The organism is Streptomyces sp. NPDC026377 (genome assembly GCF_055567715.1).
The window spans coordinates 504,691-559,527 of the sequence record NZ_JBVHPV010000003.1 but is presented as its reverse complement, the minus strand read 5'-3'; the positions used below and the strand labels follow the sequence as shown (position 1 = coordinate 559,527).

The window sequence follows — 54,837 nt, the reverse complement described above, 5'->3', positions numbered from 1 at the left end:
GGCCGTCACGGATGATCTCGCGTACCTTCCCCATGCGCCGGGCGAAGACGTCCAGTGTCGCGGAGGCGATGTCCTGCCCGGGGAAGAAGAGCACATGCCGCTCGGCCAGGAGCGCGTGGAGCACGGCTGTCTGCTCCGTGTCCAGATGGCGTACGTCAACGCCGGTGACGACCGTTCCGAGTCGGCCCGCTACCTCTGAGGTCTTCATGGAAAAAGCTCCCGCCACGCTTCCGGATCCTTGGGCAGGGCGCCTATCCCGGGCGCGTCGCTCAGCTGCGCCCGGCTTCGGGCGAACGAGACGCCGGCGAACGGGTCGTCGGCCAGCAGGAGCGCGCTGTCGAGGTCGAGGTGGTCGGCCAGCGGGGCCAGGACCGCGGCCGCGCTGATGCCGAGGCTCGTCTCGCCATTGCAGCCGAGGGTGACCGACAGCCCGTACCGCCGTGCCGCTTCGATGCCCCGCTGGGCACGGGTGAGGCCGCCCCAGTTGGCTTGTTTGACCACCAGCCCGTCGTACGAGGCCGCCCGGCGCGCGAGCGCCTGTTCGCCGACGCAGTGCTCGTCGCCGAGGACGGAGCAGCAGGACGACTCCTTGAATTGCGCCCGCTCCGCCGCGGTGGCCTCGCCCCGCAATGGCTCCTCGACCGCCTCGGCGCCGACCTCGGCGAGCACGGGCACCATCGACAGGGCGTGGGACAGCGTCCACGAGGCATTGGCGTCGACTCGGAGCAGTGCCTCGGGCAGCTCCCGCCGGATACGCTCCAGCCGGTGTGCCGCCGTCGTCAGCGCCTCGACCGGAGGGCCGCCCACTTTGGCCTTGACCGCCGTGTACCCCTGACTGCGCACATGGCCGAGCCAATGGCCCAACTCCGCTCCGTCGACCATCGGTACAGTGAAGAACGTTCGCCGGGGGTGCCCCGGCGAGAGTCCCCACGCCCGCCAAAGCGGCAGCCCGCGCAGTTTCGCCGAGAGGTCGGACAGCGCCATCTCCAGGCCTGCCCGCGCCGCGGGCAGGCCGTCCAGTGCGGCCAGCGCCGGGTCCCAGCTGTGCGGGTCCTCCGGGCGGGCGTGCGTCAGGTCCGCGCCCTGGGCGAGCGCCGTGTACGCACGCCCGACCGTGGTCGGGTCCTCCCACAGCGGGCACGGGGCCGCCTCGCCGATGCCCTCGGCCCCAGGCGCATCGGGAGAGGTGAGCCGCAGCAGGACCACGACCGTCCCCTCCTGCCGCACATAGGCGTTGACGAAGGGGGAACGCCAGCCCAGCGCGAGGCGCCGGTGCTGGAGGAAGATCATCAATGCCCTCCTTCGTGAAGTCGCGGCCCGGCGCCACCGCCGTCTTCGCCTGCCCCGGCGTGCCGCTCAGCCGCCGGAGGAGTCCAGATGGGCGATCAGCTCGTGCAGCGCCTGCTCGAACCAGGCCCGGTCGAGGCCCACTCCCGTGCTGCTCATCAGCTTGGTCTCGATGCCGGAGCGAGAGGTACGCAGCACCGCGTCGAAGGGCCCGTACCGCTCGTCGATCCAGGCGAACTGCACGGCCACACCCGCCACGTCGACGGTGGCGCGCGACGCGGGATGGGGTTCGGCTTCGGCGGGCACCGTGAGCCTGCCTTCTCCCGTCCGCTGGGCGATCAGACGCAGCTCCCGGCCACTGCCGCCCGGCGTGGCGTACACGACCTCGATCTCAGTGCCCGGATCGCCGCCCGCGAACAGCGCGGCACTGTCCACCGGGAGACCGCCCAGACGGGACGGCAGATCCAAGCTCTTGAGGAGCTCCGCGCTGTCCGGGGGCGAGGCCCACTCCCCTTCGTGGACGCCCTTCCGGGTCTGCCGGCGGAAGTGCCACAGCCCGGTGGGGGTACTCACCATCTCCGCCGTACGGCGTCGGCTCCAGTAGCTGCGCCGGGCGAAGGGGAGTTCGCCGAGCTCGACGGCGAACGCGGCGTCGACCGGGCGCATGCCCTGGTACAAAGCGAGCAGCTCCTCCTCACTGAAAGAGCCCTCCAGGACGGAGAGTTCAATCGTCGTCCAGTCCAGCCGGGCCGAGGCGGCCGCGTTGCCCATGTAGTCTCTGCCGGACCACAGCACATGCTCGGCGCTGATGGGGACGGCATGAGCGTGGCTCTTCCACAAGCAGGGGTGGTCGGCAGCCGGGAAGGCCCAGTCGTAGAAGAACTGCTTGACGCGCAACCGCCGTCCAGGGCCCCTTACCTCGTACCGGTAGGCGGAGGGGTTGTTCGTGGACCAGGGGGTGCGCCCTTCGGTGACACCGGGTTTGCGCCCGGGCGGGGCCTCCTTGCGCAGCGTTCCGGTCTCGACGGCGCAGTCCGCCGGGAGGTTGGCCGGCACATGGAGGACGAAGTTGCACCACTGTTGTGCTTCGGCCGCTGCCAACGGCTCGGGCCGGTCCTGGAGGAGCTCGGCGTCGGCCAGCGTCCGGAAGGGGAGTTCGTCGCTCATCTGCCGTCCATGCGGTCTCGGTGGGAAGGGGATCGGGAGGCGTCTCGTATGGGAACTTCCCTCTCACGCGCAGGCGCAGGCACAGCGGAAGCCGATCTCGAAGTGCCGGTCGAGCGCCAGATCTCGCCCCCGAAAGGCGACGGATGTCTGTTCGGGCAGGCTGCTCCAGGCCCCTCCCTTGATCACCGCGTAGGACCGGGGGTCATAGATGACGTCGAGGGCGTCGCGGCCCGCGCTGACGGGATGGAGAGGCGGGCCGTCGAAGGACGAGGCCGTCCACTCCCAGACGTTGCCGGACAGGTCCTGGACGCCGTAGGGACTCTCGCTGCCGGGGATGCCGCGCGTCCGGGAGGTGGTGAGCGGCGCCTGGTCGGCGAGACGAAGCAGCTCCGTACGCCAGGCGCGGATGCCCTCCCAGCCGGAAGGGCCGGGCGGTGGGAGGCAGTGCGTACGGGCCGCGTCGAAGGTGTCGCCCCAGGGCCAGGCGCGGCCGTCGTCCCCCTGTCCGGCCCGCTGCCACTCGCCTTCGGTGGGCAGCCGCTTGCCCACGGAACGGGCGTAGGCATAGGCGTCGAACCAGTCGACGCCGACGGCGGGATGGTCGGGGCCGCTGCGCCGATCCAGCAGACTGTTGCGCCAGTGCAGCTTGCTCTTCGGCTCCGCCGGGTGGCAGTAGCGGTGGTCGGCGGCGGCGGGGGACGAGGCGAAGGCGTCGTACTCGACGTTGCTGACGGGCAGCGTGTCGATGCGGAAGTCCGCGCACTCGCCGAGGTCCTCTGGATCGTCCCAGTCGAACTGGAGCGTGCGGGGGCTGAGGGCGGCGGGAGGGCCGCCCCGCGCACGGCCGCCTGGGACCCGGACCATCCCCTGGTGCGAATGGACGCCCCGGTGGACGGCGTCGATCGGGCACTGCGGCTCGTACGCGTCGTCCCGTGTTCCCTCGGGGAAGAGCTGTTCCTCCAGCGCGGCGAGCTCGTGCTTCTCCTCGCTCCCGGCGATCGCTGTGATCGCCCTGAGGACGACCGCGTGGCCGAGCCCTACCGGTTTGCCGGCGGTCCCGGTCACCCGGTCGCTCGCCCTGCCGACGATGACGAAGAGGTCTGCCAGCACCTCTTCGATGCGGAGTGTGCCCGCCAGCCCGATCGCCTCGAACGCGACGAAGTCCTCGTAGTCGTGTGTCAGCCAGGCCACTGCGGCGCGGGTCTCGGGGTGTTCAGGGGCCCGTGCGGCCAACGCCTGGATCAGGGCGTGCCGGACCCACGGGAGGTCGTGCACGGCCGCGACGCCGCACAGTTCCTCCAGCTCGGTGGTCGGCGCGTGGGCGGCAGCGCCGCGCAGCTCGCTCAGGGCCTGCTGGATTACGGCGGGTGAGCGCTCGGCGATACGGGTGTCCAGGTCAGAGAGAATGTCGCGCCAGTGTGCCACTTCCACCCTCCAGGAAGGGCTTGCGGAAATCGCGAAAGAAAGCCGCAAGCCCTCGAACTATGCCCTATTCAGCGGCAATTACCACTTGGAGTGCGCGGAGAGGTGCTTCCTGCTCTTACGCGCCTCGCGGGCTGCCTTCCACTTCTCGGGGTAGCTCATGAGAGTCTCCTCAGCTAGGTGGATGTGGACCTTTCGAGGCTACCCAGGGGATGGGGGGCGTGCAGGACCTCGAAGGCGGATCGACTGAAAGGCGCGTGATCGTTAATCATTCGATGGTGCGTTAGCTATACCGGCGGAGGCGGAGTTCGGCTGGTGAGTGTCTGTATCACCCGCAGGACCGCTGGTGTCGATCACGCCGAATGGGCTGTATGTGTGGCTGAAACTCCATCCACGGTTGCGGAGCAGGGCCTGGGCCTTCTCTTGCGTGGCTTCGGCCGGGGCACCCACCTCATCGGCGCCTTCGACCACACCCAGTCCAAGGTGGTCGCCGTCTCCGTCTACCTGCGCGGCAGGGACGGCGACCGCGTCCCAGGTACAGATGGCAGCCCACGCTTTCCTGACCGTCCTCGCGGCCCAGGACCAGGACCGGGAAGCCGCAAACGGGCTGCAGAAACGACACCATCAGCCTCGTCCCCCTCAACCGTGGCAGAGGTCCGGCGCCTGCTGGACACTCTGCTTCCCCACCTGAAGTCCCACCACGACCGACAACTCCGCGCACTCAACTGGTCCCGCTGGTGCAGACATCACCAAGCCGTCACCCGCCGCCACACCGCCTCCGGGGACAGCGAGTGCCAGTGGCGGCGCGACGGTAGAGGCCGGCTTCTCGATGGCACGACCCGACTCGCAGGACGAGGGTCAGCCTGCGAAGGCGGGGAGCACGAGCTGGTACGTCCCGTAGTCCATGAACCCCGCGATGGCGGCGGCAACCATGGAAACGACGAGCATGAGCACCCTGTCGCCCGTCGAAGGGCAGACGGCGGCGTACGCGGGGTTCTCCGGGTCGTAGGCAATCCGGACAGTCTTCCCCTTGTTGTGGCCGAGGATGTAGCGGGTCACGCCGTCGGTGGCCGAGAACGCGTGGGCGGTGTCGCCGTCGTCCTCCCGAAACACCTGCCGCCCCTCCACAGTGATGCCGTAGCGGGGCAGGTACCAGTCCCGCCACACCATCGCGAACAGCATGACAACAAAGTAGGAACAGGCCACGCCTGTCGCCCCGAGCAGCAGTGTCGCGATGGCCCGGCTCCAGTCCCCGCCCAGCACACCGACGACGACGGCCAGGGCTGCGAGGGCCGCGCAGCCGGTGTACATCAGCCGGATGCCGTGGGAGGGCAATCCCACTTGGACCAGGTTCTCGTCCGCTTCGTCTTCGCCCTCGTCGCCGGTGACCCAGCTCCGGATCACGACAAGCGTGGAGCCGTCGGCCGTCTCCTCGTCCGCGGTCCGTTCCGGCAGAGCGGCGTTCACCGCGTCGGCGAAGACGCCTGCGGCGGCCGCACTGACGTCGCTGACGCGGTACACCGTCGGATCGACTCCGACCGGAGCGGTGAGCTCCAGATGGATGCCGCGCCGTTCGGCGTGGACCCGGGCTATCGCGGCGAACGGTATGCGCAGCTCGGCGTCCGGACGCCGCAGCAGCAGTTCCTCACCGGTGGACCGGAGTTCGACGCCCCTGTCGCCACGGAGGACGGGGACGGGCGAAGAGATCGACATGCGCTTGATCGTAGGTGGCGGAGTCCCTGCCGGTGAAGAGGCTGCGGGGCTTTCGGATTGAACCTGCGGTGCCGTACCGTCCGTCTGTGAACCTGGTGATGACCGTACTCCTCCTTGCCGTCCTCGCATCCGCGGCCTTCTGCTCGTTCGGCCTGATGCTGATCAAAGGCGAAGGAGCGGAGCTCAAGAAGATGACTGAGCTCTACGAATCCGGCGTCGAGGTGCGAGCGGAGCTGGTGAGCCTAGTGCCGTTCGGCACCAATGGTTACGCGAGCGCTGTCTACGAGTGGCAGTCCACGGAAGGATCCGGCCGGCACCAAACGGGCGCGAACATGGGCCACGCCCATGTGGTCGGACAGAGCTATCCCCTCGTCTTCAACCCGCAGAACACCAGGCGGGTACACCTGGGAACGAAGGTCGCGGTCCGCAGGGAGCGCAAGCGCCGCCAGGGCTACGTACGCAACGCCCAGCGAATGGCGCTCCTGGCCCTCGCGGGCGGCGCCTTGGCGACGGTGGGGCTGATCATCAGCCCCTGACGGCCGTCAAGGTCCGCACGTGAGCAGCTGGTGACCACTGCGAGCGGGTGGCCGGGGTCCCAGTCCCCCGACCGTCGGCGGGTGAGGCTAGCCCCCGGGCCGATCGGGGGGTGCAGCGGATGGTACGGAGCGGCCCCGCGCAGCGAGAGTTGGCCCCATGAACACGCACAAGGCCCTGCTCGCTGCCCTGCTCATCCCGCTCGGCGCCATCCTGACCGTCACCCCGGCCGCCTCCGCCGCCACACTGGCCGCCCCGGCCGCCGCCGACGCCGCCGCTCCCGCCGGCCCCAAGGAGGCCGCGGCCGCCGCGTTCCGCTCCCCCGAGGCGGCCCTCGGCCGGGTGTCCCACCCGCTGCGCACTGCCCAGCCCTCCGGCAGCCTTGCCGACCTCCGCCCATTCGGTCGGATGGTTGGGGACGCGCAGGTAGTAGGCCTGGGCGAGGCCACCCACGGCTCCCACGAGTTCTTCACCGTCAAGCACCGGATATTCCGGTACCTGGTCGAGGAGAAGGGCTTCCGGGTGTTCGCCCTCGAAGCCCCCTGGAGCACCGGACTGCGGCTCGACGCCTACCTCCTGCGCGGCGAGGGCGACTTGAAGCAGATCATGGACGAGGAGTTCCAGGGCACCTACCGGTGGTGGAACCAGGCCGAGTACCGCGATCTGCTGCAGTGGATGCGCGCGTACAACGTCAAGCACCCGAAGGACCCGGTCCGTTTCGTCGGCGACGACGGCGGGTTCGCCGGAGCCCAGCTGTACGACAAGGTGAACGCCTACGCGGCCGCGGCCCGCCCCGAACTCGTCCCGAAGCTCACCGAGCTGTACCGGGGTCTGCGGCCCGCCACCGACGCCGAGACGTACGTCAACGACTACCTGTCGAAGCCGTTGGCCGAACGGAAGGAACTCGCCGAGCGGACCGGCCGGGCGGTGGACCTGCTCAAGCAGCGGCCCGGCACGGGCGCCGGCGCCGACGCACATGCCTGGGCCGTGCAGCACGCCACGGCGATCCACCAGATGACCACGCTGTTCGCCTTCGACCTGGACGATCCGCAGGGCATCACCGGCGCCATGCTCCACCGCGACCGGATCATGGCGGAGAACATCGCCTGGTGGCAGCAACGAACCGGAGACAAGATCGTGCTCGCCGCCCACAACGGCCACGTCGCCCTCAGGAGCTACACCCCCGCCACCTATCCGCGGGTCCAGGGCGAATTCCTCCGCGAGCAGCTGGGCGGCGGCTATCTGAGTGTCGGCCTCACCTTCGGCCAGGGCTCGTTCAACGCCCTCGGCCAGGACGGCGGCGTCCACCGCTTCACCGTCGGGCCGGCCGCGCCCGGCACCGCCGAGCACACCCTGGACCGGGTACGGTACCGCGATTTCATGGTGGACCTGCGCAACACCCCGGCAGCGGCCCGCGCCTGGCTCGCCGCGCCGCACCCCGTCAAGAACATCGGCGCCGCCTACCCCGGGATCGCGGACGCCCCGCAGATCCGGCTCGCGCAAGCGCACGACGTCGTGATCCACCTCCAGCGGGTGGAGGCGGCCCGCACGCTCACATAGCCTGCGATCCGTGGCCACCCCGGGGTTCAGGGCTTGCACGGCGGCCAGCCCGCCTATACACACACCGTCCCTGCCCAGGGCTGCCAAGAACGAGTACCCGCCGAAAAAGATCGCGTCGCAGATGCGGACGCCGACCTCGTGCCGCAGCCAGGCGCCCGAGGGCGGCGACGCCTGCCGAGAGGCAACCGCCGGAGGAATCTGGGACAGACGTCGACGGAGTGGAGCCAGGATCGATCCGGGCTCCACTCCGTGGTGCGGGCGTGTCACTGGAACTGTGCGAAGAACCTCCAGATCTCTGCTTTGGTCCAAGTGGCGATGCCGCTTTCGCCGGTGGAGCCGTCCACCGGACCGGGCATGTGGCCTCCGTCGAACGCGGCCCATTGCACCGGGTATCCGGCACGGCAGCCCGAGTAGGTGGTGGTGATGTGCGTTCGGCTGCCCGGCGCGGGCTCGCGCGGGCTCTGGGAGGCGCAGCCGTTGTTGCGGACGAATCTGTCGCGCAGGGACCGTCCTTGCGCGATGTTGAGGACGGAGTCGCTGACGCCGTGGATTCCGAAGTAGGCGATGGGCCGGGTGCCGCCACTGCACCCGCTGATCTCAGCACCGGACATCACCGCGACGGCCCTGAAGACGTCCGCCCGGCTGCATGCGAGTGCGTAGCTCATACCGCCGCCCCAGCTGAATCCCGTGGCGAAACGCTGTGCCGGGTTGACACAGAGGCCGCCCTCGATGCGCCGGATCATGTCGTCGACGAAGGTGACGTCCTCACCACCCGAATTGGCCCAGCCGTTGCCGAGGCCCTGGGGGGCGACCAGGATCGCGCTGTTGTTCGACTGTTCCTGTTGGCCGTAGTAGGACCAGGCGGTCCCGCTCGTGCCGCCCGAGGCGACGTCGCCGGCGGTTCCGCCCCGCCAGTGGAACGCGAAGATCAGCCGGTAGCGGTGGCTGTTGTCGTAGTTGGCGGGAACCCTGAGGATGAAGCTGCGGCTCTTGCCGCCGCTCTGGATCGTGTGCGTCCCGCTCGCCAGGGTCGGGGCGCTGCCGCATCCGCCACCGCCACCGGACGACAGCTTGATCATCTGCCATTGCTGGTTGGCGCCGCCCCAGTCGGTGTACTGGACGACGTTGCCGCCGTCGGCGGTGGAGGCCCCCTGCACCTCCACCGCCTTGCTGCTGGTGCGGTTGATCAACCGGACGTGGCCCGCGTCGGAGTCAGCCAGGCGGAACTGCTGGTTGGCCCCATTGTGGTCGGCCCACTGCTGGATCGCGGCACCGTCTGCGGTCGAGGAGCCGGCCACGTCGAGGACCTTGCCCGAATGCCGGGCCTTGAGGCGGTAGAAGCCCTCCCCGGAGTCCACGAACTGCCACTGCTGGTTGGCTCCGTCGTTGCGTGTCCACTGGCTGACCCGCGTGCCGTCGGCGGTGGAGGCACCGGAGACGTCCAGCGCCTTGCCACTGTTGCGATTGACCATGACGTACCAGGCGTTGGTGTCCACCGTCGCCGCCTCGGCGGGCGCCGGATTCACTGCGGCGAGCATGCCGAGCGCGAGGGTCAGCGCCACGAGGGCGGCGACCCGGGACCACCAGCGATGTAATGGTGGAGAGGCGGGAGAAACCTCACCGTAGGTCTTCATCGATTGACCCTTTCGTTTGTGGCAGGTCCCCTCAGGTGCGGGTCCAGCGTTGGTTGCTGCCGTTCGAGCAGGAGTAGAGCTGGATCACGGTGCCGTTGGCGGTACCGCCCGCGACGGCGTCGAGGCAGAGACCGGACTGGACGCCGACGATGGATCCGTCGGAGTTGAGGCGCCACTTCTGGTTGTCACCGCCCCAGCAGCTGTAGATCTGGACTTTGGTGCCGTTGCCGGTGCCGGCCGCGTCCAGGCACTTGTTGCCGTAGACCCTGAGCTCGCCGGCGGCGGTGTATGCCCACTGCTGGTTGGTGCCGCTGTGGCAGTCCCACAGCTGGAGCTGGGTGCCGTCGGTGGTGCCGGCGCCGGGCACGTCCAGGCAGCGGCCCGACCCGACGCCCTTGATCTGTCCAGAACCCGAAGGGGGCGTGGAGGTGCCGCCGTTCAGTGCGTCGAGGACGGCGGTGTAGGCGGGCTTCTTGCTGCCGTTGCCGTTGAACAGCAGCGGCGTCTGCTCCGCTCGCCAGGAGTCGGTGTCGCGCACACCCCAGACGGTGATGCCGAGGCAGCGCGGGACGGCCAGGCAGTCGTTGGTCACGTTGGCGTAGGTCGTGGCCGAGGCGCCCTGGATGTCGAGTTCGGTGATGGCCACGTCGACACCGAGGGCCGCGAAGCTCTGCAGGGTGGTGCGGAAGTTGCTGTTGTACGGGCTGTCGTTGTTGAAGTGCGACTGGAAACCGACGCAGTCGATCGGCACGCCACGCTGCTTGAAGTCCCGGACCATGGCGTACACGCCCTGGGTCTTGGCCCAGGTCCAGTTCTCGATGTTGTAGTCGTTGTAGCAGAGCTTGGCGGCCGGGTCGGCGGCGCGCGCGGTGCGGAAGGCGACCTCGATCCAGTCATTGCCGGTGCGCTGCAGGTTGGAGTCGCGCCGGGCTCCCGCGCTGCCGTCGGCGAAGGCCTCGTTCACGACGTCCCACTGGGCGATCTTGCCCTTGTAGTGGGCCATCACGCCGTTGATGTGCTCGATCATCGCCTGGCGCAGCGTGCTGCCGCTGAGGCTCTGCATCCAGCCGGGCTGCTGAGAGTGCCAGGCCAGGGTGTGGCCGCGCACCTGCTTGCCGTTCTGCACCGCCCAGTTGTAGACGCGGTCACCGGCGGCGAAGTTGAACTGGCCCCGCTGCGGTTCGGTGGCGTCGATCTTCATCTCGTTCTCGGCCGTCACCGAGTTGAACTCACGGCCCGCGATCGTCGTGTACGCCGAGTCGCCCAGGCGACCCGAGGCGATGGCGGTGCCGAAGTAGCGGCCGCTCTGCGCCGCCGCGGCGCCGAGCGTGCTCTCGGCGGCTTGTGCGGTCGGCGGCGCGACCAGTGCGGCGGCCGCACCGAGGACGCCGACGACCAGCGCCAGCAGCAGACCGCGGATCTTCCGGCGGATAGCCGGTCCGGGAAGGGCATATGAGCCCATGGCTGTACCTCCAGGGTAGACATCGCGCAAGGACTGAAGCGCAGGGGAATACGTCGTCCGCTCCCACTCGGCGGACGGGTACGGCAGGGCGGAACCCGGGGGGGCACGCGATCACCGGACACCGCGGTCACGAGCCCGGGGCGATCTCAACCGGCACGGACGGGGCCGGTCGGCCTTCGGGTGACGTACGGCGGACGGCGGCGGTGTTGCACAGGCATGCGGGTACTCCATCGCGGCTCAGCCGGGGGACCGCCACGCGGCGTCGCGTACCTCTCCAACTGCGCGAAGAGCCAGGATGCGTGGTGCGAACCTCACCGGAACGAAAGGGTTGGCGCAGGTGCTCGGTGCGCGGATCTGTCGTGCAGCTGCGCGTGGATCTGCCGTGCGGCACAGATTGCAGGGTTGATGTGGTTCGAAAATTCGAACAATGCTCCGTTTCCCAGACAGGGATGATTGAGGTATTGACGATGGATCGTCAATACTCCTCACAGAAGAAGTTTCGGCTACTCGCCCGAAATATTTCGAAATCCCGGCGAGCCGGAAGGCGGACCCTCGGCGTCACCGTCGACGGCTGCCGCCTCGGACTTGCGAGCTGTATCCGCACATTCCCAGACCGGTTGCGGTCGGCGCGACAGCTTGTCAGACCCAGAGGGATGCGCTGCTTTGTGGACAGATCAGCGCGAGGCCTTGACCAAAGGGCCCCGCGTTCCTAGCTTGTGGCGTCGAAGCATCCGGACAATTCTTCGAAACATTCGAGAATGTCTCTGTCCCTCGGCACGTCCGCTCCGCGTTCATCGGGTCACCTCACCCCCGCCCCCGAAGGAGGCCACCGCTGATGTGGTTTCGCCCCCCGTCCCCGGTCCGCCCAAGACGCTTACTCGCCGTCCTCGCGCCCTTGCTGCTCCTGGCCACCTTCCTCTGCGCTCAGCCGGCCGGAGCGGCGACCGTAGACCCCAACGCCTCGTACGTGCTGGTCAACCGCAACAGCGGCAAAGCCCTGGACGTCTACAACCTGGCGACCAACGACGGCGCCCGCATCACCCAGTGGACCAGGAACGATCAGAACCAGCAGCAGTGGCAGTTCATCGACTCCGGAGGCGGCTACTACCGCATCAAGTCCCGCCACTCCGGCAAGGTGCTGGACGTCCACAACTGGTCCACCGCGAACGGCGGCCCGATCGTCCAATGGGCCGACCAGAACGCCACCAACCAGCAGTGGCGGCTGGCCGAGAGCTCGGATGGCTACGTAAGGTTCATCTCGCGCCACAGCAACAAGGCCCTCGAGGTACAAGGCGCCTCCACCGCCGACAACGCGAACATCGTCCAGTACGACGACTGGGGCGGCGCCAACCAGCAGTGGCAGCTCGTCAAGGTCGGCGCCGACAACCCCGGCCCGTGCGCTCTTCCGTCGACGTACCGCTGGACATCAACGGGCGCCCTCGCGCAGCCAAAGCCGGGGTGGGTCTCGCTCAAGGATTTCACCGTCGTCCCCTACAACGGCAGGCAACTCGTCTATGCGACGACGCACGACACGGGGACGCGATGGGGTTCGATGAACTTCGGCCTGTTCACCAACTGGTCGGAGATGGCCTCGGCCAGCCAGAACACGATGTCAGCCTCCACCGTCGCGCCCACGCTCTTGTACTTCGCGCCGAAGAACATCTGGGTGCTCGCCTACCAGTGGGGTGGAACCGCCTTCTCCTACCGGACGTCGAGCGACCCCACCAACCCGAACGGCTGGTCATCGGAGCAGGTGCTCTTCTCCGGAAGCATCTCCGACTCCGGAACAGGACCCATCGACCAGACACTCATCGGTGACGGGACCAACATGTACCTGTTCTTCGCCGGTGACAACGGCAAGATCTACCGGGCCAGTATGCCGATCGGGAACTTCCCGGGCAGCTTCGGCACGACCTCGACAGTGATCATGAGCGATACGCGGAACAACCTGTTCGAAGCCCCGCAGGTCTACAAGCTCCAGGGCCAGAACCGCTATCTCATGGTCGTCGAGGCGATCGGCTCGCAGGGCCGCTACTTCCGTTCGTTCACGGCGACCAGTCTGAACGGCTCATGGACACCGCAGGCCGCGACCGAGAGCAATCCCTTCGCCGGCAAGGCCAACAGCGGCGCCACCTGGACCAACGACATCAGCCATGGCGAACTGATCCGCACCGGCCCCGATCAGACCATGACCGTCGATCCCTGCAACCTGCAGTTCCTCTACCAGGGACGCAGCCCCAACTCTGACGGCGTCGACTACGGCCTCCTGCCCTACCGACCGGGTCTGCTGACACTGCAGCGCTGACGGCGTGACACGAGTCCGGCTCTGTATGGAGCCGGCGTGGCGGGCTCGGCGGAAGACCGCCGAGCCCGCCTGCGGCATGCCGAGGGTACGGACGGGGCTCACCAGCCGAATGTCGGCGCTCTCGTCGAGTCGTGGGTCGAGCCGGTCCGCCAAGCTGGTCGTAGGACAGAACGTGATTGACCAGCGCCGCCGGGTGCGGGATCAGGCCGACCTCCCGGGCCACCCGGATCCGGGTGTCCGTGGCCAGACCCAGCCGCTCCTCGCCGAGGTCACCGGCCAACACGTCGAGACCGTGCGGGGCCAACTCCTCGTAGCGCTGACGCGGGCCTGGATCGCCGGTGTCGAAGGCGGCCTCCAGTTGGCGGTCGGTCTCGGCGGTATCCCGACCCCGGACCAGGCAGACCCCGACGGCCGCAGGAGCTGGCCAGCCGTTCCCACCAGTCCAGGCACAAGAAGGGGCCCGGGTAACCCGAGCGCACGACCGGATCCGGACGCACCCCATCGACTACGGCCGACATCTCCAGAGCTGGGAACGCCTGATTCTCCCCCGAAGGAAGAACCAGGCAGGGGTCCCGAGCAGCCCAGGACGCAAACGGAGCGTCGTCATTCCTCGCGCGGGAGCAGTGTGCCCAGGGGGCCGAGGTCGAGATTCAGGTCCTCCAGGGAGTAGCCGTGCTCAGCACACAGGTCGGCGAGGCTGTCGTGGAGGGCGAGCAGGGTGGCGCCGAGTTCCTCTTCCTGGTCGTCGGTGAGGTCGCCGGCGTCCACCCGGCGCAGGGCCTGGCGTTCGATGAGCTGGCGCAGGAGCTCGATGAGGGTGAGGACGAGTTTGAGGAGGTCCTCCCCCACGGTGTCGGGCTCCGCGTGGATGCGGTGGGCGGGACCGGCCGCTGCGGCGTCGCGTGGGGTGGGGGGCGCCTGGACAAGCCGGAACGCCCTCGACATGGTGTCGCCCACGCCGTCCAGGTCCGGGCCGGAGCCAGGGCGGCGGGGCTCCCGCGGATGGTCACGGGCCACGTCGGCCTGCCGGAAGGTTCGGCGCCGCGGCGGGTGTCGTCGGGGAACTGACGGACACGATGAGGGCGCGCAGCGAAATACGGACGAGGTCGATGTCCGAGATCGACAGAACGATGTCACCCGCCACGACCACTCCCCCGCTGAGCAGCCGGTCGAGGAGGTCGACCAGGGCGACCTGGCGCCCGGGCAGCGGCTCGCGCGGCTCCGCGGGCGTCATGGCCCCTGCCCCTCTGCCTCGGCGCGGTCCGCCACTTGGTCGGGTGTCATGGCGAAGGAGTACGGGGCCCAGGGGCCCGTCACTTCGATGCGTATGCCGGGGAATTCCTGGGCGGCCTGTTCGATGTCGGCCCGGAACCTGGGGGCGTCGTCGTCGGGTACGAGGTAGGCGTCGTTGACGATGTTTTCCCGGCGCTCTTCCTTCGGGCCGGTCAGTGCTCCGCTCTGCGGAGCGTGGCGTATGCGGTGGGGGGTGTAGTTCGTGGCGATCGCCTCGACAGCTTCGGCGGCTTGCTGCGCCTGCTCGTAGGTCGTCTCGCGGGCGTGGCGCTGTGCTCTGCGGCGTTGCAGGTATGCCTTGCCCGGTGTGGTGGGGCCGGGCTGGTCGACGCTGCCGGGGGGTGTGCTCAAGGTCGGCGAGGCCGAGGGAGTGAGGTAGATCTTGACACCGTACTCGGTGTGGGCGTCGAGCTCCGCCAACCGTCGGGCGAGGGCGGGCTGTTGTGCCGTCAGGGCCTGGCGAGCCCGGTCGTCGTCCCGGTAGACGGTGGCCATGCGCAGCGGCAGGACCGTTTCCCGGGCGGCGACGGCCTGCACTACGTCGTGGTGGGCGCGGGCGATGTTCTCGAGCCACTCCAGGTCCTCGAAGTGGTCCTTGAGAGCCCTCTCATGGAAGTCCTCGTGCGGTACCGGGCTGACGACCAGGGCCAGAGAGGCCAAGCCGTCCCCGGCGGGAGCCTGCCCGGCCTGCGGGTCGCAGACCAGCAGAAGGACGGGGGCGCGGCCGACGCCCCGGAGGCCGGCGAGGACTGAGCGCAGCGGCTCCGTCTGCCGGGTGACGGCATACACGTAAGTGAGGGTTCCCTGGCCGGTGCTCACCGCTGACGCCCCTGTCTCGTCCCGCCGGGCGCTGCTCCGGGCTCCTCGGTGCTCTCCACGATTTCAGGCTCGCCGGTCCGCTCCTGCCGCAGGGCCTCCAGCTCGGCGCGCAGGCGGCGATTCTCCTGTTCGAGGGGGCTGCCGGTGTGCCGGGAGGACAGGGAGGGGTCGTGCTCCCACCAGTCGATGCCCATTTCCTTGGCCTTGTCCACCGAGGCGACCAGGATGCGGAGTTTGATGGTCAACAGCTCGATGTCGAGGAGGTTGATGCGGATGTCTCCGGCTATCACGATGCCCTTGTCCAGCACCCGCTCGAGGATGTCGGCGAGGCTGGAGGAGGAGCTCTGCCCGTACGGCACCGGCGCGCGGGAGGCGAAGGATCCGGGTCGACCGGGCAAAGGTTCACTCATGGGTGGCTCCCGGTGTCTTCAGGGCAACTGCCGGCGGAACTCGGAGATCTCTTCCAGCCGGTCGAGCAGTTCGTCCTCCTGGCGGTCGAAGGTTTCCTGGTCGATGCCGCCACGCAGCAACTGGTGCTCGAGCTCGGCGAGTCGGCGCCAGACCGGTGCCGGGTCGTAGTACTCCTCCTCGGCCTTGTCGACCACGCGCTGGGCGACCCAGGTGACGGCACGGACCGGAGCAATGGGCAGCGTGAAAAGGCTGGTCAGAAGTCCCATCCGGTCTCCCTCCTCTCACTGGTGGCGCGGGTGGCGGCGCGGTGTGGTTGCCGGATCACACGAAGCTGTAAGGCGGCAGGGGGCCGGAGAACCGCAGGTCGACACCGTTGCCGTTGTCACGGGCCAGGTCGGCCTCAGCCGCTCGGAGACTGTCCTTCTGCGCGTCCGGCACGAGCAGCGAGAGGTTGAGGAAATCGTTCGCCGACGGCGGCCGGGCGAGGTGGTCGCGGGAGAAGGGGACAAGCGCCTCGGTGAGGTCGGCGGCCAGTGCCTCCTGCCTGGCTTCCACCTCGCGGGCGACCAGCTCTCCCAGGGCCAGCGGCAGGCGAGGGTCCGTGTCCCCGCTGCGGATCCGGTCGTTCAGGTCCCTCGCCTCCGGCAGATCGCCGAGGATCTGCTGCAGCAGTGGCGTCTCGTCGCTCTGCGACGCGCGCACGTGGTACTCGGCGCAGCCCTCAAGGCGCTCCAGGGCGCTGAGGTAGCTCTCGGCGTTGCTCTCCAGGGCCTGGCGGACCGCGAGGTCGTCGGTGGCGATGTACCCGAACTGCAGGGGCAGGACCGCACCATCGGCCATCAGCCGTTCCTGGACCTCCTGATGCGCGGTGAGGTCCCGGCGCCTGGGCCGGACTTCTTCGGCGATGTCGCTGACCACCGCGCACAGAGGGCCGGCGGCGACGGTCCGCAGCGCTGTGGGTTCGGATCCGACACCGCTGACGCCGTCCAGGCGGCGGGGATGGTCCTCGGCGGTGATCGAGTACACGTAGAGAGGCATCGCTACTCCTTCGCCCGCCGTACAGGCCGCCGAGCGGCGGGCCTACGACGCCGGGGAGCCTCCTCGACCTCTTCCTCTTCTTCCTCTTCCACTTCCTCCGGCTCCGGCTCCGCGGACTTGGACGATTTGCCGGTCAGGGCTTCGGAGACGGCCTCTGCAGCTCCGCCGAGGGCTCCTTTGGTCTTCCCCCGTGCGCCGCCTTCCAGCATGTTGCCCATGACATCCGGCAATTGGGCGGGGGCTTTGCGGCCCGCTTCGAGGTCGAGGCGGTTGCAGGCCTCGGCGAAGCGGAGGTAGGTGTCGACGCTGGCCACCACGATCCGCGCGTCGATCTTGAGGATTTCGATGCCCACCAGCGAGACGCGGACGAAGACGTCGATGACCAGCCCGCGGTCGAGGATGAGCTCCAGGACGTCGTAGAGGCTGCCAGTGCCGCCCCCTTGCCCTCGCGCTACTGGGCTGCCGCCCTGCGGCACCATGGTCATGGTGCCTCCTTCCGCCGGCCTGCCCGTTCAGGCCTGCCGGTCGATCATGCCGCGGCTGTAGCGGCGGGTGCGTTCGTAGGAGATCAGCTCGCCCTCCTCGTCCAGCGCGACCCGGTAGCTGGCCATCACGCTGGTGCTGTCCGGGATCCGTTCCAGCTCCACCACCTCCACCTGCGCCTCCCACCCGCCCTCGGCCGGCTTGAGCGAGGAGACGGATTCGGGGAGACGCCCCAGGAGCTCCGCGAGCTGGTCGGCCGCGGCGCGCATCGCCGCCGCGGCGCCGGGCCTACCGGAACGGTGGCGGGGTGCGGCGCGCCGGGGCGCTTTTCTCTCCGGAGCTCCGCCCTCACCGACGGCCTGCGACGAGGTGCGTCGGGGGCGTGCTGGTTCCGCTGCGGTCATGGATCCCTCCCTTGGGAAGACCGCCTCACACAACCTAGAATGGCACCATATGTACGTATAAGTCTTGCCGTAGGGGCAGAAGTTTCTCGAGAACCGCCCAGGCTGGACCTCCCGCTCCTCGGTGGGCGGCGTGTCAGCGTAGCCACCGCCCTCGGGTGAGCCGCCAGTTCGTCAGTGCCTTCGTAGGGGATGATCATGGAGGACACCAGCAAGATCGCGTTCGCAGCCGCCCTGGCTGGGGGTTACGTACTCGGCCGAACGAAGAAGGGTCGCCTGGCGTTCACCATGGCGACCTATCTCGCCGGGCGCCGCTTCGGTCTCGAACCGAAGCAACTGCTCAAGGAAGGCGCCGCCCGGCTGAAGGAGATGCCGCAGTTCGCCGACCTCGGTGAGCAGCTGCGAGGCGAAGCCCTCGACGCCGGCCGCCAGGCATTGGCCACGGCGGCCAACCGCAAGCTCACCGACCTCGCCGGCTCCCTCCACGAACGCACCCTTGAACTGTCCCGCGGCGACACGGGCCGCGGCCGGGACAAGGCGGACCACGACGAGGAAGAGGAGCCCTACGAGGACGAGGAGGACGCGGAGAGCTACGCCGAGGACGAGGAAGACGAAGCGGACACCGAGGCCGAGGAAGACGAAGCGGACACCGAGGCCGAGGACGAAGCGGAAGAAGAGGAAGAACCTGAGGAGGAAGAGGCCGAGGAGGGAGAAACCGAGGAGGAGGAAGAAGAAGAGGCACCTCCCCCGCCACCGCGCCGGACCCGCACCCCGGCCGGCACCCGTAACGCCAGGACCTCCGCTACCGCCAAGAAGGCCACAGCGCGTCCCGCCCCTGCGAAGAGGGCGGCGCCCGCCAAGAAAACCGCAGCCGCCAAGCGCGCACCGGCGAAGAAGGCCACGCCCGCCAAGAAGGCCCCGGCAAAAAGCTCCGCGCCCCCCAAGAAGGCGACGGCGAAAAAGGCGGAGAAGGCCCCGGCGAAGAAGACGACGGCGAGGAAGGCCACCGGCAGCCGGGCGGCGTCGAAGAACGCGTCCGCACCCGCCAAGAAGAGCTCCGCCCCCAGGACGGCCGCGTCGAAGCCGACGGCGAAGAAGAGCAGCGGCGCGCCGCGCAAGAAGGCAGCTCAGAGCACGGGACGCAAGGGCGCCGCTTCCAGTGCCTCTGCCAAGAAGACCACCGGCCGCACTCCGGCCCGGAAGACAGCCGCGAAGAAGACCGCGGCCCGCAAGACGGCCACACGGAGGTAGGCCATGGCAACCTCAGACCGCTCGTCGTCGCAGTCCTCCGGGCTGGACAAGCTACTGAAGGAAGCGTCCGGGTACCTCGGCGTCCAGGCCGACCAGCTCGCCGACAAGGTCACGGACAAACTCTCGGATCTCACCGACCAGCTCTACGACGTCGCCGACAACGGCGGCTCCCTGTCCGACGTCGCCGGCATCGGCGGTCGCCTCCTCCAGGGCGATTCCCCTTTGAAGGCCATGGCCGGGCAGAAACTCGGCAGCCTCAAGGACAAGGTGACCGATACCGTCTCGCAGGGCCTCGGTGGCGGCGGCAAGGGCCGCGGTCGCAAAAGCGGCGGCAAGGTGATCAACATCGTCGAGGCGCTCGACATCGGCCTCCCCCTGCGTACGGTCTATGACTTCTGGACCCAGTACGAGGACTTCAGCGGATTCGCCAAGGGCGTCCGCGACGTCTCCCGTGGCGACGAAACGGAGAGCGACTGGAAGGTCAAGGTGGGACCCTCCACGCGGAGCTGGAAAGCAACCGTGCAGGAGCAGATACCCGACGACCGCATCGTATGGACCTCCGAAGGCGCCAAGGGCACCACGCGCGGCTGCGTGAGCTTCCACGAGCTGGCCCCCACACTCACCCGCATCGTCATCGTCGTCGAGTACTACCCGTCCGGGCTCTTCGAGAAGACCGGCAACCTCTGGCGGGCACAGGGCCGCCGTCTGCGCCTCGACCTCAAGAACTTCCTACGCCACACCACCCTCACCACCGACGAGCCGGAAGGCTGGCGTGGCGAGATCCGCGACGGCGAGGTCGTCCGAACCCACGAAGAGGCCCTCGAGGACGAAGAGAACGAGAACCCGGACGAGGAGGAAGGGGAAGACCAGGACGAGTATGCCGACCAGGACGACGGCGCGGAAACGGACGAGGAAGAAGGCGAGTACGCGGACGAGGAGGAGGACGCGGAGTACGCCGGAGAGGACGAGCCAGAGGATGAACCAGAGGACGAACCGGACGAGGAGGACGAGGAGGAGGAAGAGGAGTACGAGCCACCACCGCCCCGGCGGCGCCGACACTCACGCTCCGCGTAACAGCGGCGGCCGACACGCGCCCGCCCGCTCGCATGGCCGTATACGCGTAAAGACCTCGCACGAAGGCCGACGGAACGTCTCCGTCGGCCTTCGGCAGCTGGGCGTCAGTGCTTGAGCGCGTCCTTGGCCTTCTGACCAGCCTGCTTGACGTCACCCACCGCCTGCTCTCCCCGCCCCTTGGCTTCCAGACTCTCGTTTCCCACAGCCCTGCCCGCGGCTTCCTTCACCTTGCCTTTGGTCGTCTTCCCGGCGTTCTTTGCCTTTTTGCCTGCACCCATTGCCTCTCACCTCCGCACTACGGCGAACGTGGGCCTACTCCGGTCGTACCCCCTATGAACATAAACATGCATAACGCGCATAAGGGGTGTAAGGAGGGAGAATGATCCGATGCGGGCGCAATGACATCAGACTTCGAGGATCGGCCCCAGTACCGGTCTCAGCGCGGCCTGGACGACCTGCTCGAACACCACGGTCAGCGCCACGGCTCGTGCACGAAATTGAACGGCACCGCTCCACGTCCGCCGTCAGCTCGACCCCTTGATGACGGCCACTTGCTGGTCGTCCCCGGAGAGGGGCGACCAGCCCCTGCGAGACGCTGCCGTTGCCGGGGGTGGGCGCGAACGGCGACGGTTTCATGGGGTACGTGGGACCCTTCACGGCGATCGACAAGCTGCGCTTGTGACATGCCTGTGACCGGAATTATGGCCTCCGACACACGCGCATGGCCCACTCCCTGGTGAGGTGACCGCATGCGAAGAGCTGCTTCCCTCTTGTCGGCTGTTGGCGTGACCGCCCTCCTGCTCGCCGCTTGCGGTACGGAGCGCGCGGGCGCCGGGGCCTCCGGCGCCCGCCCGTCCGGACCAGTGTTGCGTACACAGGTCGACGATCCCGGCAAGGACGGCGTACGGATCACCTCGCTGGCCCTCCCGTCCGCCTCCCCCGCACCCACCCGCAGCTCTTCCGTCTCCGCGGACAGCCTCGCCACGGACTCAGGGGTTGCTGCTTCCTTTGAGGTCACGAACCAGGGCACCGAGACCCTGACCTACTCGGTCACCATCACCTTCATGAGCAGTGATGGAGGGGCGATGGCCAATCAGACCGCAACCGTGCGCGGCGTCGGCCCAGGGAAAACCGTGAGGGGGACCGCCCGGGCCGGACAACTGCCGTCCTCCGCACCGCGGGTGACACAAGCCAAGGTCCTCAAAGTGACCAAGGTGCCCGCAAGCGAGGCTCCGGCCGAGCCCGGCGCGTGCCCCACCTCCGGGATCCGCGTCAGCGCCGACAACGGAGATGCGGCTATGGGACTACGCGTCGTGGGTCTGCATCTCCACAACTGCGGCACGCGCAGCTACACCGTCGAGGGCTACCCATTGCTGGAACTCCTGGACGGTGACTTCAAAGCCCTTCACGGCATCAAGATCCTCCACGGCAGCAGTGAGATCACCACGGGCGCCGGTCCCGATGAGCAGCCCCGGCCCGTCACGCTCCATCCCGGCGAGTCGGCGACCGCCTCCCTGGTGTGGCGCAACACCACCGAGTCCGGCACGCCAGTGAACGTGCCCCACGTGCGGGTCCGGGCGAAAACAGGTGCCCCTCCGGTGACGGTAACCCTGAACCTCGACCTGGGAACCACCGGAAGGCTCGGCGTCAAACCATGGGCGAAGGCAGAGCGCTAGGTTGCGTGCGCGAGGCGCCGTCGCGCACCAGACGGGAGCCTGGAGACTCACCCGGACCTCGGCGACCCTGCCTGGGGCTTGTTCGGTTCGTGGCCACCCGTTGCGACGGGCGAGCGTACGCCATGCACGGAACCGTCACGGCCGCAGCCATCCCACTGTGGGTACGCGCGCGGGCCGCCCCGGCAGCCTCACCACGATGAGCTGTCAGGCCCGGACAGCACCGGCGACAACGCGGGGAACGATGAGATTGTGAAGCGGCTGGATCGCCTTGAAGTACAGGCGTCCGGCCGGGCGATGGAACCGCACGACCGTCGTGCACACGCCTTCCCGCCCGCCACCAGAGAGGGAGGGACGAACCGCGAAAGAGGTACGGAAGTCCAGGTGCTTGTCATCGTCTCCGCCCAAGACCTCGTCTTCGCTCACGGCCAACAGTCGGAAGGGACCCATCTTGAGGCCGGGCTCGATCCGGATGTCCTGCACCGGGACGCGTTGCTGGGATTGGAGCCCGAAGGGCGTCATCAGCATGTCCCGCAGGGTGAGCAGTCTGTGCACCCACTCGGGAGTCCCGGTGAAGACCATACGAGTGAACTCGATGGCGCTCGTACCCGCGGGGAGATCGACGGCCACCGCATCCACGTGGTCATAGCCGCCGAGACTTGCCACCGCGCTCTCGGCAACGGGCCTCGTGTGTGTACGGACGTGCACATCAGCCATGATCAGGATCCTTCCCCCGTTGGTTCCACCTCTACGCCCGTGATTCTTCACCACCAGAAGAGCAGCGGCTTTCCGGCCCTCGACTCATCGTGGCGGAAGACGACGACCATCAGCCCTTGCTGGCCATGAACCTGGTATTCCAGGCGCCGTCGACGGCGCAGATCGCGTGAGCGCTGCTCCATGAGCTGTCCCGGACCGGCCCACGGTGTTTGTCTCCGCTCCCCCACCCTATCTGCGCGACCGAGCCCTCCAGGTACGCCAGCGTCTTGTCCCCGGCGATGTCCTGGCACAGCTCCAGCACCAGGCGGTGCTCCCGGCGCTTTCTGACCCAGCGACAAAGGGTGGTGTCTGCTGGAGGTAGAAGACCGTTCCTCGGCCTTACCGAAGACAGGCCGGGCATCCTGGCGCTGCTGCTGGGGCTGTGGTTATCTCAAGGTCCGACGGCTAGGGGGTGTCACATGGATGTGGCAGGGAGCATGGCGTTATCCGCCGTCCAGATACTGACCGGTCTGGCGTCAGGGGCGGCCACAGCTGCGGGCAACGAGGCGGGCCGGGCGGTGGGTGACATCGTGCGGGCGCGGCTGGGTACTTCCGAGGAAGGTCGCGCCGCGCTGGATGGGGTAAGCGCCGCCCCCGCGGATCCCTCGGCGGTTCAGGGGTTGCACGAGGCGATCAAGGAAGCGCTGGCCGCCGATCCCGATTTCCGGAGCCGCCTGGCAGTAGTGCTTGCCGGCCCGCCGCCGGACGCGCCGCCTGCGCACGCCGTCAGCCCCCGGTACACCGGCAGCATCATCATCGGGGGCGGCAGCAAGGTACGGAACAGCCAGATCTCGCTGGGCCCGCTGACCATTACCAATACCCGCGCCACCCGCGCATCCCTCACCGGGATCGCCGCCCTGCTGGTCGCGTTACTGGCCCTGGGCCTCTACGGGGGCGTGCAGTTGCTCACTGGTGATGATTCCCCCCACTCGGCGGCCGGAGCGCCGTCTGGCTCGAAGTCCCCTACGGCAACACCCTCCCGGGCGCCCTCCGATACGTCGGATGATGCGGCCCCGATGGTGACTGACGCGGCGAAGGGCCGGCAGATCCTCCCGGACGCAGCGAGCCTGCCGCAGGGCTGGGCTGTCGCGAGCGGCTCGCCGACGACGGAGCGGTGCCGTACCAGCCGCGTCGGCATTTCGAAGGACCGGCAGTCCCACTACATCTGCAAGACGGGCCCGGTCCTCGACCTGCAGTCGGGATACGACCCGGGGCCCGGGGTCGACTACAACAAGGTGTACGTCGAGGTGCTGGCGTACCCCTCGGTGGCCACGGCCGCCGAGGGCTTTGTGGGAGTGGAGGCGGAAAACGCTGACAGCAACGAGGCGAAGCAGGTGACGCCCGTGACGCTGCCGTCCTACGGTGACGAGTTGTCGGCCGTCACCATGAACGCCACCGTGCCCGGCAGCGGTTTGCACATATCACAGGGACTCGCGGTGGTCCGCTGCGAGAGCATCGTGGTGCGGGTCATCATCTCTGACGACAACGGCAGCACCGTCGACCTCGCCGCGCTCAACGCCTTCACCCGGACGGTGACCGCCCGGGCGCAACAGGCGCTGGACAACAAGACGCCCACCGCCGCCGTCGACCTGTAGAGACCTACCCGAGCCGCATCGTGGCTGCACGGATACACAACGTGGTCGCATGATTGCACCGCCGCCAGGTCTTCCGCCGCAACTGCTCCGCTACCTCACCGACGCCGGGGTCCGCCAGCGGGGGACGGCGGCGACGACCAAGGTGGGGGCGTACAAGGCGAAGCTGGGCCCCACCGCCTCGGCGACGGTACGACCCTGAAAGTGATGGTGCTGGACCGAGCCTTGGCCTGCCCAACTGGCCATGTCAGTGACCTGATCTTCTGGCCGCCGGGACGGGAACTCTCGGCCGACGAGGTGATCGACAAGACCCTGGCGTATCGACCGATCGCCTCGCGAGACCAATGGTTGGCACTGCGCTCGGGATTCTTGATTACCTCGAATCAGCTGGGTGCCGCTCACGAACGACGAGGGCGGCATGTGTGGACCCAAGGTTGCGGCCAAGTGATTGTCACCTAATTTGAACTGGATCTGGCCTTCCTGCGCGACCAACTCCCGCGACTGGGCCACCAGTTCTTCCTAAGACCCCTGAGCGGAGTCAGAACTGACCTACCGGTGGAGCCGGTTGTCATCGTCACAGCCACTCACGCCTACTCACGAAGCGAACTGCGGACATTGCTTGTTGAGCGTCTCCCAACCGGCTTCGCTCACAGGCAGTTTGGAGTAGGGAGTCCACTGGGCGCCACCTGCGAGGTAGGCGCTCAGTGACGGCGGCCGTCCAGGATTCCATCCGCCTTTGACGAGACACCGGTGACTGCTCAGGGCCGCCGCATACATACCCCGCAGAATTGCGTCATTGGGGCCTTCGGGATATGTAACCTTTGACTTGCATATCCGTTGGGCGGATGCGGCCTTTTCGGTATCGTTTCCCGTCGTTGGGAAATCGACAGAGAACTCTTTCACGCTGACTCCGCGCAGGCCACGCGACCGCAGGCAGGCGGCGTATTCGTTCTTGTAGGCCGTCATACGATTCCAGTACTGCTTGAAAGCGTATCTGTCGGCATCCGAGATGGCGCGTTCGTCCGTAGTCTCCGCACCTCTTGGCGGCGATGGTTTTTGATCACAGCCGCCAAGAGTGATGAGCAACAAGCAGGAAGTCAGCGCAACAGAGCTCTTCGATTCCAGCCGGAGGATAACAAACACCCCAACCTGCGCTCAGAGGTCATTGGCGTCCGCAGCCCAGCTCGCTGGGAAACGAACGCCAACAGTAGTTCAACGAGCAAACGCCCTATACTGCTCAGGGGACCTCAGAAATAGCAGTATCCGAAGGCGTTGACGATGATTCCGGGGCCGCCCGCGTCATAGGCATTTACCGACCAGTTGCCGTAGAAACTCGCCGACTGTGTACGGTGCACCCCCAGGAAGGGGGAGATGTACGTTTTGGTGACCTCGACAGCATGGACAGTCACAACCCCGCTGGACTTGTCTTCGACACCTACCCGTCGCCCGTGGTAGCAGGTGGTGTTGCCACTTTTACTTTGATCCGCCGAAGCCGTCTCGGCGTTGACGGTCAGTGACGTCATCGCTATCGCCAGCATCGCGAGGATGGTGAGTGGCCTGCTGACCCTGGAAACTTCTACTGACTGGCTCATACAGTTTCTCCCCTTGCTCGTACAGATGCCGCTCATTCTTGCCTATCGCGGAAGTCGAGAATTTCAAGAGGGGGTCTGGCAGATCCGCACCTCCCCGGTGCTTATGCTGCGTGCGGTCGCACGTACTGAACCCGGTCCGACAAATTCCGGGGATTGATGTGGTCGCTGCTGCGCTTGCCGAACGGCCAAAAATCTAATGGCCGCTGGGCGGGCACGTCAACCGAAGTGGATGATTTCAAGCAATTCGGCTTCACCTAGGTTGACAGAGGTCCCGGGGCGGTAGTACAGGGCCCGCGCCACTCCGTGTCAGGCACCGGGCGAAACCGGCCATGGGCGGTGAGAGTCATCCCAGTTCTCCGTCGTCCGTATCTGAGCGCTCGACTTCCGGCGGTCCCTGAACCAGGGCCGCTTCCGCCAGCTCAGACGGTGTCGGCAAACGATCGAATGACGACAGGCGCCACACCCGTCCCATGAACCCGCGCTTTCCGGGGCCCGACGGTGGCGCCGACCAATCAGATTCGATGACGGCTCTCCGCGACGTTCCGCCATGCCCTCCGAGGAACTCGGGACCATCTCGACAGCGCTGTTCCGCTTCAAGGGGCCCTTCGGCGCGCACTGGGAGGACATCTCGGCGGGGGCCATCCTGGTCATCGTCCCGACGCTGCTGGTCTTCCTCTTCCTCCAGCGCTACCTCTACAACGGCTTCGCCAAGGGTGCCGGAAAGTGAACCCCACGCGCACCGTAAGCGCTCCTCAAGCGGCCTCCACCCCGGTGTCCACAGACTGAGCGGCGGCGCCGCGCGCAGGACGAGAGCGGCGAGGACCACGAACATCGGTGCGCTGCTCCTGGCCCCGCGCCCCTTTCAGGCGGCGGCTTCACACTCGAAAGCCTCGGGGCCCCGGCGGAGGAACTCGGCCTCCCCACCGGTCCGTCGTTCCGGACCCCAAGTTCGCCACCGCCCCGGGAAGTACGACGTGCGCTTCCCGCCCGACCACCAGTGGCACACCCGATGACGGCATCCGGGGCCCCTGCCGCGTGACTGACCGCCGCGCCGACCGACGTGCCCGCGCTTGCGGCGGACCTCGGGGGTCTCGGGTCGGAACGTGCCCTTGAGTCGAACGGGCACAGAAGTCGAGTGCGGCCCCGGGCGTGCGAAAGGCCGGTTCTCCCACCCGCTGAGGGTGGAAGAACCGGCCTTCTCTTGCTGGTTGAGCGGGGATCAGCAGGGGAGGGTGGTGTGACCCGCAGTGCCGGTGGCACCCGTGGTGCCGTCAGCGGTGAACGTGGCAGCGGTCCCGGTGCCGCCGGGCTTGCCCGCACACACGGGGCTGGCAGCGCCGCCGGCGCCGCCCGTACCGCCCTTGTGGCCGCCGCCTGCCGTGGCGGCGCCGCCGTTGCCGCCCGCACCGCCCGTGATACCGGTCCCGGCGTCACCGACTCCGCCTACGCCACCCTTGCCACCGGTGCCGTTGAGTGTGGCCACGCCACCGAACCCGCCGGTGCCGCCATTGCCGTTGGCCCCGCCGGCGCCACCCGCGCCGCCGGCCCCGCCGACGCTCGCGAGGCCGTTGGCGTTGCCGCCGCCGCCTCCGTTGCCGCCGTTGCCGTTGGCGCCTGCCGCGCCGCCGGTCCCGCCCAGGCCGCCGATCCCACCGTTGCTCCCCACGCCGTTGGCTCCGTTGCCGCCGGGCAGCCCCAGGGCGCTGAGGCCGGTGTGGGTACGGGCGGTGCCCGCGTTGGTCTGCGCCGTCGCGGAAGAGAGGACCGGGGTAGCGGCAAGGCCGGCTACGGCGAACGCGGCGACGAAAAGGCTTCGGGGGATGGAGATGGTGCGCATGGAGCGCATGAGGTACGCCTTTCGGTTGTACAGCCGAAGAAATTCTCCGACTGACACCGCTGAGCCTAGGCGGGAGTTATAAATATTGCATACCAAATAATGATCAAATGTCTCGAAATGGTGAAATCGACAAAATAATGGCTCATTTCACTCACGGCCGCAGTCTCCGCGCCGAGGTGGCGCCGGGATATGGGCTGTGACCGAGGCGCGCGCCAATGGCAACGGGATGATCTTGGAACCCGCGCGCCGGGCCCGTCCCGTATGTCATGGGAACGCCCGCGCTGTTCTGCTAGCGGCAGAACACCGGCCGGACCGGGCTCGACGATCACTACAGTCCAGTCTCATGACGAAGATTACGACGCGTACGGTCGAGTACCCGGCCGACGGCTTGACGATGATCGGGCACCTCGCACTCCCAGCCGGTGTCGACCGCCGGCCCGCGGTGCTGCTCGGACCAGAGGGCACGGGGCTCAGCGACGTCGAGCGCCGCAGGGCCGACGCTCTCGCCGAACTGGGTTACGTAGCGCTGGCCTTCGACCTGCACGGCGGACACTACTTGAGTGACCCCGAGGAGATGCTGGCCCGTTGCATGCCGCTGCTCGCCGACCCCGACCGGATGCGAGGCATCGGCCACGCGGCACTCGACGTGTTGCGCGCCGAACCGCGGACCGACCCCGACCGGATAGCCGCCATCGGCTACGGCACCGGGGGCGCGGTCGGACTGGAACTCGGGCGCGACGGCGTCGACCTGCGCGCGATCGGGACAGTCAACGCAACTATCACGGGCCGGCCGGGCGAGGCGGCGCGTATTCGCTGCCCGGTGTGGGCGGGGGTCGGGTCGGAAGACCCGATCATGTCGCCCGCGCAACGTAGCGCGTTCACCGCCGAGATGCAGGCTGCGGGCGTCGACTGGCGTCTGACGGTCTACGGCGGCGCCTTGCACGCCTTCCACCACCCGACGGTCGACCACACCGTGCGTCCTGGCGTCGGCTACCACCCACAGCACGCGCAGCGCGCCTGGCGCGACGTCGTCGACCTGCTCACCGAGTGCCTGCCCCTGACGGAGGACTTGGGGGCATGTCCCGGGCAACACACGCATGACGTGGACGGCGTCGGCTGATCTCGCCGAGGATCTGGCCCGGGTTCGGCCTGGGTTTCCTGTCCTGTCTCGGACTCACCCCGTAGTCGTCGGCAGGCTGAACCCGTCGAACAGGTCGTCCAGGGCGCGTCGTGCGGTGCGGGCCGGGGTGGCGCGGACGGCGAGGTCGCGGGCGGCCGTCGCGACGGGGTGGGTGAGGGCGGCGATACGGCCGGCGCGGCGGGAGCGGAGGCGGATGGCGTCGGTGCGGGTGCGCCGGGCCGCACTGTAGGCGGCCAGGGCGGCGGGTATGTCGGTCCCGTCCAGCAGGTGTGCGAGGACGACCGCGTCCTCGACGGCCTGGCAGCCGCCCTGGCCGAGGTTGGGGGTCATGGCGTGGGCGGCGTCGCCGAGCCAGGCGATCCGGCCGTGGTGGTAACGGGGGAGCGGGGCGGCCAGGTCGTGCAGGTCGTGCTGGAGTACAGCCGCCGGGTCGATCCGTTGCAGCAGCGCCGGTACGGGGGCGTGCCAGGTGCCGTAGCGGCGCAGGAGTTCGGCGCGGATGTCGGCCGGCTCATATCCCTCGGGAACGACGGCGGTGGCGTAGAGGTAGACCCGGCCGTCCGAGAGCGGGACCACTCCGAAGCGCTCGCCGCGGCCCCAGGTCTCGGCGGCGGCCAGGCCCGGGAGGCCGTCGCCGGGCAGTACGGTGCGCCAGGCGGTCTCGCCGCTGTAGTGCAGTCCGGGGTGGTCGGGGAAGTACTGGCGGCGCAGCGCGCTGCGGATGCCATCGGCGGCGAGCGCGACGTCGGCGCTGAGGTCGCCGGACGAGGTGCGGACGACCGGGCCGCCCTCACCGTCGTCGATGCCGCTGACGGCGGTGCCGTAACGGATCGCGCCGTGCGGGAGCGCGGTGGCCAGGGCGGCCGCGAGGGCCGGGCGGTACACGGCGAGCGGGGGGTGGCCGTAACGGGCCGCCATCGTCGCCGTGTCGGCGCGGCTCAGCCAGTCGCCGCCGGGGCGCCGCAGGCCCATCGCGGCGGGTACGGCGTGACCCGCGGCCCGGGTGGCGTCGAAGCCGATGGCGTCGAAGGCGCGCAGGGCGTTGGGGGCGAGGACGATGCCGGCGCCGACGGCGGACGGTTCGGGCGCCCGCTCGCACACGGTTACCCGCCAGCCGCGCCGGTGCAGCGCGACCGCCGCCGTCAGTCCGCCGATGCCCGCACCCGCTACGACCGCGTGACGTGGAGTGTTCGTCATGGCACGTTCCCCCTCACCTGTTCGACGCCCGGATCCTCTACAGCCGTAGAGGCGATGGCGGCACTCTACAGCTATAGAGTGCTGCCATGTCCACCACTGATCGCAGAACTCTTCTCGCGGACACCGCGATCGACCTCGTGGCCGCCGCCGGGCTGCGCGGTCTGACCCACCGGGCGGTCGATGCCGCGGCGGGGCTGCCGGCGGGCAGTACCTCGTACTACTTCCGTACGAGGACGGCGCTGATCGGCGCCTGCTACCAGCGGCTCGCCGAGCTCGACCTCGGCGACTTCGAGGGCAACGGCCCCCCTCCGGCGCCGGACCGCGACGCGGTGGCGGCGGCGATCGCCGCCCTGCTGCACCGGTGGCTGACCACGGGGCGCGTGCGGCAGCTGGCCCGCTTCGAACTGAGTCTTGAGGCGGCCCGGCGGCCCGAGCTGGCTCCGGAACTCCACAGGGCGGGCCTGGGCGCACGAGCCCGGGCGGCCGCCTTGCTCGCCGGGCTGGGGGCGGAACGCCCCGAGGAGTCCGCGGAGCTGTTGGTGGGCTGGGCCGACGGCCTCCTCTACGACCGCCTGGCAGGAGCCCTCGCCCACTCCCGCCCGGCCCCGGACCTGGCCGAACTGACGGGGGTGGCGCGGCGGATGCTGGACGCTGCGCTGGCGTAGTGCGCTGGCGGGCAGGTTGCTGGCCGGTCGGCGCGCGGGAGGAACGCCGACCGGGGCCGGACCGGTTTGTCAGTCCTGAGGCAGATCTCCCGGAGGTGGCCCAGAACGGCCGCGGGAAACCATCCACTGCCGCGGAAAGCCCCGCTGAGGCCGGGACGGACGCATGGTCGGCTACACCGAACCCCCTCCGACGCCGAAGTCGGCCCCGAAGTGGCCTCCAGCTACGCCGCGTCCTCTTCTCTCCACCGGCACGACCGCGACACCCAGCCCGCCGGTCTCCACCAGCAAGGCCCCCGGGTGAAGCCGTCCGACCCCCCCCACCATCGAGCCCCAGCGCGTGGGGCAGAGGTAGCCCGCCCCCAGCGGGCGTCGCATCGACAGCCCTCAGCGGGTGGTCCGATCTCGCTTCGCAGGGGGAAAGGATTGATGGCGGGCGCCGGGTAGCCACCGGTCAGCGACCATGTCTGAGCCGATCGATCCAACGGCCAACCCCTCTTCGGGACCTGCGTGGACGCGGCTCAAGGGGGCGACGCTCCCCTGTTCTCTCCTGATCCGCACCACCGGGGCTTCGCCCCCAGTGGTCGTCAGGCGAGAGGATCGGCACGTTGCGTTCTGCCTGAGCTCGGATCTCAACGTGAGATGCGTGGGCCGTGATACGGAACGCCTCCTCGTATGAGGCCAGGGACGCGCTCATGGCCCCGCCTGCGAGACCCCGGCGGCGGATACGTGAGGCCAGCCACGCAAAGAAGCCCAGCACTGCGGCAAGAACGCCACTCAAGATCAGGAACGGTAAGAGCGCATCCATGGAGCGAGCCTACTTCGCTGATCCTTGACACCCTCCTGATCCCAGCCGTGACTCCCGGCGCGGAGGGTGGGGCCGCCCGTGTCGGCCGGTGAATGCCAGCGCATGCTCGACGCTGATGCGGTCACTGGAGTGGTCGTGGCGGTCGTGGTCCCAATGCTCGACTCTGCCGGGCAGGGCTCCGGGCGGTGGGTTTCGGGGTGGCGTGACGGCCTGGCCGGGATGGTCGCGGCCCAGGCCCAGGACGCGTGAGCGACCAACATTTCGGCCGTTCTGGACAACACCAGACCCCTCGGACCGACGGATCAGCCTGTACGAGCTGTGGGCGGCAGGGTTCGGGATGCCGTCTTCAGGGAGGGAGCACGCGTCTGGGACCGGCGTCGCAGTCAGGGCACGCGATCTTGGTACGACCGCGGTGGGTTCTGCGACCACTGTTAGCGTGCCGTCCATGATCAAGGACGGCCTGGCAGGCCGAATAGGCCGGATGGCGGGGGACAGCGGGCCGGAGCGGGTGCTGGTCGCCGCCAGCTTCGTCAACCGGGTCGGCAATGGTCTGTTCAACGCGGCCTCGGCGCTCTATTTCACCTTGGTCGTGGGCCTGCCCGCGGCGCAGGTCGGTGCCGCGCTCACCATCGCCGGAGTGATCGGCTTGTGCGCGGGGATACCTGGAGGGCAGCTCGCCGACCGGCGCGGCGCGCGCACCATCGTGATGCCGGCCCTCTCGGTCCAGGCGGTGTCGATGGCGGCCCTCGTCCTCGTCGAAAGTTGGGCCGCGCTCACGATCATCGCGACGGTCGACCAGATCGCCGCGGCGGCTGGTGGGGCGGCCTGGGGTGCTCTGGTGGTCCGGGTCGGGGGTGATCGCCCGGCCGTGTTCCGGGCGAAGTTGCGCACCTTCGTCAATCTGGGCGTCGTCCTGGGAACGGTGGGCGCCGGGCTGGCGCTGGCCGCGGACACCCGTGGCGCCTACATCACGCTGATCCTCGGCAACGCGGCGAGCTTCGCCCTGTGCGCGGTGCTTCTGCTCCTGCTGCCCCGCTATCCGGTGCTGTCGGCACCGCCCCAGCAGCGTCGCCGGCTCGCTTTCGCGGACCGTCCGTTCCTGACGTTCACCGCCCTCTACGGGGCTATGGGACTGCAGTACCCGGTGGTCTCGCTGCTCCTGCCGATCTGGATCTCCGAGCACACCGAGGCGCCGCGCTGGACAGTGGCAGCGCTGTTCGCCGTCAATTCCGCCTTCTGCGTGCTGATGCAGACCAGGATCGGCTCCCGTATCGAGACCCCGCACGACGGCGGCCGGGCATTTCGCACCGCGGGGCTGCTCTTCCTCGTCAGCTGCCCGATGATGGCGCTGACGGCGTACGCCCCTGTCTGGGCGGCGGCGGGACTGGTCCTGGCAGCGATCTTCGTCCATAGCCTGGGAGAGGTCTGGGAGTCCTCGGCGGGCTTCGCTTTGGGTTTCGGTCTTGCCCCCAACCATGCCCAGGGTCAGTACCAAGGTGTTCTCGGCCTCGGCTTCAGCACGGGCCAGGCTCTTGCCCCCGCGATCCTCACCACGGTGGTGCTTGGCCTTGGCACGGCGGGCTGGCTGCTGTTGGCGTTGTTCTTCGCGGCGCTGGGTGCTGCCGGCCCATCTCTCGCCCGCTGGGGCATGCGGACCCGGCTGCAGCCGGGCGTTGCTGCGGAAGCGACAGGGTGACCGGGGAGCAGGTGCCGGGATCCCCGCCGCTTCCGCGAGTACCCGACCCATGGACTCGGTCTTGAACCCAGGCGTACAACCCGTACCTGGACGTCGACTTCAGTTTGCCGCGCCAGGTCCTCAGGGTCGATGACGTGGCCCTCCTCCTGGGATCGCCACCCGCATCACGTGCCGGAACCGGGACTCGATCAGGCCGAAGTCGATGACGTTGCGGCCCGGCCCCCGAACAGGGCGTCGAGGCGCACGTACTCGGTCCGCTTCGTGGGCCGGTCCCTTTGCACCACCGAGACCCGGCTTCCCCTCAGACAACGCCCGTAGGGGGCACGGGATCGACGGGTGCGGGCTGCTGCGCGGCCGCGCCGGACAGGACGGCCCGGTGGGCGCGGCCCAGTTCGCGGGCGTGGGCGGTGTCCACGCGGCGCAGCAGGAAGAGGCCGGCCAGCGAGATCACGCTCGGTCCGGAGAGCAGCGCGGCCAGCCAGGGTGCGCCGTGCACGCCGACGAGGACCGCTCCCGTCAGCATGCCGGCTGCGAGGACGAATCCCGCCACCAGACCGCCGAGGTAGAGGGCGTGTGCCCGGCGGTCCTTGTCGTCCAGCGCCTTCAGCCTCGCCTGCTCCATGCGCCACTCGTGCTCCCGGGCGAGTTCCGGTTCGATCGCCTTCAGGGCGATCTCCAGGTGTTCCGGCGGCAGCTGGGCCCACCGCAGAACGATGTCGAGCCCGCTCGACCGTGCGGTGGAAGGTGACGGTCCCTGGCTCATTGCGTGTTTCCTCCACCACCGTGGACTACGGGTTCCCTGTCGTGGGAGAAGCCCTCGGGGGGCGGGCCCAGGGCCTTGAACACGCGCTCCAGGACGGCTTCCACGGAGCCCACGGCCGCCGCGGTCTCCGGTCGGTCACCCAACGCCATCAGGTCGAGGGGCCCGCGGTGCTGGGAGCGCTCTCGGGAGTGCCCTGGGGGCCGCTCCGTCTCGGTCGCGCTCTCCCCCGCCGGGATCCGCAGCCGCACCCGGGGCCTGTACGACCATCGCGTGCGGCTGGTAAGCCCGCGAAAGCGCACTCGCCGCAGCCCCCCGCCAAGAGGAGTCGTGCTCTTGCGTACCACCCAGGTGCGGGCGGCCCTGTCGTGCCAGCCCTGGCGCCTGGGGTAGGCGGCCAGGGGCCATACGCACGACACGAGGAAACCGACGACCGAAATGTTCAGGACGAAACGCAGCAGGTAGCGGCACACCGACCGGGTGAAGCCCGGCGGCGTCATGGTCTCGACGTCGACTACCGCAAGCGCGCACAGCCACTTGCCCGGGGTGCGCCCCCACTTGGCCGTGGGCAGCACTTCGTAGAGGACTCCAGCGACCAGGGCAACCGCGACGATCGCCCCCAATCGGGCGCCGGTCGTGCCGTCCATCGACCAGACCGGCGTGCACGCGCTTACGACAATGGCGGACTTCAGCAGCCCGTCCACGGCCCGCGCGGCGACCCGCCGCCCATAGGGCGCCGGCGTCGCGCCCGCGCCCACGGGGGCGAGGGGGCTCTGATGGGGTGGTTTCCACGGCACCGGAGGCGGAACCGCGCCCACCGCGGGCGGCGTCACGAGGGGATATGGCCCGCGGTCACGCGACGCCGGTCGGCTGGTGCCCGGCCGCCACGCGCGGCCGTCCCAGTACAGGACGTGCCCGGGAATGGCCGGGTCGGGGTAATAGCCAGGCAAAGGACCCTCGGACGCCGAGGTGTCCGGCGTGCCGTGCTCGGACATGTGCCCCTCCCCCTCCCTCGGCCACCGCGTGGGTAACGCCCGCAGGCCACGCTGCCAGGAGGCCGTGTCCGGGAAGGGCGCCTCGCGCTCGTCCCACTCCAACGAGTGAGCCGGCCCCACGGATGCCGCGACGGTGGCCGGGGCCGGCGCGGGCTCGTTGGACAAGGCAGGTCGGTTCACCGTGCGGTTGACGATGTGGTTGCTGCGTCAGCCCGTTGAACGCAGAAGGGGCAGCAGTTGCTGCCCCCCCCCCGGCCCTCTCCGTTCTCCAGACGTGGGTGGAGCGCTCAGGGTCCGCGCCGCAGGCCGGGCCGGGCGTCGCAATGACAGGCTCCACCGGTGCGGGGACAGGGACCGTATGTCGGCGTCCAATGTCGAAGAAGCAGCCCTGCAGCCGCCTGGAGGCCCTCCATGACACGCGTTGGTGGAGCGCCCCCCACGGCATGGCCGCCCTGACCATGCTGGCCCGATCATCGGCACGACGCTGCTCACCTTCGCGTCGCTGCTCTTCCGCCTGGAATGGCCCGGCGTCCTGCTGTGGACCCTGGCCGCGCTTGCTGCGCTGCCCCGACTGGTCGCGTGATCTTGCACGTGCTGCTCTCACGGACCCCTCTGGCGGCGCGACGGCTCAGCGGGGGGACTGCGAGCCTGCCGGCTCGGCCCACGACATGCGGCACGCGACGCGGAAGTGACCTTCCCGAGTGCGCTGCACGTCCAGTGCGTGGTCCGCGTCGCAACCCGGTGGGCTCGGGTCCGGCATGCAGGCGGATCCCTGGTACCGGATGCAGGTGGCGGGCAGCCAGGCAGGCCGCTCCGCGCCGGGGTGCTCGATGCAGTCGGTGACGGCCAGGGTCATCCCGCCCGAATCGGCCTGGATCCACAGCCGGTACCGGGGCCGCTCGCTGTGTTCGACGAGGTAGCGGGCAGCGGCCGTCGCCGTGTCCGCCAGCCGCCGGACCAGGGAGGTGGGGACCGCCATCGCGGTGAGCAGGCTGCCCGCAGCCTCTCCCAGCAGGGTGTGGGTACGTTCGGCGCGTTCGGCCTCCACTGCGAGCGACACGTGGAGGAGTGAACTCCGAGAGGTGTCCGACGTGCGCGCGAGTGTGGAGGAGGACTGGACGGGGCGCGGCATGGGGTGCCTTCCGCAGCGGGAAAGGTGAACGGCGGCGGGAGGCGAGGCCGGTCCGGCGCCACACCTGCCGCTGCTGTACGACATCAGCATGGGCCGGGGTCCAGGGCGTGCCAGAGAAAGTACGTCATGGGACTGCGTTGTGCGTAGTGCCTCCTCGGCCATCTCCGCGCGACCAGGGGAATGTGCGCACGTTTACGTCAGTTGGGGGCAGACCGACGCACCTCGACCACTCCCGTCTCGTACGCCGCAATCACGGCCTGGGCGCGGTCGCGGACGCCGAGTTTGCCGAAGAGGCCGGTGATGTGGTTCTTGACGGTGGAGGCGCTGACACCCATCGCGTCGGCGATCTCCGCATTGTCGAGGCCCGTGGACATCAACCGCCACACCTCCGCCTCGCGCGGCGTCAGGCCGCCGACCTGAGCCGGGGGCGGCCCGGGACGTTCCGGGGCCCTGACGTAGGTGGAGATCAGCCGGGTCAGCAGCCGGGGCGCGACGGCCGCCTCGCCGGTGTGCACCACCCCTACCGCCGCCACCAGCTCCTCCGGCGAGATGTCCTTCGGCAGAAACCCGCAGGCCCCGGCGCGCAGCGCGGCCACCACGTACTCGTCCAGGTCGAAGGTGCTCAGCGCCAGCACCCGGCAGCCGGGCAGTTCGCGCGCGAGACGGCCAGTGGCGGCGACACCGTCGAGCACCGGCATACGGATGTCCATCACCACGACGTCGGGGCGCAGCCGGTGGGCGAGGGCCACCGCCTCCTCGCCGTCACCCGCCTCGCCCACCACCTCGAAGGCCGGGTCGGGCGCGAGGATGAGGGCGAGCCCGCGCCGTACGAGCGGCTGGTCGTCCGCGATCAGCACCCTGATGGGCTTCGGTTCCCTCGCGTCGTGTGCCCTCGCGTTCATCGTGGCGCTCCCTCGTCAGCCGTCAGCGGCAGCCGGGCGGTCACCCGGAACCCCGCCCCGTCCAGGGGACCGGCCTGGAACGTCCCGCCGTGCAGCGCGGCCCGCTCCCCCATCCCCACCAGTCCGTAACCGGAACCCGACGCGGTTCCCGCTCGCGCGAGTCCCGCGTCGGCGCCGGCTCCGTCGTCCCGGACCTCCACCACCACGCCATCCGGCTCGTAGACCAGCCGCACCCGCGCCCGCGCCTCGCCCGCGTACTTACGGGCGTTGGTCAGCGACTCCTGCACGATCCGGAAGACGGTCAGGCCCACGCTCGGCGGCAGCGGGCGCTCGTTGCCCCGTACGTCCAGCGCGGTGGGGAGCCCGGCCCGGCACGACTCGGCGACGATCCGCTCCAGGTCCGCGATGCCGGGCTGCGGAGCGGTCGGCTCGTCCTCCGCCTCGTCCCCGGCCCGCAGTACGTCGAGGAGCTGGCGCATCTCGCGCAGGGCCATGCGCCCGGAACCCTCCAGTTCGACCAGCGCCTGCCTGGCCACCTCCGGATCCCGGGCGAGGTTGGCCCGGGCTCCCCCGGCCATCAGCTGCATGGTGGTGATGTGGTGCGCCACGATGTCGTGCAACTCGCGGGCGATGCGCCGCCGTTCGGCGGCCACCGCCCGGTCCGCGAGCAGTCGGCGGTTGGCCGTGATGTCGCGCTGCCAGCGGTTCATCACGGCCGCCGCGATGATCACGACGACCGCGGCGAGCACATTGGCCACGATCTCCATCAGTGACAGACGCGGCCACTTCGTCCAGCCCACCAGCGCCACCACCGCGCCCGCCGCCGACGCCGCTGCCACAAGCATGCCCTTGAGCCGTACGACGGTGTAGAGCGCGACGACCACGGCGGCGCCGAAATGCTGGGGCGTCGGCACGGTCAGATTCATGGCGAGGCCCAGCAGGAGCACCGCCGCGAGCACCGGCACCGGGGCGCGACGCCGTGCAAGCAGCGGCAGCGCCGCCGCCACCACCAGCAGGCATCCGCCCACCGGCACCTCACCCTGCTCCGCCTGGCTGGCGAAGGTGAAGCTGACCAGGTCCATGACCCCGGCGCCGACCGCGACCAGGCCGTCGTTGCGTGTCCAGGGCAGCCCGTCGCCGCCCTGCCGGGTCGCCGGGGCCCAGGGGCCGGGTGGCATCGTCACCATGGCGGTTGTCGATTCTGTGAGTGGCGGTGCCGGCCGCCGACGGTGTGCCGCGGCCCTCGTTCCATGATCCCAGTCTCGCATCGGGTACCGGGCCCACATCCGGCCCAGGGTCCGGGCCCACTCTGGGAGCACGGTCCCAGGCACCGCCCGCACCCACCCCAAACTCCCAGCACACTTCTCCTCCCGTGCTCGGACGACCGCGCCCCGGCGCGCTGATGTGCTGGTCAACAGCGCCGAAAGGACCGCGACCCCATCAGGGACCGCATCCCGCCCGCCGGCCGCGCCCCACTCTTCACCGGAGGACAAAGTGATCCGCGCCCTGACCGGGTTCTCCACCCGCAACCCCTGGAAGGTCATCCTCGCCTGGTCGGTGGTGGGCCTCTTCCTCGCCCTGCTCGGCCAGTCGCTGCTCTTCCGCGTCACCCAGAGCCAGAGCGGGGACTTCCTGCCCGCCACCTACGACTCGGCGGCCGCGCTCAAGGTCGCCGAGGAGAAGTTCGGCGCCAAGCCCGACGCCAACGCGATGACCGTGCTCGTCGCCCGGACGGACGGCAGGCCCTTGACCGGGGCCGACGAGCGGCGCATCGGTCACGTCGCCGAGGAGCTGGGCCGACGCCACGTCCAGATGCCCGAACCCGGCGGGGACGGACCCGCGTTCCTGGCCAAGGACTACTCGCAGTCACCCCGCGTGAGCCCCGCCATGGTCGCTCCCGACCGCGGCTTCGAGCTGCTCTCCGTACAGCTGACCGGCAATGCCACGGACCCCGGCATGCACGACCTCTACCGGGCCTTCCGAGACGACGTGAAGCGCGGGTTCGCCGGTATCCAGATGCGTACCGGGTTCACCGGCGGACTCGCCGAACTCGTCGACACCACGGAGGCGGAGAAGACCACCGGCGACGTGGTCAGCGCCCTCATGGTCGGTCTGATCGTGCTGATCAACATTCTGGTGTTCCGCAGTGTGCTAGCCGCTTTCCTCCCCCTGCTGGCGGTCGCCATCATCAGTGGCGCGGCACTGGGCACGGTCGTGTGCACCGCGCTGGTCACCGGTATTGACCTCGACACCTCCACGCCGAACCTGATCGGCGTGGTCCTGATCGGCATCGGGGTCGACTACTTCCTCTTCCTCCTATTCCGTTTCCGCGAACAGCTGCGGGCCCGTCCCGACCTGCCCGCCCGTGCCGTGGCCGCGGATGTCACCAGCAAGGTCGGTACGGCGATCACCTCGGCGGCGCTGACCATCGTCGCCGCCTTCGCCACCCTCGGGATCGCGACCTTCGGCCAGTTCCGCGTCCTGGGCCCAGCCATCGCGGTATCGGTGCTCGTCATGCTGCTGGCCGCGCTGACCTTCATGCCCGCGCTGCTCGCCGTCAGCGGGCGCAGGATGTTCTGGCCGTCCCGCTCGTTGCGGCACGAGCCCAGGCCGGGCGTCGCGGGGCACATCGGTGACCTGGTCGCCCGGCGCCCGCTCACCCTGGTGATGGCCTCGGTCGCGCTGCTGGGTGCTCTTGCGGCCGGGGCCGTCGGCGTCCGTATGGACTTCGACCAGACGGGCGGCGACAAGGACACTCCAGCCGCGGCCACCGCCGCCGAGATCAACCGCGCACTGCCCGCCGGGGTGTCGGACCCGACCATCGTCTACGTCACGGCGGCCCCGGGCCGCACGCTCACCCCTGGGAGCGTCGACGCCCTGCCCCGGGCCCTCGCCAAGGTCCAAGGGGTCGGAGAGGTCGGCAGGACCGTCCTCAACGAGGACCGCTCGGCGGCCCGCATCGACGTCTACCTCACCGCCGACACCCAGAGCCGAGAGGCACGCGACTTCGTCTCCGGGCCCGTCCGCGAGGCGGTCGCCCTCCACACGCCGGCCGGTATGCAGGCTCATGTCGGCGGTACGGCGGCGATCTTCGCGGATATCTCCACGGCGGTCGACCACGACCTCAAGACGGTGTTCCCGGTCGCCGCGGGCCTGATCGCCCTCATCCTGATCGTCCTGCTGCGGAGCCTGCTGGCCCCGGCCGTCCTGATGATCGCCGTGGGGCTCGGCTTCGCCGCGACGCTGGGTGCTTCCGCGCTCTTCTTCCAGCAGCTGCTCGACAAGCCGGGCGTGAACTTCGTGCTGCCGCTGGTGCTGTTCCTCTTCGTGGTCGCGCTCGGCACCGACTACAACATCCTCATCAGCGACCGTATCCGCGAGGAGATGGAGCGCCCGGGGGCCGCTCGGACCGCCGTCGCCCGCGCCGTCCGCCACACCGCTCCCGCCATCGCCACCGCCGGTGTGGTCCTCGCCGCCTCCTTCGGCAGCCTCGCAGTGAACGCGGCACCCGCCACCCAGCAGATCGGCTTCGCGACCGGACTCGGCATCCTGCTCTCCGCCTTCGTCCTCTCCATCGCGCTGGTGCCCGCGCTCGCCGTACTCCTCGGCCGGGGCATCTGGTGGCCGGTCCGTCCGGGCCGCGGCAGGAGCCGCCGCCGAGCCGAGCCGAGGGAAGGCGGCACCCCCGACGAGACCTTCCCCCGCGCGCATGAAGCCTTGCAGTCAGGGGTGCACAACGAGTAGGTCGCGGTGCGCCATGTGTCATGGTGCAAGGCGCAAGGCGCATGGCGCATTCTTCAGCAGTGGTTGACATAGCGCGCGACGTGCTGGGAGCTACCGGCTGACTGCCGTAGACAACCGGTCAAGTTCTTCGCCCCTCAGGTTCGGCAAGATTCGGGGCTGCGCGGAGTCGGCGTGGAAGGAATCGATGACCGTGCTGGGCTTTGGCCGACCCGGACGGGGCGGACCGCGGCACCGAGAAGCACGAGACGGCGAGGCGGGCGACGGCCCGTGCCGAGGTCAGGATGGAGCGATCACGTGGGCGGTGCTGTCGCGGGCGGCGGGCAGGGCGTGGTGGCGGGCAATGTTCTTGGCCAGGAGGTGGGTGGACTCGGTGACACCGATCTCCTGGCCGTCTTCGACGGCGGGCAGGCGCCCATCGGCACGGCGGAGTTCGGCGAGGGCAGTGTCCATCGCCCGATGCGCGGCGAACAGGCATGGAGTGCTGTAGATCGCGACGTCGACGCCGAGGCCGGTGAGCTCGCTCAGGGAGAGGCGGGGAGACTTGCCGCCGGCGATCTGGTTGAACAACAGCGGCTTCCCGCCCACGACTTGGCGGATCCGCTCGATCCACTCCACGCTGCGGACCCCGTCGACCAGCACCACATCGGCATCGGTGGCGGCCAGCGCCTCCGCCCGCCGGAGGATGTCGTCCTCCTCCGTGGCGTCGGTGCGGGCCACCACGACCAGGTCCTTGCGCGTACTGAGGACCATGGCGAGCTTCTCCAGGTAGTCCTCCAGGGGCAGGACCTGCTTGCCGTCCGCATGCCCGCACCGGCGGGGCCGCTTCTGGTCCTCGAGGATGACACCTGAGGCGCCCATCCGCTCAAGACCCTCGACCACGTGGCAGGCGACTTCGGCGTCGACGTACCCGTCGTCGATGTCGACCAGGAGATGATGGCGGGGGAAGGCGCCGCGCAGCCGCTGGACGAAGGCCATCATGTCGGGCCAAGCGATGAACCCGATGTCGGGCAGCCCGTAATAGGAGGCGGCGAACCCGAACCCGGAGACGAACATCCCGTCGTAGTGCCCGGCCGCCACGGACGCCGAGTACATGTCGTACACGCCGATCAGCGGTGTCGTGCCAGGCGTGGCGATCGCCGCCCTCAGCGCGTTTCCGTAACTCACGATCAGGCTCCTTCAAGACACACCGGGACATGGCCGGCTGCCGCGACACGGCGTTTTACCTGAACCAGATACTTTCCTGACCCTTTCCGGGTGTGCTTCCTATGGCGGCCGCCACGCCAGAGGCGTAACCCGTTCACCACGGAACGTCGCCCGGCGCCACCTGTTCCCGGGGCTGTGCCCGCTCTACGGCTTGCCCGCACGAGCTCTGTACCGGCCCGGCGACGGCCGCCCCGCCACTTCTCTGCGTGCGAAGCGCGCGATCACTCAGTGGATCTTTGGTGAGGCCGCCGCGGGAGCGGCCAAGACCTTCATCGTCCCGGTGGTGGGCTGGCCGGGCTTGTCTGCCCGGCACCGTCGGGGGCCGGTGCCCAGCACCCACAGCGGGTTGGTGGGCCCTGCAGATGGTCGGGTCCACGCTCGCCATCCAGTCGATTCGCCCCTGCGTATCGGCATCGGCTCGCACGGCTCGCACGGCTCGCAGGAGCATTTCCCTCGGCGTGCCGATCGAAGGTCAGCTGCCGGACCTCGTACGGGTGGCGGAGGGGCATCATGAGGCAGCCCCCCCACGTCCCTTGAAGGGGCCAGGAAGGCCACCGAGAACGCATTGGATCAAGCGACCCCACCGGAACGTAGGCCTGCCCCTCCGCTGAAACCGGAAGTCCAGGGCTCGCACCCCATCGGAATGCCAGCCCCCCCCAAGCCGCCGGCGCGGCGCCATGACGGCGGGTGGCTTGGAGGCGGCAGCAGAGCGCCCCGGCCGGCCTCGGCTGCCATGGGACGAGGACCACGTCGCCTGGCACAACTGCTGACCGTTCCAGCGCTCGGGCGGATCAGCCGTGCGGCCAGAGGCGACGGGCCGGGTGCCGTTCGGTCACCGCGCGTCGCTGTCCGCGTCCTCCAGGGTGGGCGGTTCCTGCCAGGTCAGGGTGTCCAGAGGCTGCGGAAGGTTCCGGGCCGCGCCGGGCACGGCCTTCGTCACCGCGGCCGTCTCATGACTGAAGAGGGCCACAGGGTTGCTCGGCATCCGGTCAGGCGCGGATGCTGCCGGGCCTGAGGTCTTTGTGATGGTCATCTCGTCCCCCTGATTCGTCCCGGGCCATGCCCGGCTGAAGTGCGGCGCACAGGCCGACTGCCAAAGCGTATCCGGTTTCTGAGCTGCGGCCCGAGAAGATTTGGTCGGGCCGCAGCTCAGGTCCCCTCGCTCGCGACCAGCAGCTCGCCGTTCTTGGGATGACGACGACGGGGGCCCACGTGACGCAGGTGGCAGGCGTAACAGCCATGGCAGACGATCTCCGCCTCTGCGCCGTCGCGGGAACCGCGCCGCGCCCAGCCGGGCACGCGACGGGAGGGGTGACCCGCGCGTGCACGGGGCCGACTTGTCGGCCATTGTGCTCAACAAGGCGCGGATCCGTTCCGCAGCAGTGTCGTACGACAACTCGTACGAGAAACCGGTGCGGGGCATGCAGGTGCCCTTGCCTGTCCCGGGGAAACCTGCCCCTATTCAAAGAGGCCGACGGCACTCTCCCCGGCGCCCACGGGCGCCCGCGTCAGGCATGGACCCGGCGCCGTGTCCTGGAACCGGCCGAGAAGCGCTCGCACAGGACGCGACTGACGGACGGACGCGGATCGCCGGTCGCGGTCAGCGCGAACGCTGCCCGGTGAAGAGGCGGTACAGCAGGAGCACGATCACCGAGCCGACGATCGCGGCGATCCACGTCGAGAGGTGGAAGAAGCCGTTGATGGAGTGCACGCCGAAGATCACCTTGCCGAGCCAGCCGCCGAGCAGACCGCCGACGATGCCGATGAGCATCGTGATGACGCAGCCGCCCGGGTCCCTACCGGGCGTGAGTGCCTTGGCGATGGCGCCCGCGATGAGGCCGATGAGGATCCAGGCGATGATGCCCACGGTATGTGTCCTTTGCTGTAGGTGGTGCCGAGGAGGGCCCGGCTGGGGTTCCGCCGGGGCTGCCCGCAGGTTGCTCCCGCGACGACCCGGCGACATAGGGATATCCGCTCGGGAGCACTCCACACGGGACCAAGGTCCCGTTCCCTCCGACTGGCTCACCCGGCACCCGCCCAGTCGGCCGATCCGGTCTACGGCCGATTCGGTGACTGGTCCACCTTCGATGGCAATCGGCCCAGGTTTGTCCCGTCGCAAATGATCTGGCTTGAATACCCGAGGCTTCTCGGCCGGACCGGCTCGGCTCCAGGGCTTCCCCGCGCGGTGCCGCCACGGTCCAACCAGTCGCAAATCTGTTCGCATGACGCCGAACGAAGACCGCCGCTCTCCCCCTGCGCTTGCCGCCGCCATGGCGGTGCGACTCGACTGTATCGGCGAGGACGGTGTCGACTTCGAACCCTTCGAAGTCTTCGTCACTGCCGATGGGACAAGGTTCGCTGTCACAGGTCAAGCAGAGTCTGATCACCGGCCCGGTGAGGTGTCCCGCTGTCGCGCCTGTCTCGCGGAATCGGCCCGGAGAGAGAGGGGCGGGCCGATCCGTGCTTGGATGTCCGAACTGATCGACTGTCGGGCGGGGCTGCCACACGGCTCCCTGGCGAGGTGACAAGCATGAGGATTTCCTGATCGTGGACGTGCTGACGGGGAATGAGATGGTCGCCATCCCGCCGGGCCAGGTGACGCTGTCGGACCGGCGGACGCAACGCAGTTGGTCGGTCGAGCTTGCGCCCTACCAGCTCGCGGCATCCCCGGTCACCCAGGCGTTGTACGCACAGATCACAGGCCAGCGGCCGAGTACCACCCCTGGGGACCGTCTGCCCGTCGAGAGCGTCTCCTGGTGGGACGCGGCGCGGTTCTGCAACGCCCTGTCACAGCGCGCCGGCCTCACGCCCGCGTACCACTTCCGTTCCGAGGCCGAAGACATCGAGTGGGACGCGTCCGCCGACGGGTACCGCCTGCCGACCGAAGCCGAGTGGGAGCACGCCTGCCGCGCCGGAACGAACGGGCCGCACTACGGGGAGCTCGACGAGATCGGCTGGTACCGCGGTAATTCGCACGAGCGCATTCACGAGGTGGGCGGCAAACGCCCCAACTCGTGGGGGCTTTACGACATGCTCGGCAACGTCTGGGACTGGTGCTGGGACGTCTACGACGCCGAGATCTACGGCGCCTATCGGGTGCTCCGTGGCGGTGGTTGGTTCGATGAGCACTGGAGTTGCCGAGCCTCCGCACGGCGTCGCAGCCACCCGACTTTCCAGGTCGACGACGTGGGATTCCGCGTCGCGCGTTCCCTCGTGCGCTGATCCACGCCGCGGCGAAGGCCTTCTGTCGGCGAACCGGGTCGTCCCGCGCGGAATCGATCTGGCGATAGCGTGATCCTCATGACAGCTGGAGACGAGGCGCTGGTCGGCGGGATGGTGAACACGGGGGCGGTCTTCCGCCGGGGGGAGTTGGTGGAGCGACCGGCACCGCGCAACGCGCGCGCCCTGCACGCCTATCTCCTTACCCTCAAGGAGCACGGCTTCGACTCGGCGCCGACCCCTGTCCATCTCACCGCGGATGGCCGTGAGCAGCTGACTTTCATCCCTGGCGACGTGGCTCTGCCGCCGTTCCCGGACTGGTCGATGACGAGTTCTGCCCTCGAATCGGTGGGGAGCCTGCTGCGGCGTCTGCATGAGACCAGCACGGCCGTCGCAGTCGACACCCGTGCCGAGTGGCCCGCGGACCTCGCCGACCCGGAAGGGGGAACGATGTTGTGCCACAACGATGTGTGCCCGGAGAACGTCGTCTTCCGCGACGGTCGTGCCGCGGCCCTGATCGATTTCGACCTGGCGGCCCCGGGCCGTGCCCTCTGGGACATCGCCATGACCGCCCGCTATTGGGTACCCATGCTTGATCCCGAGTCCGCGGCCGCTCTCTCTCTCCCCCCCCCCGGACTGGATGCGGCCGCACGGTTGCGGATCCTCGCCGACGGCTACGGCCTCTCGGCGGTGGACCGCGCCGAGTTGCCCGGCGTCATCGAGCAGGCCACGGAGGTCTGCCGGGCATTCGTCGCCCGCCGTGTGGCCGGCGGAGACCCCGTTTATCTCCAGGCGTTGGCCGAGCGTGGTGGTTGGGAACGCTGGGACCGCATGCAGACCTGGCTGGTGGACCACCGCAAGACGTTCACGACTGCCCTGCTGAACTGACCGGCCTGGACGTTCGAGGGCAGACCCGCTAGAGCACCCCTTGCGTTGGCGGTGTGCCTTCTGACAGCAACGCCGGGAGCACGTCCGGCGCTGTGACCTGCTGCACCCATCGGGCAGAGGATCCGAACAGGCCACGCAGGGGGGCGGTGTTTCCGGGAACGCGTCATGGACTGGGCCGATGGCGTCAGCCGGATCAACCTTCGGCGGCACAAACCAACGTGGCGAGCAGGTCCTCGTAGTGGTGGCCGACCGCCCTGCGCTTGCTCCAGGTGGTGACCACCGTGTCGTCGGACGCGCTCCTGCCTTGCCTTTGCTCGAAGGCAGCCGCGTCACCGGCCTGGCCTGCGGCGGCGGTCAAGACCAGGGGCCGGGCCCGCCCCGCCCCCCGGGCCGGGCGAATGTGCGGTCGGGGCCGGGGCGGCGGTCTTTGTGCGGGCCGCCGCCCCTCACCGCCGGGCCCCGGTCAGTACGCGGTGGGCCAGCCGCCCTTCCACTTCAGCAGATTCAGGCCGAGCTTGGGAGCGCCGCCGTCCTTGCCGTCGTAGTAGTGGTAGACGAGCAGGTCCTTGCCGCTGTCGCGCATGATGTCCTGCCCGCCGGGGCCGATCACCGAACCCTGCGACGCCATGACGACGGTGCCGCCGTTGTTGTTCATCGCGACGCCGTTGCGGTCGTAGTAGGGCCCGGTGGGGCGAGTGGCCCGGCCCACCTTGATCTTGTACGTGGAAGTGGTACCGCTGCAACAGGCGTCGTAGGAGGCGAACAGGTAGTAGTAGCCGTTTCGCTTCACGACGGTCGGGGCTTCCACCGCCCTCGTGCCCGTGGAGCGGGCGGCGAGTGAGTGGCGGGTGGTGTCCCCCGCGTACTGCTTGCCGGTCTTCGGGTCGAGGCGGATCATCTTGATCCCGCTCCAATGGGAGCCGAAGACCAGCCACCACTTGCCGTCGTCGTCGACGAACAGGTCGGGGTCGATGGCGTTGAAGTCGCTGCTGGCCGAGGAGGAGTGGACGATGCCCTGGTCCTTCCAGCTGCCCGGTGTCCCGGTCGTGGAGGTGGCGAGGCCGATGGCCGAGGATGTGGAACCGAAGCCGGAGACGGCGTAGTACATCAGGTACCGGCCGCCGTGGTAGGAGAGGTCGGGGGCCCACGGGTCGTTCTCGGAGGAGTAGCGGGACCACCAACGGGGCGGCGTGGAGAAGGCGTTGCCGTTGCGGCCGAAGGCGACGCGGTCGGTGGAGGTGCGGGACTCCAGGTAGCCGTGGCTGGACTCGAGCAGGTAGCGCCCGTCGGGCGCGCGGAGCATGGTCGGGTCGTGGACGACGACGTCGCCGGTGACCCTCCCGGGGGCCGGGTAGGCGGACGCGCTCGGCACCGCCGCCGCGGCCTTCGGCTGCACGTCCTCGCCGAACACCCCGAAGGCTGTGCCGTAGGCCATGGCGCCTGCGGCGGCCAGCGCCAGTGCGATCCCTGACAGCAGGGCCGTCTTCTTTCTGCGGTGCCGGGCCTTGCCGTGGCCGTGCAGCTCAGTCATGCGCGTTGTCCCAATCTGTACATATACGTGGGGGCACCCGCCAGGAGCGGGCTACTCCGCAGTTGCCACAGAGCCGGGAATGGTTGCCATGGAGAGTGACCCTTTCGTGTCGCCCGAGCCACGACGGACTGCGCCCGATCAGCCCCTCCCCTTCACCGGATGGACCACCAGGCCGTACAGCAGCGCACATGCCCGAGTCCCGTCAGAATCACTGACGGGACACCTGAGGGCCCCGTTCTGGAGCGGTCACCCACAGGGCGCCGCGCCCACGGGCTCCATGATGACCGCGGAGAACATCGCCGACGCCATCAGCTGGACGCTCGGCCAGCCGGCCGGTTGATGTGAACACCGTGGTGGTCCGCCCCATCGGCCAGACCCACTCCCCCAAAGCCCCGGGAGCGAGTCGCGAGAAACCCGTATCAGCGCTTCGCGGGCAGCAGCAGTCTCGAACGACTGTCTGCCCTCCGCGATGGCGCCGGTGTCGATGTCGGTGTCGTCCCATATGCGTGGGTGGCGAACCGGCGCGCTCCACTCAGGTCCATTCAACTCCCTTACGGTACAAGCCCGTTAGACTTTCCGGTAGCAGGATCTACGGCGCGCAGCGCGTCCCGAGAGCGTACCTCGGGCGCTCGACGGGGGGCGACGGCGATGTTGGTGACACTGCCTTGTGACGGGTCGCCGGAGTCGGTGGCGGCCTTGGCCGCGGCGGTCAGCGCCGCGTTGGAGCGTGGCGGTCCCGCGGTCCTGCCCGTGGCGGCCGCCGCCGCGCGGCCGTCGTTCGACGTCACCGCCGGTGTGCCCGATGGAACAGCTGCCGTCGTCGGGACATCCGGCTCGACGAGCCACCCCAAAGGCGTGTTGCTGTCGGCCGACGCCCTGCGCGCGTCCGCGGAGGCGACGCACGCCAGACTGGGCGGGCCGGGCCGTTGGCTGCTGGCGTTGCCGTCCCACCATGTCGCGGGACTGCAGGTGGTGGTGAGGTCGCTGCTGGCGGGGAGCGCCCCCGCCGTCCACGACTCGCGCGACGGGTTCCGCGCCGAGGATTTCCGTTCGGCCGACTGCCGGTACACCGCTCTGGTGCCCACCCAGCTCGTACGCCTGTTACGAGCGGGCGGCGCGGCCGTCGACGCCCTGTGTGCCTTCGACGCGGTTCTGCTGGGCGGCGCCGGCGTGCCGCCCGAGCTCATCGAGCGCGCCCGGGCGGCCGGGGTGCGCGTGGTGACCACGTACGGCATGAGTGAGACCGCCGGAGGGTGTGTCTACGACGGGGTGCCACTCGACGGTGTACGCGTGCGGGTCGTCGACGACCCGCGGCACGTCGACACCGAAGGCCACGCAGAAGGGACCACCCGTGGGTCGATACTCCTCGGCGGACCGACCTTGGCCTCCGGGTATCTGGGCGAGCCGGAGCTGACGGAACGGGCCTTCTCGCGCGGCTGGTTCCGTACGGACGACCTCGGCCGGTGGCGTGCGGACGGCCATCTGGACGTGCTCGGCAGGGCTGACGACGTGGTCATCACGGGAGGGGTGAAGGTTTCCCCGTCCGTGGTGGAAGCGGTCCTGCGCGAGCAGCCCGGGGTGGGAGACGCCTGCGTCGTCGGCGTCGCCGACGACCACTGGGGGCAGATCGTGGCTGCGGCTGTCATGCCCGACGAGCCGGGTGCCCTCGGGGCGGGGGCAGAGGCTGAACTGGCAGCTGCGGTGCGGGGCCGGCTCGGGGCCACGGCCGCGCCGAAGGCTGTACGAGTGCTGGCCGAGCTGCCTGTGCGGGGCGTGGGGAAGCCGGATCGGAGGGCCGTCCGGGCGCTCTTCGAAGGCTTCGAAGGAGGCGGCGGCCATATCTGACCGTGCACAGCCGAAAGTCCCCTGGGTGGCCGACTGTCAGCCCCTCCGCGTTCAACCGTCTGCCGTCAGCCTCGCATGCCTGCGCGTGTGCGCGGCCAAGAACCCCATGTCGACCTCGTACGGGACAGCCCGATCGGGGACGTCGATCAAACCGTCCTTGGCCCGGGTCTCGGGGGTGACGATGTCCCGGTCGAAGTACTTGTCCGAGCCGGAGTTGTCGCCGGGCAGGGTGAAGCCGGGCAGTGAGGACAGCGCGATGTTGGCCGCGCGGCTGATCCCGAAGTCGTGCATGCCACCGCACCAGACCGGTGTCCCGGCCGCCAGACAGGCGTCGTGAGTCAGTTTGGCTTCCAGCAGACCGCCCAGCCGGGCCGGTTTGATGTTGACGACCCGGCAGCTGCCGAGTTCGAGGGCGCGGCGGGTCCGCTTGGCGGAGTTGAGGCTCTCGTCGAGACAGAGCTGAGTTCGCAGGTTCTGTTGCAGGACGGCGTGGTCCGTCAAGTCGTCCCAGGCGAAAGGTTGTTCGATCATCATCAGGTCGAAGGCGTCGAGCTCCTGGAGGTGGGGGATGTCCTGGAGGGTGTAGGCGCAGTTCGCGTCGACCATGAGCGGCAGGGCGGGGAACCGGTCGCGTACCGCCTCCAGCACGTTCACGTCCGCGCCGGGGCCGATCTTGAGTTTCACCCGGCGGTAGCCCTGGTCCACGTGGCGCTGCACGGTGTCGCACAGCCGTCCGAGATCGCGGTCCATGCCCAGGCTGACGCCCGATTCGACGGTACTGCGGGCGGCGCCACCGAGTAGGTCGGGCAGCGGGCGGCCGGTCGCGGCGGCCAGCAGGTTCCAGGCGGCCATCTCGATGCCGCTGCGGGCGAAGTTGTTGGCCTTGACCCGGGAGTACAGCGCGGCGAACTCCTCGATGGTGTCCCATGCTCGTCCCAGGACGGCGGGCACGAGGAAGTCGTGCATGACGGACCAGACCGTGTCCGTGGTCTCGCCCGTGTAGTAAGGGTCCACGGGCGCGGGTGCTTCGCCCCAGCCCACCAGCCCCTCGGCGCTTGCCCGCACCACCACGTGGCGCAGGGTGCCGGCGCCGTGGGTGCTGGCTTGGAAGGCATGGTTGAGGTGCAGCTCGATGACGTACAGATCGATCCGGTCGACGCGCATGCGGATGCTCCGGCTTTGTTGGGGCGAAGGGTGTGGGGTGACAGGTGTGGGGGGGGACAGGTGTGGGGGGGCAGGTGTGTCGGGGTGACAGATCGGCTCATGGTCTGAGGGAGGAACCCCCGTCCACCGTCACCGTGGTGACCGTGAGGTGTGCTGCCTGGTCGGAGGCGAGGAACCCCACGACGGAGGCGATCTCCTCCGGATCCGCGAACCGCCCGCGCGGGATGCCGACGCGATAGCGGTCCGGCTCCCCGTGCAGCAGCGCCTCGCGGCGCCCTGAGACATGCCAGTTGGCTCGGGACATCGCGGTCTCGGTGGTGCCCGGCGCCACGACGACGCAGCGCACTCCGAGCCCGGCGAGTTCCAGGCCGAGGCAGTTGGTGAGGTAGTGGGCCGCCGCCTTGGAAGCGCCGTACAGCCCCTGGCCGGTCTTGACGATGGTGGCGCTGTTCGACCCGATGGTGATGATGCGGCCCGCGCGGCGGTCGGCCATGCGCCGCCCCACCGCACGCATGCAGTTGAACGGGCCGTGGGCGTTGACCGCGAAGACCCGCTCCCACTCCCCGTCGTCGTACGCGGTGAGCGCGGCGACCCGGCCCAGCACTCCCGCCGCGTTGACCAGAACGCCGATGGGCCCGACCGTACGTTCGACGGTCTCCACGACCCGTTCCACTTCGGTGGAGTCGGTGACGTCCAGACGCACTCCGAGCGCCGAGGCACCCTGGTCGCGCAGCGACCGCGCCAGTGCGGTGGCACCCGCGTCGTCGATGTCGGCCGCCACCACGGACGCTCCCGCCGTGGCCAGGCAGCGGGCGACGGCGGAGCCGATGCCTCCGACGGCGCCGGTGATGAGGGCGGTGGTCCCCGCGATGCCGGTCAGCCGCACGTCTCGTCCTCCCCCTTCCCCGGACCGAAAAAGGCGTCCAGCGTGCGACGTTCGGTCTCCACACGCTCCATATCGCCGCCGAACGCCTGTAGCTGGCGTTTGAGACGGGCGGACGTGGCCGGGTCCGCGCGAGCGGCCTGCGCGGCCACCTCGACAGCGGCCGCCCGTGCCTGACCCCGTGGCACCAGGCGTTGCAGCAGCCCGATCCGGAACGCCTCGTCGGCCGGTACCCAACGGGACGTCAGGAGAATGTCCCTGGCAGCCGCCGGTCCGACGACACCGACCAACCGGGCGGCCCCGATGGGGATGCCCATCTCGGCGCCAGGGAAGCGGAAGGAGCTGCCTTCGGCGCCGACCCGGATGTCGCAGGCCGCTGCCAGCTCCGCCGCGACGGCGACACACCGCCCCTCGACGGCCGCGACGACCGGCTTCGGCGCAATGGTCACCGCCTGGTGGAGCCGGGAGAAGGCCCGCATCCTGCACGCCCGCCCCGCCGCGTCGAGTTGCTCGTGCCGGTCCGCGCCCACGCCGAAGTCCTCTCCCGTGGTGGCGATGACCAGAGCGCGTACGCCGGAGTCCGCTGCCCCGTCCGCCACGGCGCCGGCGACCAGCTCGGCCATCGACGTCGTCAGCGCGTTGCGGGACTCGGGGCGGTCGAGCAGGAGGGCCCGTACACCTGGCGCCAAACCGTCGATGACCTGGATCACGCGGTCACCCGAGCCGTTCGGGGTCGAGGACGGCGTCGACCGCCTCGGCCACGGCCGAGTGCACACGCTCGTGCACGGTGACGTTCGCCGCGCGGTCGGTACGGACATGGATCACCGACACCCCTTGTTTTCCGACGAGTTCGGCCAGGACGGCATCGAGCTGACGGTGGTCGCCGACGGAGCGGACCGTGACGCCGTACGCGGCCGCGATGGCGGGTATGTCGGCGGACTGCGGGGTGCCGAAGAGCGCCTCGAAGGTGGCTGGGGGCAGCCGCCGGGCGGGTGGGAGGAACGAGAAGATGCCGCCGCCGTTGTTGTCGACCACGACGAACGTGCAGCTGAGCCCGGCGTTCGCCGCGCCGAGCAGGGCACCGGCGTCATGCAGGAAGGTGAGGTCCCCGATCAGTGCGACCACGGGGTCGGCGGATGCCGCCGCCGCGCCGAGCGCGGTGGAGACGACGCCGTCGATGCCGTTGACACCTCGGTTGGACAGGACGGTCGGCGGCCGGTGCCGAGGCGCGGTGAACCACTCCAGATGACGGATCGGCATCGACGATCCGACGACCAGGGTCGTGTGCGGCGGCAGGACCGACCACAGTTGGCGCGCTGCGAGTGGCTCGGTCCAGTCGCTGTAGCTGTTGAGCACGGCGTCCATGGCCCGCTGTGCGGCGGCCTCGGCGTCGGCCCAGGCATCGCGCCAGCCGACCGGCGCGGGGTGCGGCACGGCTTCGGCGGCGGCACGGCAGAGCGCGGCCGGGTCGGCGCACAGCACCGTGTCGGCCCTGCGCTGCGGGTCCCGCCACCGCCAGTCGGGGTCGACGGCCAGGTGCTCGATGGCCGGCTGGGCGAGCCACTCGGCCATGACGCGTGAGGCCCAGCGCTCGCCCAGGTGGAGCACGGCCACCGGACGCAGCCGGTCGCGGGCGGCGGGGGCGCGCAGGATCGCGTCGGCCGCGGCCACGGTGGTGGAGTGGGGTGTACGGGCGCCCGAACGCGGGTCGGCGAGCACCGGCCAGCCGAGCGCGTCCGCCAGCGCCCGGACCGCCTCCGGGTCGCCCGCGCCGCTGCCCGCGACGATGACACCGCGCTGCCCGGCCCACCCCGCCAGATCGCGGACGGCCTCCGGGGACGGGGCACGCTCACCGCGTACGACACGGTGCCACGGCCCGGCGGCCCGGGCAGGCGGAAGCGGTCCCGGTTCCGCGACGAGGGGGTCGCGGAAGGCGAGGTTGAGATGGACCGGGCCGGGCCCCACGGGACCGTGCGCGGCTTCGGCGGCCGCCCTGGCGGCCAGCGACCGCCAGAACACCCCCTGGTCCGGTTCGGGCACCCCGGCCTCGACCGCCCAGCGTACGGCGGACCCGTACAGGCCCGGCTGCCGCATCGTCTGCGGAGCCGCCACCTGCTGGAGCTCCGGCGGCCGGTCGGCCGTGCACACCAGCAGGGGTACGCCGCCGAGGTCGGCCTCGGCGACGGCGGGGTGCAGCTCGGCGGCCGCCGTGCCGCTGGTCGTCAGGACCAGCGTCACGCGCCCGGTGCGGCGGGCGATGCCCAGGGCGAAGAACCCCGCCGTGCGCTCGTCGAGCCGGATGTGCAGCCGCAGTCTGCCGTCGGCGGCGAGGGCCAGCGCGAGCGGCGTCGAACGGGAACCGGGGGACACCACCGCGTCGGTGACCCCGAACCGTGCCCACTCGTCGACCAGGGTGGCGGCGAAGGTGGCCTGGACGCGCCCGGCGTCCGCCTCCGCGCGGGGTGCGCCCGCACTGTCGGCCGACTGCTCGGTGGCGTTCCCCCGGAGCCGCGCACGGCCCTCGGAAGCGGTCTGGGGAGTCTTCACGGCCGGGTCCAGTCCTTTACGGTGCCGAGGCGCACCAGCGCGGCGCCGAGCTGCCCCATCAGGCCGTTGCCGACCCCGGAGAGCATGCGGTAGCCGCTGCGCTGCAACTCCTCGCCGCCCTTGTTCGACGGTGAACCGCCCGACAGCCAGCCGTCCTCGGTGAGATGCCCCTCGGTCAGCACCTCCCACGCCCGCAGCGCCGCCGCGCCCTCGCGGCCGGCCTCGAACTGGCCCTGCTCGGTGCCCAGGGCCAGGGCCGCGGCGATTCCTGCGGATCCGCAGGTCTCGGCGCCGGTCTCCGGCTCGCCGAGGTAGCAGTCCCAGATACCCGCGGCATTGCGACGGGACAGGGCCAGGGCCGCGACCCGCCGGGCCTCGTCCCACAGCGGGGCGGTGCCCGCCCCCTCGCCGAGCTCCGTCAGCGTCCGCACCAGGCCCAGCAGGTACCAGGCGTAGGCGCGGGCCCAGTTGCGGTAGAGGTGAGTGCCGTCCGGGAGCAGCCGCAGATGGAGATCGTCTCCCGTGCACAACCTGGCTCGGCGCAGCCGCAGTTGTCGCAGGGCCGGCTCGCGCAGGGAGGGATCGGCCCTCCCCGCGATCGCCGCCATGGGGTAGGCGACGGTGTACGAACCTTCGGCGGTCGTCGGTACGTCCTTGACGCAGCCCTCGTCGTCGGCCCGGACCCGCCAGGCCTCGACGGCCCGGGCCAGGGCGGGGTCGAGGGGATCGAGCTTGGCGAGGATCGCGTACGGGAGTGTGGCCTCGATGCCGTAGAGGCGGTTGTCGGCCGGGCGCCCGCGAGGGTCCTCGTACCGCAGGCTGCCGTCGGGGAAGTAGACGGCCAGCTGGTCCGCGAGTGTGGTGCGCGCGCGGCCGTCACCGGGAAACGTGACGGTCAGGTCGTACAGCGCATCGAGTACGCACCCCTCCATCCAGCCGAACGGCTGCAGGCTGCCGATCCCGGCGAGGGTGCGGTGCAGCGCGGTCACGCGGGCCGTTGCGTCCGTGACCGGGGCCGGCGTGGCGCCGTCGAGGCCATCGAGGAGCAGTACGGGACGGCGCTCCGGGGGCGCCTTCGGGCCCGCGAATATCCACAGTGTCGGAGGTCCGCCGGTGAAGTCGCTGTCGTGAGGCGGCGGTTCGGACAGGCTGAGCGACACCCCCTCGGCGAAGACGAGCCGTGTCGCTTCCTGGTCCAGGGGCGCGTCGTAGGGCT

At 69.6% G+C, this 54,837-nt stretch carries 53 protein-coding genes and 4 pseudogenes (2 of these 57 cut by a window edge); 19 read left to right on the top strand and 38 right to left on the bottom strand.

Going from position 1 to position 54,837, the window contains the following annotated elements; all coding sequences use genetic code 11:
* The 5 genes from ACZ4MU_RS10285 to ACZ4MU_RS10265 form a co-directional block, all read right to left on the bottom strand.
* Window positions 1-208 carry the 5' end (the start) of a TauD/TfdA dioxygenase family protein gene (locus tag ACZ4MU_RS10285; RefSeq protein WP_467873526.1) on the bottom strand. The gene continues 551 nt to the left of window position 1, outside the view, so only the first 208 of its 759 coding nucleotides appear in the window; the start codon lies at window positions 206-208; the stop codon falls past the left edge of the window.
* A complete protein-coding gene (locus tag ACZ4MU_RS10280; protein ID WP_467873523.1) occupies window positions 205-1,290 on the bottom strand; it encodes a mandelate racemase/muconate lactonizing enzyme family protein in 1,086 nt (361 codons plus the stop codon). Before ACZ4MU_RS10280 ends, ACZ4MU_RS10285 begins: the two co-directional genes overlap by 4 nt.
* A gap of 66 nt (window positions 1,291-1,356) precedes the next feature.
* Complete coding sequence (locus ACZ4MU_RS10275) at window positions 1,357-2,454, bottom strand: hypothetical protein (protein ID WP_467873520.1); 1,098 nt, start codon at window positions 2,452-2,454, stop codon at window positions 1,357-1,359.
* Window positions 2,455-2,517: 63 nt separating this feature from the next.
* A complete protein-coding gene (locus tag ACZ4MU_RS10270) occupies window positions 2,518-3,879 on the bottom strand; it encodes an SUMF1/EgtB/PvdO family nonheme iron enzyme (protein ID WP_467873518.1) in 1,362 nt (453 codons plus the stop codon).
* A gap of 855 nt (window positions 3,880-4,734) precedes the next feature.
* Complete coding sequence (locus tag ACZ4MU_RS10265) at window positions 4,735-5,589, bottom strand: DUF3592 domain-containing protein (protein ID WP_467873515.1); 855 nt, start codon at window positions 5,587-5,589, stop codon at window positions 4,735-4,737.
* A gap of 98 nt (window positions 5,590-5,687) precedes the next feature.
* Here ACZ4MU_RS10265 and ACZ4MU_RS10260 point away from each other — a divergent pair, with 98 nt between their 5' ends.
* A complete protein-coding gene (locus tag ACZ4MU_RS10260; protein ID WP_467873512.1) occupies window positions 5,688-6,125 on the top strand; it encodes a hypothetical protein in 438 nt (145 codons plus the stop codon).
* Window positions 6,126-6,282: 157 nt separating this feature from the next.
* A complete protein-coding gene (locus ACZ4MU_RS10255) occupies window positions 6,283-7,683 on the top strand; it encodes an erythromycin esterase family protein (RefSeq protein ID WP_467873509.1) in 1,401 nt (466 codons plus the stop codon).
* 263 nt (window positions 7,684-7,946) lie between these two features.
* On the opposite strand, the gene ACZ4MU_RS10250 is transcribed toward ACZ4MU_RS10255, so the two are convergent.
* Window positions 7,947-9,317 (bottom strand): RICIN domain-containing protein, encoded by a 1,371-nt coding sequence (locus tag ACZ4MU_RS10250; protein WP_467873506.1) that lies wholly within the window; start codon window positions 9,315-9,317, stop codon window positions 7,947-7,949.
* Window positions 9,318-9,348: 31 nt separating this feature from the next.
* A complete protein-coding gene (locus tag ACZ4MU_RS10245; protein ID WP_467873503.1) occupies window positions 9,349-10,779 on the bottom strand; it encodes an endo-1,4-beta-xylanase in 1,431 nt (476 codons plus the stop codon).
* An 835-nt stretch (window positions 10,780-11,614) separates the two neighbouring features.
* On the opposite strand from ACZ4MU_RS10245, the gene ACZ4MU_RS10240 reads away from it, so the two are divergent.
* Window positions 11,615-13,084 carry a non-reducing end alpha-L-arabinofuranosidase family hydrolase gene (locus ACZ4MU_RS10240; protein ID WP_467873500.1) on the top strand — a complete coding sequence of 490 codons (1,470 nt, stop codon included), beginning with the start codon at window positions 11,615-11,617 and terminating at the stop codon, window positions 13,082-13,084.
* Window positions 13,085-13,295: 211 nt separating this feature from the next.
* On the opposite strand, the pseudogene ACZ4MU_RS10235 reads toward ACZ4MU_RS10240, so the two are convergent.
* The 9 genes and pseudogenes from ACZ4MU_RS10235 to ACZ4MU_RS10195 form a co-directional block, all read right to left on the bottom strand.
* Window positions 13,296-13,586: pseudogene (locus ACZ4MU_RS10235) on the bottom strand (hypothetical protein); the annotation flags it as partial.
* 101 nt (window positions 13,587-13,687) lie between these two features.
* Window positions 13,688-14,101: a gas vesicle protein K gene (locus ACZ4MU_RS10230; protein ID WP_467873497.1), complete on the bottom strand. Its 414-nt coding sequence runs from the start codon at window positions 14,099-14,101 to the stop codon at window positions 13,688-13,690.
* A complete protein-coding gene (locus ACZ4MU_RS10225; RefSeq protein ID WP_467873495.1) occupies window positions 14,091-14,318 on the bottom strand; it encodes a gas vesicle protein in 228 nt (75 codons plus the stop codon). Before ACZ4MU_RS10225 ends, ACZ4MU_RS10230 begins: the two co-directional genes overlap by 11 nt.
* Window positions 14,315-15,196: a GvpL/GvpF family gas vesicle protein gene (locus ACZ4MU_RS10220; protein WP_467873493.1), complete on the bottom strand. Its 882-nt coding sequence runs from the start codon at window positions 15,194-15,196 to the stop codon at window positions 14,315-14,317. Before ACZ4MU_RS10220 ends, ACZ4MU_RS10225 begins: the two co-directional genes overlap by 4 nt.
* Window positions 15,193-15,606, bottom strand: a complete 414-nt coding sequence (locus ACZ4MU_RS10215; protein ID WP_467873490.1) for a gas vesicle protein — start codon at window positions 15,604-15,606, stop codon at window positions 15,193-15,195. The genes ACZ4MU_RS10220 and ACZ4MU_RS10215 overlap by 4 nt, the downstream gene beginning before the upstream one ends.
* An 18-nt stretch (window positions 15,607-15,624) precedes the next feature.
* Window positions 15,625-15,873, bottom strand: coding sequence for a gas vesicle protein GvpG (locus ACZ4MU_RS10210; protein ID WP_467873488.1), 249 nt, complete (start codon window positions 15,871-15,873; stop codon window positions 15,625-15,627).
* Window positions 15,874-15,928: 55 nt separating this feature from the next.
* Window positions 15,929-16,645 (bottom strand): GvpL/GvpF family gas vesicle protein, encoded by a 717-nt coding sequence (locus ACZ4MU_RS10205; RefSeq protein ID WP_467873485.1) that lies wholly within the window; start codon window positions 16,643-16,645, stop codon window positions 15,929-15,931.
* Between the two features lie 2 nt (window positions 16,646-16,647).
* Window positions 16,648-17,130 (bottom strand): gas vesicle structural protein GvpA, encoded by a 483-nt coding sequence (locus tag ACZ4MU_RS10200; protein WP_467873483.1) that lies wholly within the window; start codon window positions 17,128-17,130, stop codon window positions 16,648-16,650.
* 27 nt (window positions 17,131-17,157) lie between these two features.
* Window positions 17,158-17,532, bottom strand: coding sequence for a gas vesicle protein GvpO (locus ACZ4MU_RS10195; protein ID WP_467873480.1), 375 nt, complete (start codon window positions 17,530-17,532; stop codon window positions 17,158-17,160).
* A gap of 195 nt (window positions 17,533-17,727) precedes the next feature.
* Between ACZ4MU_RS10195 and ACZ4MU_RS10190 the strand changes: the two genes are divergently transcribed.
* Complete coding sequence (locus ACZ4MU_RS10190) at window positions 17,728-18,780, top strand: histone protein (RefSeq protein WP_467873478.1); 1,053 nt, start codon at window positions 17,728-17,730, stop codon at window positions 18,778-18,780.
* Window positions 18,781-18,783: 3 nt separating this feature from the next.
* Window positions 18,784-19,854: an SRPBCC family protein gene (locus ACZ4MU_RS10185; protein WP_467873476.1), complete on the top strand. Its 1,071-nt coding sequence runs from the start codon at window positions 18,784-18,786 to the stop codon at window positions 19,852-19,854.
* A 104-nt stretch (window positions 19,855-19,958) separates the two neighbouring features.
* Here ACZ4MU_RS10185 and ACZ4MU_RS10180 read toward each other — a convergent pair whose 3' ends face one another.
* A complete protein-coding gene (locus tag ACZ4MU_RS10180) occupies window positions 19,959-20,132 on the bottom strand; it encodes a CsbD family protein (RefSeq protein ID WP_467873473.1) in 174 nt (57 codons plus the stop codon).
* Between the two features lie 471 nt (window positions 20,133-20,603).
* Here ACZ4MU_RS10180 and ACZ4MU_RS10175 point away from each other — a divergent pair, with 471 nt between their 5' ends.
* On the top strand, window positions 20,604-21,530 hold the full coding sequence (locus ACZ4MU_RS10175) for a DUF4232 domain-containing protein (RefSeq protein ID WP_467873470.1): 927 nt from the start codon (window positions 20,604-20,606) through the stop codon (window positions 21,528-21,530).
* Window positions 21,531-21,734: 204 nt separating this feature from the next.
* On the opposite strand, the gene ACZ4MU_RS10170 is transcribed toward ACZ4MU_RS10175, so the two are convergent.
* Window positions 21,735-22,244 carry a DUF2867 domain-containing protein gene (locus ACZ4MU_RS10170; protein WP_467873467.1) on the bottom strand — a complete coding sequence of 170 codons (510 nt, stop codon included), beginning with the start codon at window positions 22,242-22,244 and terminating at the stop codon, window positions 21,735-21,737.
* Between the two features lie 47 nt (window positions 22,245-22,291).
* Window positions 22,292-22,426: a hypothetical protein gene (locus tag ACZ4MU_RS10165; RefSeq protein WP_467873464.1), complete on the bottom strand. Its 135-nt coding sequence runs from the start codon at window positions 22,424-22,426 to the stop codon at window positions 22,292-22,294.
* 294 nt (window positions 22,427-22,720) lie between these two features.
* On the opposite strand from ACZ4MU_RS10165, the gene ACZ4MU_RS10160 reads away from it, so the two are divergent.
* The 3 genes and pseudogenes from ACZ4MU_RS10160 to ACZ4MU_RS10150 form a co-directional block, all read left to right on the top strand.
* On the top strand, window positions 22,721-23,878 hold the full coding sequence (locus ACZ4MU_RS10160) for a hypothetical protein (protein WP_467873461.1): 1,158 nt from the start codon (window positions 22,721-22,723) through the stop codon (window positions 23,876-23,878).
* 49 nt (window positions 23,879-23,927) lie between these two features.
* A complete protein-coding gene (locus ACZ4MU_RS10155) occupies window positions 23,928-24,077 on the top strand; it encodes a hypothetical protein (RefSeq protein ID WP_467873459.1) in 150 nt (49 codons plus the stop codon).
* 11 nt (window positions 24,078-24,088) lie between these two features.
* Window positions 24,089-24,208: pseudogene (locus ACZ4MU_RS10150) on the top strand (e9imm peptide); the annotation flags it as partial.
* 261 nt (window positions 24,209-24,469) lie between these two features.
* On the opposite strand, the gene ACZ4MU_RS10145 reads toward ACZ4MU_RS10150, so the two are convergent.
* Both ACZ4MU_RS10145 and ACZ4MU_RS10140 read right to left on the bottom strand, forming a co-directional pair.
* A complete protein-coding gene (locus tag ACZ4MU_RS10145) occupies window positions 24,470-24,964 on the bottom strand; it encodes a hypothetical protein (RefSeq protein WP_467873456.1) in 495 nt (164 codons plus the stop codon).
* A gap of 158 nt (window positions 24,965-25,122) precedes the next feature.
* The gene (locus tag ACZ4MU_RS10140; RefSeq protein ID WP_467873453.1) at window positions 25,123-25,467 is read right to left on the bottom strand and encodes a hypothetical protein; all 345 of its coding nucleotides are present in this window, start codon (window positions 25,465-25,467) and stop codon (window positions 25,123-25,125) included.
* 547 nt (window positions 25,468-26,014) lie between these two features.
* Between ACZ4MU_RS10140 and ACZ4MU_RS10135 the strand changes: the two are divergent.
* Window positions 26,015-26,194, top strand: a pseudogene (locus ACZ4MU_RS10135) (carbohydrate ABC transporter permease); the annotation flags it as partial.
* A gap of 492 nt (window positions 26,195-26,686) precedes the next feature.
* Here the strand turns inward: ACZ4MU_RS10135 and ACZ4MU_RS10130 are convergent.
* Window positions 26,687-27,313: a hypothetical protein gene (locus tag ACZ4MU_RS10130; protein WP_467873450.1), complete on the bottom strand. Its 627-nt coding sequence runs from the start codon at window positions 27,311-27,313 to the stop codon at window positions 26,687-26,689.
* Window positions 27,314-27,647: 334 nt separating this feature from the next.
* Here ACZ4MU_RS10130 and ACZ4MU_RS10125 point away from each other — a divergent pair, with 334 nt between their 5' ends.
* Complete coding sequence (locus ACZ4MU_RS10125) at window positions 27,648-28,424, top strand: dienelactone hydrolase family protein (protein WP_467873447.1); 777 nt, start codon at window positions 27,648-27,650, stop codon at window positions 28,422-28,424.
* A gap of 54 nt (window positions 28,425-28,478) precedes the next feature.
* On the opposite strand, the gene ACZ4MU_RS10120 is transcribed toward ACZ4MU_RS10125, so the two are convergent.
* Window positions 28,479-29,642, bottom strand: a complete 1,164-nt coding sequence (locus tag ACZ4MU_RS10120) for an FAD-dependent monooxygenase (protein WP_467873444.1) — start codon at window positions 29,640-29,642, stop codon at window positions 28,479-28,481.
* 86 nt (window positions 29,643-29,728) lie between these two features.
* Between ACZ4MU_RS10120 and ACZ4MU_RS10115 the strand changes: the two genes are divergently transcribed.
* The 3 genes from ACZ4MU_RS10115 (at window position 29,729) to ACZ4MU_RS10105 (ending at window position 32,808) form a co-directional block, all read left to right on the top strand.
* Window positions 29,729-30,307 (top strand): TetR/AcrR family transcriptional regulator, encoded by a 579-nt coding sequence (locus ACZ4MU_RS10115; RefSeq protein WP_467873441.1) that lies wholly within the window; start codon window positions 29,729-29,731, stop codon window positions 30,305-30,307.
* A 907-nt stretch (window positions 30,308-31,214) separates the two neighbouring features.
* Window positions 31,215-31,361: a hypothetical protein gene (locus tag ACZ4MU_RS10110; RefSeq protein WP_467873438.1), complete on the top strand. Its 147-nt coding sequence runs from the start codon at window positions 31,215-31,217 to the stop codon at window positions 31,359-31,361.
* A gap of 196 nt (window positions 31,362-31,557) precedes the next feature.
* Window positions 31,558-32,808, top strand: a complete 1,251-nt coding sequence (locus ACZ4MU_RS10105; protein ID WP_467873435.1) for an MFS transporter — start codon at window positions 31,558-31,560, stop codon at window positions 32,806-32,808.
* Between the two features lie 301 nt (window positions 32,809-33,109).
* Here ACZ4MU_RS10105 and ACZ4MU_RS10100 read toward each other — a convergent pair whose 3' ends face one another.
* Complete coding sequence (locus ACZ4MU_RS10100; RefSeq protein ID WP_467873432.1) at window positions 33,110-33,571, bottom strand: hypothetical protein; 462 nt, start codon at window positions 33,569-33,571, stop codon at window positions 33,110-33,112.
* The gene (locus tag ACZ4MU_RS10095) at window positions 33,568-34,563 is read right to left on the bottom strand and encodes an RDD family protein (RefSeq protein ID WP_467873429.1); all 996 of its coding nucleotides are present in this window, start codon (window positions 34,561-34,563) and stop codon (window positions 33,568-33,570) included. Before ACZ4MU_RS10095 ends, ACZ4MU_RS10100 begins: the two co-directional genes overlap by 4 nt.
* A gap of 421 nt (window positions 34,564-34,984) precedes the next feature.
* Here ACZ4MU_RS10095 and ACZ4MU_RS10090 point away from each other — a divergent pair, with 421 nt between their 5' ends.
* Entirely contained in the window at window positions 34,985-35,146 is a 162-nt protein-coding gene (locus ACZ4MU_RS10090) for a hypothetical protein (RefSeq protein WP_467873426.1), read from the top strand.
* A 45-nt stretch (window positions 35,147-35,191) separates the two neighbouring features.
* On the opposite strand, the gene ACZ4MU_RS10085 is transcribed toward ACZ4MU_RS10090, so the two are convergent.
* The 3 genes from ACZ4MU_RS10085 to ACZ4MU_RS10075 form a co-directional block, all read right to left on the bottom strand.
* Complete coding sequence (locus ACZ4MU_RS10085) at window positions 35,192-35,623, bottom strand: hypothetical protein (protein WP_467873424.1); 432 nt, start codon at window positions 35,621-35,623, stop codon at window positions 35,192-35,194.
* A 269-nt stretch (window positions 35,624-35,892) separates the two neighbouring features.
* Complete coding sequence (locus tag ACZ4MU_RS10080) at window positions 35,893-36,597, bottom strand: response regulator (protein WP_467873422.1); 705 nt, start codon at window positions 36,595-36,597, stop codon at window positions 35,893-35,895.
* Complete coding sequence (locus tag ACZ4MU_RS10075) at window positions 36,594-37,784, bottom strand: sensor histidine kinase (protein ID WP_467873418.1); 1,191 nt, start codon at window positions 37,782-37,784, stop codon at window positions 36,594-36,596. The genes ACZ4MU_RS10080 and ACZ4MU_RS10075 overlap by 4 nt, the downstream gene beginning before the upstream one ends.
* Window positions 37,785-38,091: 307 nt before the next feature.
* Here ACZ4MU_RS10075 and ACZ4MU_RS10070 point away from each other — a divergent pair, with 307 nt between their 5' ends.
* The gene (locus ACZ4MU_RS10070; RefSeq protein ID WP_467873415.1) at window positions 38,092-40,341 is read left to right on the top strand and encodes an MMPL family transporter; all 2,250 of its coding nucleotides are present in this window, start codon (window positions 38,092-38,094) and stop codon (window positions 40,339-40,341) included.
* 276 nt (window positions 40,342-40,617) lie between these two features.
* Here the strand turns inward: ACZ4MU_RS10070 and ACZ4MU_RS10065 are convergent, their stop codons facing one another.
* From ACZ4MU_RS10065 to ACZ4MU_RS10050, 4 genes and pseudogenes are all read right to left on the bottom strand, one after another.
* Window positions 40,618-41,505, bottom strand: coding sequence for an isocitrate lyase/PEP mutase family protein (locus ACZ4MU_RS10065; RefSeq protein ID WP_467873412.1), 888 nt, complete (start codon window positions 41,503-41,505; stop codon window positions 40,618-40,620).
* A gap of 277 nt (window positions 41,506-41,782) precedes the next feature.
* Window positions 41,783-41,983: pseudogene (locus tag ACZ4MU_RS10060) on the bottom strand (IS5/IS1182 family transposase); the annotation flags it as partial.
* A 393-nt stretch (window positions 41,984-42,376) separates the two neighbouring features.
* On the bottom strand, window positions 42,377-42,529 hold the full coding sequence (locus tag ACZ4MU_RS10055) for a hypothetical protein (RefSeq protein WP_467873409.1): 153 nt from the start codon (window positions 42,527-42,529) through the stop codon (window positions 42,377-42,379).
* A 615-nt stretch (window positions 42,530-43,144) separates the two neighbouring features.
* The gene (locus ACZ4MU_RS10050; RefSeq protein ID WP_467873406.1) at window positions 43,145-43,411 is read right to left on the bottom strand and encodes a GlsB/YeaQ/YmgE family stress response membrane protein; all 267 of its coding nucleotides are present in this window, start codon (window positions 43,409-43,411) and stop codon (window positions 43,145-43,147) included.
* Between the two features lie 680 nt (window positions 43,412-44,091).
* Between ACZ4MU_RS10050 and ACZ4MU_RS10045 the strand changes: the two genes are divergently transcribed.
* Together ACZ4MU_RS10045 and ACZ4MU_RS10040 are read left to right on the top strand one after the other, a co-directional pair.
* Window positions 44,092-44,766 carry a formylglycine-generating enzyme family protein gene (locus ACZ4MU_RS10045; RefSeq protein WP_467873403.1) on the top strand — a complete coding sequence of 225 codons (675 nt, stop codon included), beginning with the start codon at window positions 44,092-44,094 and terminating at the stop codon, window positions 44,764-44,766.
* Between the two features lie 78 nt (window positions 44,767-44,844).
* On the top strand, window positions 44,845-45,651 hold the full coding sequence (locus ACZ4MU_RS10040; protein WP_467873400.1) for an aminoglycoside phosphotransferase family protein: 807 nt from the start codon (window positions 44,845-44,847) through the stop codon (window positions 45,649-45,651).
* 463 nt (window positions 45,652-46,114) lie between these two features.
* On the opposite strand, the gene ACZ4MU_RS10035 is transcribed toward ACZ4MU_RS10040, so the two are convergent.
* Complete coding sequence (locus tag ACZ4MU_RS10035) at window positions 46,115-47,086, bottom strand: arabinan endo-1,5-alpha-L-arabinosidase (RefSeq protein WP_467873604.1); 972 nt, start codon at window positions 47,084-47,086, stop codon at window positions 46,115-46,117.
* 744 nt (window positions 47,087-47,830) lie between these two features.
* Between ACZ4MU_RS10035 and menE the strand changes: the two genes are divergently transcribed.
* Window positions 47,831-49,027, top strand: a complete 1,197-nt coding sequence (menE, locus tag ACZ4MU_RS10030) for an o-succinylbenzoate--CoA ligase (RefSeq protein ID WP_467873398.1) — start codon at window positions 47,831-47,833, stop codon at window positions 49,025-49,027.
* 51 nt (window positions 49,028-49,078) lie between these two features.
* Here menE and menC read toward each other — a convergent pair whose 3' ends face one another.
* The 5 genes from menC to ACZ4MU_RS10005 all read right to left on the bottom strand — a co-directional run.
* The gene (gene menC, locus ACZ4MU_RS10025) at window positions 49,079-50,191 is read right to left on the bottom strand and encodes an o-succinylbenzoate synthase (RefSeq protein WP_467873396.1); all 1,113 of its coding nucleotides are present in this window, start codon (window positions 50,189-50,191) and stop codon (window positions 49,079-49,081) included.
* Between the two features lie 97 nt (window positions 50,192-50,288).
* Entirely contained in the window at window positions 50,289-51,077 is a 789-nt protein-coding gene (locus tag ACZ4MU_RS10020; RefSeq protein ID WP_467873393.1) for an SDR family NAD(P)-dependent oxidoreductase, read from the bottom strand.
* Window positions 51,068-51,784 carry an enoyl-CoA hydratase/isomerase family protein gene (locus ACZ4MU_RS10015; protein WP_467873391.1) on the bottom strand — a complete coding sequence of 239 codons (717 nt, stop codon included), beginning with the start codon at window positions 51,782-51,784 and terminating at the stop codon, window positions 51,068-51,070. The genes ACZ4MU_RS10020 and ACZ4MU_RS10015 overlap by 10 nt, the downstream gene beginning before the upstream one ends.
* Before the next feature lie 4 nt (window positions 51,785-51,788).
* On the bottom strand, window positions 51,789-53,621 hold the full coding sequence (gene menD / locus ACZ4MU_RS10010; RefSeq protein ID WP_467873388.1) for a 2-succinyl-5-enolpyruvyl-6-hydroxy-3-cyclohexene-1-carboxylic-acid synthase: 1,833 nt from the start codon (window positions 53,619-53,621) through the stop codon (window positions 51,789-51,791).
* A protein-coding gene (locus tag ACZ4MU_RS10005; protein ID WP_467873385.1) for a glycoside hydrolase family 88 protein crosses the window boundary here: on the bottom strand, window positions 53,618-54,837 show its 3' portion. 280 nt of this gene lie beyond the right edge of the window; the window shows 1,220 of its 1,500 coding nt (coding positions 281-1,500); the start codon falls outside the window, past its right edge; its stop codon occupies window positions 53,618-53,620. The genes menD and ACZ4MU_RS10005 overlap by 4 nt, the downstream gene beginning before the upstream one ends.

What these genes read in the sequence shown, in the direction of transcription:
- ACZ4MU_RS10075 (WP_467873418.1), bottom strand. Translation starts at nt 37,784, where the DNA reads ATGGTGACGATGCCACCCGGCCCCTGGGCCCCGGCGACCCGGCAGGGC.
- ACZ4MU_RS10225 (WP_467873495.1), bottom strand. Translation starts at nt 14,318, where the DNA reads ATGACGCCCGCGGAGCCGCGCGAGCCGCTGCCCGGGCGCCAGGTCGCC.
- ACZ4MU_RS10105 (WP_467873435.1), top strand. Translation starts at nt 31,558, where the DNA reads ATGATCAAGGACGGCCTGGCAGGCCGAATAGGCCGGATGGCGGGGGAC.
- ACZ4MU_RS10055 (WP_467873409.1), bottom strand. Translation starts at nt 42,529, where the DNA reads ATGCCGAGCAACCCTGTGGCCCTCTTCAGTCATGAGACGGCCGCGGTG.
- ACZ4MU_RS10205 (WP_467873485.1), bottom strand. Translation starts at nt 16,645, where the DNA reads ATGCCTCTCTACGTGTACTCGATCACCGCCGAGGACCATCCCCGCCGC.
- ACZ4MU_RS10240 (WP_467873500.1), top strand. Translation starts at nt 11,615, where the DNA reads ATGTGGTTTCGCCCCCCGTCCCCGGTCCGCCCAAGACGCTTACTCGCC.
- ACZ4MU_RS10040 (WP_467873400.1), top strand. Translation starts at nt 44,845, where the DNA reads ATGACAGCTGGAGACGAGGCGCTGGTCGGCGGGATGGTGAACACGGGG.
- ACZ4MU_RS10095 (WP_467873429.1), bottom strand. Translation starts at nt 34,563, where the DNA reads ATGTCCGAGCACGGCACGCCGGACACCTCGGCGTCCGAGGGTCCTTTG.
- ACZ4MU_RS10215 (WP_467873490.1), bottom strand. Translation starts at nt 15,606, where the DNA reads ATGAGTGAACCTTTGCCCGGTCGACCCGGATCCTTCGCCTCCCGCGCG.
- ACZ4MU_RS10250 (WP_467873506.1), bottom strand. Translation starts at nt 9,317, where the DNA reads ATGAAGACCTACGGTGAGGTTTCTCCCGCCTCTCCACCATTACATCGC.
- ACZ4MU_RS10100 (WP_467873432.1), bottom strand. Translation starts at nt 33,571, where the DNA reads ATGAGCCAGGGACCGTCACCTTCCACCGCACGGTCGAGCGGGCTCGAC.
- ACZ4MU_RS10130 (WP_467873450.1), bottom strand. Translation starts at nt 27,313, where the DNA reads ATGCGCTCCATGCGCACCATCTCCATCCCCCGAAGCCTTTTCGTCGCC.
- ACZ4MU_RS10180 (WP_467873473.1), bottom strand. Translation starts at nt 20,132, where the DNA reads ATGGGTGCAGGCAAAAAGGCAAAGAACGCCGGGAAGACGACCAAAGGC.
- menC (WP_467873396.1), bottom strand. Translation starts at nt 50,191, where the DNA reads ATGCGCGTCGACCGGATCGATCTGTACGTCATCGAGCTGCACCTCAAC.
- ACZ4MU_RS10255 (WP_467873509.1), top strand. Translation starts at nt 6,283, where the DNA reads ATGAACACGCACAAGGCCCTGCTCGCTGCCCTGCTCATCCCGCTCGGC.
- ACZ4MU_RS10120 (WP_467873444.1), bottom strand. Translation starts at nt 29,642, where the DNA reads ATGACGAACACTCCACGTCACGCGGTCGTAGCGGGTGCGGGCATCGGC.
- ACZ4MU_RS10260 (WP_467873512.1), top strand. Translation starts at nt 5,688, where the DNA reads ATGACCGTACTCCTCCTTGCCGTCCTCGCATCCGCGGCCTTCTGCTCG.
- ACZ4MU_RS10170 (WP_467873467.1), bottom strand. Translation starts at nt 22,244, where the DNA reads ATGGCTGATGTGCACGTCCGTACACACACGAGGCCCGTTGCCGAGAGC.
- ACZ4MU_RS10245 (WP_467873503.1), bottom strand. Translation starts at nt 10,779, where the DNA reads ATGGGCTCATATGCCCTTCCCGGACCGGCTATCCGCCGGAAGATCCGC.
- ACZ4MU_RS10125 (WP_467873447.1), top strand. Translation starts at nt 27,648, where the DNA reads ATGACGAAGATTACGACGCGTACGGTCGAGTACCCGGCCGACGGCTTG.
- ACZ4MU_RS10160 (WP_467873461.1), top strand. Translation starts at nt 22,721, where the DNA reads ATGGCGTTATCCGCCGTCCAGATACTGACCGGTCTGGCGTCAGGGGCG.
- ACZ4MU_RS10110 (WP_467873438.1), top strand. Translation starts at nt 31,215, where the DNA reads ATGCTCGACGCTGATGCGGTCACTGGAGTGGTCGTGGCGGTCGTGGTC.
- ACZ4MU_RS10155 (WP_467873459.1), top strand. Translation starts at nt 23,928, where the DNA reads ATGATTGCACCGCCGCCAGGTCTTCCGCCGCAACTGCTCCGCTACCTC.
- ACZ4MU_RS10165 (WP_467873464.1), bottom strand. Translation starts at nt 22,426, where the DNA reads ATGGAGCAGCGCTCACGCGATCTGCGCCGTCGACGGCGCCTGGAATAC.
- menE (WP_467873398.1), top strand. Translation starts at nt 47,831, where the DNA reads ATGTTGGTGACACTGCCTTGTGACGGGTCGCCGGAGTCGGTGGCGGCC.
- ACZ4MU_RS10035 (WP_467873604.1), bottom strand. Translation starts at nt 47,086, where the DNA reads ATGGCCTACGGCACAGCCTTCGGGGTGTTCGGCGAGGACGTGCAGCCG.
- ACZ4MU_RS10080 (WP_467873422.1), bottom strand. Translation starts at nt 36,597, where the DNA reads ATGAACGCGAGGGCACACGACGCGAGGGAACCGAAGCCCATCAGGGTG.
- ACZ4MU_RS10210 (WP_467873488.1), bottom strand. Translation starts at nt 15,873, where the DNA reads ATGGGACTTCTGACCAGCCTTTTCACGCTGCCCATTGCTCCGGTCCGT.
- ACZ4MU_RS10200 (WP_467873483.1), bottom strand. Translation starts at nt 17,130, where the DNA reads ATGACCATGGTGCCGCAGGGCGGCAGCCCAGTAGCGCGAGGGCAAGGG.
- ACZ4MU_RS10190 (WP_467873478.1), top strand. Translation starts at nt 17,728, where the DNA reads ATGGAGGACACCAGCAAGATCGCGTTCGCAGCCGCCCTGGCTGGGGGT.
- ACZ4MU_RS10280 (WP_467873523.1), bottom strand. Translation starts at nt 1,290, where the DNA reads ATGATCTTCCTCCAGCACCGGCGCCTCGCGCTGGGCTGGCGTTCCCCC.
- ACZ4MU_RS10115 (WP_467873441.1), top strand. Translation starts at nt 29,729, where the DNA reads ATGTCCACCACTGATCGCAGAACTCTTCTCGCGGACACCGCGATCGAC.
- ACZ4MU_RS10265 (WP_467873515.1), bottom strand. Translation starts at nt 5,589, where the DNA reads ATGTCGATCTCTTCGCCCGTCCCCGTCCTCCGTGGCGACAGGGGCGTC.
- ACZ4MU_RS10195 (WP_467873480.1), bottom strand. Translation starts at nt 17,532, where the DNA reads ATGACCGCAGCGGAACCAGCACGCCCCCGACGCACCTCGTCGCAGGCC.
- ACZ4MU_RS10185 (WP_467873476.1), top strand. Translation starts at nt 18,784, where the DNA reads ATGGCAACCTCAGACCGCTCGTCGTCGCAGTCCTCCGGGCTGGACAAG.
- ACZ4MU_RS10175 (WP_467873470.1), top strand. Translation starts at nt 20,604, where the DNA reads ATGCGAAGAGCTGCTTCCCTCTTGTCGGCTGTTGGCGTGACCGCCCTC.
- ACZ4MU_RS10275 (WP_467873520.1), bottom strand. Translation starts at nt 2,454, where the DNA reads ATGAGCGACGAACTCCCCTTCCGGACGCTGGCCGACGCCGAGCTCCTC.
- ACZ4MU_RS10140 (WP_467873453.1), bottom strand. Translation starts at nt 25,467, where the DNA reads ATGAGCCAGTCAGTAGAAGTTTCCAGGGTCAGCAGGCCACTCACCATC.